This is a genomic window from Methylobacterium sp. D54C (assembly GCF_053345595.1).
This window is the reverse complement of the sequence record NZ_JBKFAK010000013.1, coordinates 1-54412: the sequence shown is the minus strand read 5'-3', so window position 1 is coordinate 54412 and position 54412 is coordinate 1. Positions and strand designations below refer to the sequence as shown.

The window sequence follows — 54412 nt, the reverse complement described above, 5'->3', positions numbered from 1 at the left end:
CGTCGCCTGGAGCGTTCGGTCGCCGCCGCCCTGCGCGTCATCGCGGCCGCCCACGACGAGCGGCAGGCCCCGCCGGTCAGCGCGGCCCGCCGCCGCCTGAGCGAGGTCTACGGCGCCACCCGCCTGGCCCGGCGCCTGGAGCAGGAGCGCCGGACTGCCTGAGACACGCCGTCTTCGCGCGCGCGGCGAAGCGGCCCAGTGTCGCGCCACCTTCGGGGAGGTCGCGCCGCCCCGGGTCGCTTCGCCACGCGCGCGATGACGGAGCCTACACGGCGGCGTCCCAGGTCTCGCTGAGGGGCGTCGTGCCGCGGACCAGCCGGGCGCGCAGGACGACGTCGCCCGGCGGCACCGGCTCCGGCGGGCGCCACTCGACGTAGATCCGCCAGCCTCCGGTCTGCGGCACGAAGTTGGCCACCGGATCGTGCAGCGTGCCGGCGCTGGCCGAGACCTCCGCGGCGACCGCGTCGTCGGGACCCTTCGGCAGGCCCGGACCCTCGAAGTCGATGACGCAGAGCCGCCGCCGCGGGTCGGGCGGGTTCGACGGGCGCAGGCGCTCCGCCGAGCCGAGTCGCGTCGACGTCACCCGGGCGAGGGCGGTCTCCGGGATCGCCGGCACGGGCTCGGCCCCCACCGTGGTCAGCCCGTAGCGGACGTGCAGCGGCGCGCCGGGCTGCGCCGGGGCCGCCGGCACGAAGGCCGCCACGATGTTGTCCATGTACTCCTCGCCCGACGGGATCTCGAAGAGCTGCACGGCGCCGTCCGCGAAGGCGCCCCCGGCGGAATCCGGCGCCACCCACAGGCCCGGCCGCGCCTCGTGGCGCGCCTCCACGTCGAGGTAGGCCGCGAAGCTCCGCTCCCGCTGCAGCAGCCCGAAGCCGGCGAGCGGCCGGGCCGCGAAGGCGGAGATCTGCGGCTGCGCCCGCCCGTTGACCAGGGGCCGCCAGATCCGGTCGATCCGCGCCGGGTCGGCCCCGGCCGCGACGCAGAGCCCGTCGGAATCGTGCACCTGCGGCCGGAAATCGTCGAACGGCTTGGCGTCCCGGGCCCCGGGCCCGTTCTGGCCGTACAGGAACATGCTGGTGAGCGGCGCCAGCCCGAGCTTCGGGAGCACCCGGCGCGGGTGGAGCGCCGCCGTGACGGCGATCCGGGCCGGGTCGCCGGGCGCGATCTCGAACCGGTAGGCGCCGGCCACGCTCGGGCTGTCGAGGAGGGAGAGCACCGTGAGGGTGCGCGCCTCCGGCTCGCAGATCCAGTGGGCCACGAAGTCGGGAAATTCCTCACCCTCCGGCGCGCCGGTGCCGATGGCGAGGCCCCGGGCCGAGAGCCCGTATTCCTGGTTGGCCGCCCGCAGGCGGAAGTAGGAGGCGCCTAGGAAGACGAGGAACTCCTCCTGGAAGCCCTTCGGCCGCCAGGCCGGCGTGTCCGGGAAGGCGTAGTGCAGGCGGAAGCCCGCGAAGCCGAGATCCGCCGGGAAGCCCTGGCCGGCGAGCCGCGTGCCCAGGTCGAACAGCCCCGTGTCGTAGGGGATCGGCCGCGCGGGCCCCCGGAGCGGCTGGAGGTGGAGCGCCACGCGCCGGCGCTGCAGGAAGCCGCGGTGGAACAGCTGGGCGCTGAAATGCGCGCCGAGCCGCAGGCCCGCGTCCGGCCGGAAGGTGATCGCCCGGTAGCCGTCGTAGTCGAGGGCGGCGAGCGCCGGCGGCAGGTCCTCGGGCGGCGGGGCGTAGGGCGCTGCGGCGCGCCGCGCCGCCTCGGCCGAGAGGGTCTCGAAGGTCATCGCGTCGCCCTGCGGCGGAAGCGCCGGCCCGGCCCACGTTCTGGACCCATTCAGATCCGTCGCGCTAGGTAGAACCGTGCCGGCAGCCGCGGCCAGGACTGTTCGAAGAACGCGGCGCCGGGAGGGGGGATTGATCCGTTCGGCTTCCGGCGGCCTGGGCTGCCGGCTCGGCTCCGTATCCTCACCCCGCACATCGGTATCCACGGTCATCGGTTCCCGGCCCCGCACCGCCGGGCGGCCGGCAGCCTTCCACGGTCGAGTTCCTCGCGCCATGTCGTCACGCGTCACCTCCTCCGCCGAGCGGTCGCACCGGAACGCGGCTCCCGCCATACCCGATCCGTCGGAGAACGCAGCCTGCCGCGAGGTCTGGACCGACGCGCCGCGCGGCGCCCTGCGCGCCCGCCGCCTCGCCCTGGCCGTCCCGAGCCTCGCCACCGCCGGCGGCCTCATCTGGCTCGCCGCGCTCGCCTACCCGGCGGGCGTCAGCCCGCTGGCCTGGGCAGTCCTGGTGCTGTTCGGCCTCGTGATGGGCTGGCAGGCCTTCGTCGCCTGCCAGTACGTCTACGGGTTCGTCGCGGCCCTCCTGGGCGACCGGGCGAAGTCCGCGCTGGAGCGCCGCTCCGAGCAGGCGGGCGCCGGCCCGGACGGGGCCGGTCGCACCGCCGCCGTGGTGGCGATCCACGCCGAGGACGCGGTCGCAGTCTTCGCCCGCCTGCGGGTGATGGCCCGGTCGCTCGCCCGCGCCGAGGCGCAAGGCATCGACATCTTCGTCCTCTCCGACACACGGGACGGCGCGATCGCCGCCGTGGAGGAGCACGAGTACGCCCGCATCCAGGCCTGGGCGGTGTCCGACCCGGCGCTGCCGCGGATCCGCTACCGGCGCCGGACGGAGAATGTCGGCCGCAAGGCCGGCAATATCGGCGAGTTCTGCCGCACCTACGGCGGCGAGTACGCCTTCATGATCGTGCTGGACGCCGACAGCCTGATGACCGGCGCGGCCATGGGCCGCCTCGTCGGGCTGATGCAGGCGAGCCCGCGCACCGGCCTGATCCAGACCGTCTCGTACGCGGCCGGCCGGGACACGCTCTTCGCCCGCATCCAGCAATTCGCCGTCCGCCTCTACGCGCCGCTGGCCCTGCGCTGCCTGGAGACCTGGCAGGGCCCGGAGGGCAGCTACTGGGGCCACAACGCGATCCTGCGGGTCGAGGCCTTCGCGGAGAACGCGCAGCTCCCGAAGCTCCCGGGCCGGGAACCGCTCGGCGGCGAGATCCTGTGCCACGACATCGTCGAGGGCGCGCTGATGGTGCGCGCCGGCTGGGAGGTGCGGCTGCTGCCCGAGATGGGCGGCACCTGGGAGGAGATGCCCACCAACCTCGTCGACCTGCTCGGCCGCGAGCGCCGCTGGTGCCAGGGCAACCTCCAGCACCTGCGGGTGCTGCCCTGGGCGGGCCTTCACGGCGCGAGCCGCTGGCACCTCCTCGTCGGCATCCTCTCCTACGGGGTGCTGCCGCTCTGGATCGCCTTCCTGGGCCTCGCCGCGTGGCAGGCCGCCCGGACCGGCGATCTCGGCCTCCTGGCCTACGGCCTGACCGGGCAGGGCGCCGCCGCCCACGCGCTCGCCGCCCTCAGCGTCGCCGTCCTGGCCCTGCCCAAGCTCCTGAGCCTCGGCCACGTCCTCGCTTCGCCGGAGCGCCGGGCGGCCTTCGGCGGCGCGCGGGCGCTGCTCGCGAGCGCCGCCCTGGAGCAGGCGGTGTGGGTGATCCTGTGGCCGGTCCTGACCCTGTTCACCGCCGGCGCCGTGGTCTCGACCTTCTTCGGCCGGGTGGTCCGCTGGGAGACGCAGGACCGGGACGACCGGCAGGTCTCCTGGGCGGAGGCGTTCCGGCTCCAGGCCGACGCCGTGGTGGTCGGCGCGCTGATGGTGCTCGCCCTGGTCCTCGTCGGGAACCCGTGGCTCGCCCTCTGGCTGGCGCCGGTCGCCCTGGCGCTGCTCACGAGCCCGGCCCAGAGCGTCTGGACCAGCCGGGCCGATCTCGGCCGCGCCGCCCGGGCGCGGGGCCTGTTCCTGAACGCCGACGACACCGCTCAGGCGCCGGAACTCGCCGAACTCGCCCAGCTGCGCGGCCTGCCCGCCGCGCCGGCCCCGCTCCGCCCGGCCGCGCGCGAGCCGGCGATCTGGCTCGCCGCCGACGAGGCCTGACGGACCTCGGATACGGCCTGAGACACGGGCCTCGGACGGGCGCGCGAACGCCGGGACACGCGCCCGTCATCCCGGCTCTTACGGCCAAGCTGCCACAGTGTTGCCATCGAGTCACGGGCGGGCGGAACCGCCCCGGCGGGGCGGTTTCAGGCTTGGATTTGAGGCGCGAGCGTTTACCCCTTGGCGAGGATCGGCACGGCATCGTGCCGCGGTCTTCGCCGCGTTCCCGCCATAGTCCGCGCCTGCCCCGAGAGGCTTTGATGCGTCGTTTTCTCCCCGCCCTGATCGGGCTTCTCGGCGCGGCCGCCTGCGCCGCGCCGGCACTGGCCTACGAGATCGATCCGCTGACCCGCCAGCCGCTGAACGACGCGCTCACCGTGCGCGTCCGCCCGCAGGCCGTCGAGACCGTCGCGGTGCCGGTGGCCAACGCCGCCCTGAACCCCGCCGACCCGCTGAACGCCGACGCGGCGGTCCCGCAGATGTCGGCGATCCCGCGCGAGACGGTGGCCTATAACGGCCCCTACGGCGCCGGCACGATCGTCGTCTCCACCGCCGAGCGGCGGCTCTACTACGTGCTCGGCGGCGGCCAGGCCCTGCGCTACGGCGTCGGCGTCGGCCGGCCGGGCTTCACCTGGGGCGGCGTGCAGACCATCACGATGAAGCGCGAGTGGCCGGATTGGCGCCCGCCGGCGACCATGCTGAAGCGCCGGCCCGACCTGCCGCGCTACATGAAGGGCGGCCTCGAGAACCCGCTCGGCGCCCGCGCCATGTATCTCGGCGGCTCGATCTACCGCATCCACGGCTCCAACGAGCCGGAGACGATCGGCACGGCCGTCTCGTCGGGCTGCATCCGCATGACCAACGACGACGTGACGGACCTCTACACCCGCGCCAAGGTCGGCACGAAGGTCATCGTCCAGCGCTGATTCCTTTTCGGAGCTTCGACGAGGGGGCCGGCCGCGAGGTCGGCCCTTTTTGCGTTTCGTAGGGTTTCCGGTTGATGGCTTCGGCACGGCCGTCTTTGCGAGCGGAGCGAAGCAATCCAGCGGCGCCACGCCTGCAGAGGTCGCGCTGCCCTGGGTCACTTCGCTTCGCTCGTGATGACGGGATAGGCACATCAACCCAAGCGTTCAAACGGAAACCGGATCAGGGCAGCGTGACCAGCGCGTCGGGGCGCTTCACCTCGATCTCGACGAACGCGATCGGGTGGTCGGACCCGTTCATCACGTCGTGCCGGATGCCCGCCGGGCGCATGTAGGATTGCCCGGCCGCGAGGGCCGTCTCGCTGACCGCCGCGCCGTCGTGGACGCGCAGGATCCCGTCCACCAGCATCACCACGAAGTAGGGCCAGCCGTGCTCGTGCCAGCCGGTCACGCCGCCGGGTGGGAAATCCCAGCGCGTGATGCGCACGGCGGCGTCGTCCTGCTGGATCGTGGGCGTCGCGGGGATGGTGCAGGCGAAGGCCATGGCGGCTCCGAAGGTGCGGGCTGACGGGTGCGCGGCTCGACGCCGCCGTCATCGCGAGCGGAGCGAAGCGACCCAGGGATGCGCGACGCCGAAAATCGTGGCGCCACTCTGGATTGCTTCGCTCCGCTCGCAAAGACGAGGCTCGGAGCCGGAGTGAGCGGGAGCGGCTGCCCTCAGTGGCAGCCGCACGAGCCCGACCCGCAGCCCCCGCCCTGCTTCACCGGGGCGCTGCGCGCGGTCTCGCGGTCCAGGCCGCGCTCGGCGAGCTCGCCGAGATAGGTGTTCCAGCGCGTCTCGTACTCGCGGCCCAGGGTGTGGAGGTAGCCCCAGCCGTAGATGCCGGTGTCGTGCATGTCGTCGAAGCCGAGCTTCACCGCGTAGTTGCCGACCGGCTCCACCGCCAGGATCGCCACGGCGCGCTTGCCGCCGATCACCTTCCGCTCCAGCGGCGAGTGCCCCTGCACTTCGGCCGAGGGGCTCGACACCCGCAGGTACTCGGCCGGCAGGGCGTAGCGCGCGCCGTCCTCGAAGGCGACGTTGAGCACCCGTCGGTCGGCCGACAGGCGGATCTCGGTCGGCCACAGATCCTCGCTCACGGGTCACACTCCTCACGCAATCTGGGACTGCGGCGCGGGATCGGCTTGCCCGCGACCGCCGGTGGCATCATATGCCGGACGATGCTCGATGACAGCTCCCTGACGCCGCAGACGTCCGCGGTCGGCGCGCCCGCCGGGCCCGCGCCGCTGATCGACCCGTTCCAGCGGGCGATCTCGTACCTGCGCATCTCGGTGACGGATCGCTGCGATCTGCGCTGCGCCTACTGCATGTCCGAGCACATGGAGTTCCTGCCCAAGCGCGACCTGCTGACCCTGGAGGAGCTGGACCGGCTCTGCGGCGTGTTCATCGCCCGGGGCGTGCGCAAGCTCCGGATCACCGGCGGCGAGCCGCTCGTGCGCCGCGACATCATGCACCTGTTCCGCCGGCTCTCGCGCCACCTCGATTCGGGGGCGCTGGAGGAGCTGACGCTCACCACCAACGGCACGCAGCTCACCCGCTACGCCGACGAGCTGGCGAGCCTGGGCGTGCGCCGGATCAATGTCTCGCTCGACACCCTCGACCCGGACAAGTTCCGGGAGATCACCCGCCGCGGCGACCTCAAGGTGGTGCTCGACGGCATCGCGGCGGCCCGCGCCGCCGGGATGAAGGTGAAGATCAACGCGGTGGCGCTCCGCGACGTCAACGCCGACGAGATCCCCGGCATGATCGCCTGGGCGCACGGCCTCGGCATGGACATGACGCTGATCGAGGTGATGCCGCTCGGCGAGATCGAGGCGGACCGGACCGACCAGTTCCTGCCCCTGTCGGTGGCCCGGCAGCGCCTGGAGACCCGCTACACCCTGACGCCGCTGCCCGACCGCACCGGCGGCCCGGCGCGCTACGTGCGGGTCGAGGAGACCGGCGGGAAGCTCGGCTTCATCACGCCGCTGACCCATAATTTCTGCGAGAGCTGCAACCGGGTCCGCCTGACCTGCACGGGCCAGCTCTACATGTGCCTCGGCCAGGAGGATTCGGCCGACCTGCGCGTGGTCCTGCGCGCCTCCCAGGACGACGCGGTGCTGGCCGCGGCGGTGGTCGAGGCGATCACCCGCAAGCCCAAGGGCCACGACTTCGTCATCGAGCGCCAGCGCCCGGCCGCCGTGCCGCGGCACATGAGCGTGACGGGGGGCTGACCGCCTCCGTCCTTGCGAGCGCAGCGAAGCAACCCAGGGCAGCGGGCCCTTCCCGGACGTAGCGCATCCCTGGATTGCTTCGCTGCGCTCGCAGGGACGGACGCGCTCACATCTCCTCGTCGGCGTAGCGGGCCTGCTGCCGCCCGCGCTGGCCGGATCCCCGCCGCGGCGCGCCCGCGCTGATCCCCGCCACCAGGTCGGCGATGTGGCGCAGTGTCTCCACGGAGAGCGCCTTCTCGCCCTCGCCGCGGCCCTGCGGGATCAGCGCCTTGGCGAAGCCGAGCTTCTGCGCCTCCTTCAGCCGGGAGCCGGCCTGCGCCACGGGCCGGATCGCCCCCGACAGGCCGATCTCGCCGAAATAGACCGTCTCGGGCGGCAGCACGGCCCCCGACAGCGACGAGACCAGCGCTGCCGCCACCGCCAGATCCGCTGCCGGCTCGGTGATGCGCAAGCCTCCGGCAACGTTCAAATAAACGTCGTGGCTGCCGAGCCGGATGCCGCCGTGGGCCTCCAGCACGGCGAGCACCATCGACAGCCGGTTCGGGTCCCAGCCGACCACGGCGCGCCGCGGCATGCCGAGCGAGGAGGGCGCCACCAGCGCCTGGATCTCCACCAGCAGCGGCCGCGTGCCTTCCATGCCGGCGAAGACCGCGGTGCCCGCCGCCTGATGGTCGCGGCCCGCCAGGAACAGGGCGGAGGGGTTCGGCACCTCGCTCAGGCCCGCGTCGGTCATCTCGAACACGCCGATCTCGTCGGTGGGCCCGAACCGGTTCTTCACGGCGCGCAGGATGCGGAAATGGTGGCCCTGGTCGCCCTCGAAGGAGGCGACCGCGTCGACCATGTGCTCCACGACCCGGGGGCCCGCGATCTGCCCGTCCTTGGTGACGTGGCCGACCAGGATCACCGCCGTGCCGGTGGTCTTGGCGAAGCGGATCAGCGCCTGCGCGGAGGAGCGCACCTGCGTGACCGTGCCGGGGGCCGATTCCACCGTCTCGGTCCACATGGTCTGGATCGAGTCGATGATCGCGAGCGCGGGCGGGCGCCCCTGGCTCAGGGTCTCGACGATGTCCTCGACGTTGGTCTCGGCGGCGAGCTGGACCGGGCGCGCGCTCAGGCCCAGCCGCTCGGCCCGCAGGCGCACCTGCCCGACCGCCTCCTCGCCCGAGATGTAGGCGACCCGCTCGCCCGTGCCCGCCATGGCGGCCGAGGCCTGCATCAGCAGGGTCGACTTGCCGATGCCGGGATCGCCGCCGAGCAGGATCACCGAGCCGCGCACGAAGCCGCCCCCGGTCACCCGGTCGAGCTCGCCGATCCCCGAGGGAATGCGCGGCGCCTCCTTGGCCTCGCCGGTCAGGCCCTCGAGGGGGAAGACCCGGCCGCGGTTGCGCGACGGCCGGGTCGCGGCAGGACCCGACTGACCTGGCGCCGAGGGCGCCTCCTCGACGATCGTGTTCCAGCCGTTGCAGGCCTCGCAGCGGCCGCGCCAGCGATTGTAGACCGCCCCGCAGGACTGGCAGACGAAGGTCTGGTGGATCTTGGCCATACGGGTCCGGGCGCCGGCGATCCGGCGTGTCAGGGTGGAGTCGCGTCAGCCTACATAAGTTCGAACATACCGAGAACCCAGCCCGGTCAGGATCTCGTACCCGATCGTGCCGGCGGCGCGGCCGACCGCGTCGATGTCGAGGCTGTCGCCGATCAGCACCGCTTCCGCGCCGCGCCGGGCCGCGGGCGCCGCCGTGACGTCGAGGATGATCAGGTCCATGGAGACGAGGCCCAGGATCGGGCACGGGACGCCGCCGACCAGCGCGTGGCCGCGGCCACTGATCGCCCGGGGGAAGCCGTCGGCGTAGCCGAGCGAGAGCGTCGCCAGCCGGCTCGGCGCGGCGGCGGTCCAGCTGCCGTTATAGCCCGCGGTGGCACCGGCCGCGACGCCGCGCACCTGCGCGATCGCCGCCTCCAGCCGCACCACCGGGCGCATCGGGTTCGCGGCGCCCGGCGTCGGGTTGCCGCCGAACAGGGCGTAGCCCGGCCGTAGCAGGTCGTGCCGGGCCCCGTCGAGGAAGACCCCGGACGAGTTCGCCAGCGAGGCCCGGAGCCCGGGATAGGCCGCCCGGACCCGCGCGAAATCGGCGATCTGCCGGGCGTTGACTGGGTCCTCCGGCTTCTCGGCGCTGACGAAGTGGCTGAGGAGCAGGTCGATCCCGGCGGCCGCGATCCGCGCGTCCCCGGCGAGGTCCAGCGCCTCGGGCACCGACAGGCCGAGCCGGTTCATGCCGGTATCGACGTGGAGCGCCGCGGGCGGCCGGTTCCCCGGGAACGCTGCCCAGTCCGACAGCTCCTCGACGCTGCCGAGCACCGGGCGCAGACCGTGGGCCACGAAGGCCGCCGCGGCGCCCGGGGGCAGGCCGTTCAGGACGTAGATCGCGGCGTCCGGCAGGGCGGCCCGGGCGGCGACGCCCTCGGACAGGTGCGCGACGAAGAAGGTCCGGCATCCGGCGGCCCACAGGGCCGGCCCGACGCGGCCGACGCCGCAGCCGTAGGCGTCGGCCTTCACCACGGCGGCGCAGTCGGCGCCCGCGCCGCGGGCCGCCAGGATCCGCCAGTTGGCCGCGATCGCCCCGAGGTCGATCGTCAGCCGGGCGCCGTGGGCGCCGATCTCCGTCACAGGTCCGGCCTCGGACACGCGGAACGCCTCCATCCATTCGCCACCGGGAGTCCGGACGCGCGGACCGGACCCTGGGCGCGACCCATAGCACCGGGACGGTGCCCGGGTGGAGCCGGGCATTCCGCGCGGCGGCGCGCGCCACGGCGATCGGCGCGTCCGATGCACGGTCTGATGCATGGACGGCACAGGAGCGCGATCAGGCGGGCGCGCCAGGGTGACGGCCGAGGTCGGGCTTGGTATAAATCCGCCGCGGTCCGGGGGAGCCGCACGGCCGACGCGCTATCCCCGCGGGTACCAAAAAGCTCAACGATGCCGTTTACCGTCCTGGATCTCGCCGTGCTCGGCATCGTCGCGGTCTCCGCGCTGCTCGCGGCCGTGCGTGGTGTGACCCGCGAGGTCCTGGCGATCGTCGCCTGGGTGGCGGCCGCCGCGGTCGCGTGGACGCTCCACCCCATGTTGCTGCCCACCGTGAAGCAGCACGTGAACAGCGACACCGTGGCGCTCGTCGCCTCGATCGCGGCGATCTTCCTCGGCACCCTGATCGTCGTGTCGATCATCACGGTGAAGATCTCCGACGTCGTGCTCGACTCACGGATCGGCGCGGTCGACCGCTCCCTCGGCTTCCTGTTCGGCGCGGCCCGCGGCTTCCTGATCTGCGTGATCGGCTGGGTGTTCCTGTCGTGGCTGGTGCAGGGCAAGGTGCCGGACTGGGCCGCCCAGGCCCGCACGCGCCCGATGCTGGAGAAGTCCGGCGACGCCCTGGTGGCGCAGCTGCCCGAGAATCCGGAAGGCTTCCTCAAGCAGTTCAAGAAGCCGAAGACCGGCGCGCCGCCGAGCGATTCCGCCGACGCCCCGGCCGAGACCGACGCGGCGCCGCAGCGCCGGACCGAGACCGCGCCGACCCCGACGCGACGCTGATCTGCGGTATTCGCCGTAGGTCTCGTCGCGCGGAACGCCTAGATAGCGGTTCCGGTGGTGTACGGATTGCTTCCGCGACGACCGGCGCGCCGGCCCGTCGCCGCCGGGATCTGTGAGTGATCGACAGCCCCATGTCACACGCCGCCGCCACCACCGACACCTTCGATCTCGATCTCGACGGCGACACGCTCCGCGAGGAGTGCGGCGTCTTCGGCATCTTCGGCCATCCGGACGCCTCGGCGATCGTCGCGCTGGGCCTGCACGCCCTGCAGCACCGGGGTCAGGAGGCGGCCGGCATCGTCTCCTTCGACGGCTCGGTGTTCCACTCCGAGCGCCGCCCCGGCCTCGTCGGCGATTCCTTCTCGGACGGGGACACGATCGCCCGCCTCAAGGGCCGCGCCGCCATCGGGCACGTGCGCTACTCGACCACCGGCGGCACGATCCTGCGCAACGTCCAGCCGCTCTTCGCCGAGCTCGCCAGCGGCGGCCTCGCGGTCGCCCACAACGGTAACCTCACCAACGCCCTGTCGATCCGCCGCGACCTCGTGCGCGACGGCGCGATCACGCAGTCGACCTCCGACACCGAGGTGATCCTGCACCTCGCGGCCCGCTCGCGGAAGCCGCGGATCATCGAGCGCTTCATCGACGCCCTGCAGGCGATCCAGGGCGCCTACGCGATCGTGGCGCTCACCAACAAGAAGCTGATCGGCGCGCGCGATCCGCTGGGCATCCGCCCGCTGGTGCTGGGCGAGCTCGACGGCCGCTACATGCTGGCCTCCGAGACCTGCGCGCTCGACATCATCGGCGCCCGCTTCGTGCGCGACATCGAGAACGGCGAGATCGTGGTTATCTCCGAGGAGGGGATCGAGTCGATCCGCTTCGCCGACGCCGTGCCGATGCGGCCCTGCATCTTCGAGTACATCTACTTCGCCCGGCCGGACTCGGTGGTGAACGGCAAGAGCGTCTACGCGGTGCGCAAGGCGATCGGCCGGGAGCTGGCCCGCGAGGCCGCGGCGCCCGCCGACATCGTCGTGCCGGTGCCGGATTCCGGCGTCCCGGCGGCGCTCGGCTTCTCGCAGGAGACCGGGATCCCGTTCGAGATGGGGATCATCCGCAACCACTACGTCGGCCGGACCTTCATCCAGCCGACCCAGTCGGTGCGCGAGCTCGGCGTGCGGATGAAGCACTCGGCCAACCGCGCGGCGATCGAGGGCAAGAGCATCGTCCTCGTGGACGACAGCCTCGTGCGCGGCACGACTTCGGTGAAGATCGTCCGGATGATGCGCGAGGCCGGCGCCGCGGAGGTGCATTTCCGGATCGCCTCGCCGCCGATCACCTATCCGGACTTCTACGGAATCGACACGCCCGAGCGGGAGAAGCTGCTCGCCGCGACCCACGATCTCGAGGCGATGCGCAAGTATATCGGCGCCGATTCGCTGGCCTTCCTGTCGATCCCCGGCCTCTACCGGGCGATGGGCGAGGAGGCGCGCAACGCGGCCTGCCCGCAATACACCGACCACTGCTTCACGGGCGACTACCCGACCGGCCTGACCGACCTGTCCATCGCCGGCCCGAAGCGCTTCGCCATGCTGGCCGAGGCCGACTGAGCCTCTCCGGAAGGGCGCGACCGGCAAAGCAGAGACACGGCTTCGGCACAGCCGTCTTTGCGAGCGGAGCGAAGCAATCCAGGATAGCGCAACATCGGTGAGCATGGCGCCGTCTGGATTGCTTCGCTGCGCTCGCAAAGACGCGGGTCGGGGCCATCGACCGAAAGTGGTCGAAAGAGCCCGGTTACTGGCCATTTGAAACCGGACTCCTCGACCCTTGGCGCGGGAATGCGCTACGTGCTCCCCATGGCTGACTCCCAAAGACCCCTGGAAGGCCGCGTCGCGGTCGTCACCGGCGCGTCCCGCGGCATCGGGCGCGCCGCCGCCCTGGCGCTGGCCGGGGCCGGCGCGCACGTCATCGCGGTGGCCCGGACCGTGGGCGCCCTCGAGGAGCTCGACGACGCCGTCCGGGCGGCCGGCTCCAGCGCCACCCTGGTGCCGTTCGACCTCGCCGACTACGACGCGATCGACCGCCTGGGCGCGGCGATCAACGAGCGCTGGAAGCGCCTCGACATCCTCGTCGCCAATGCCGGCATCCTCGGCGCGCTCATGCCGATCGGCCACATCACCCCGAAGATCTGGGGGCAGGTGATGGACGTGAACGTCACCGCCAACTGGCGCCTGATCCGCTCCCTCGACCCGCTGCTGCGCATGTCGGACGCCGGCCGGGCGATCTTCGTCTCGTCGGGGGCCGCCTCGAAGTGCCGGCCCTACTGGGGGCCCTACTCGGTGTCGAAGGCGGCGCTGGAGGCCCTGGTGCGGACCTACGCGGCCGAGAACGAGAGCGCGGCGATCCGGGCCATGCTGCTCAATCCCGGCCCCCTGCGGACCGGCATGCGCCGCTCGGCCATGCCCGGCGAGGACCCCGAGACCCTCCGGACGCCCGAGGAGCTCGCGCCCCATTTCGTGCGGCTCGCGTCCCCGGACTGGACCGAGACCGGCAAGCTCTACGATTTCCCCACCGACCGGGTGCTGAGTTTCCGCGCACCCGAGTGAGCTCCTGCGCTGTTATTCGAACGCACATCCCACCGCCTGCCTCACCCTGAGGTGCCGGAGCGAAGCGGAGGCCTCGAGAGAACGGCCCGGAGATCGCGCGATCCCTGGAGCCCTCCTTCGCGGTCCGCTCGCGCGGGCACCTCGGGATGAGGGGTTGTATGGGACGGGCCTGATCTTCCTCTCTGAGTTCATCACGATGATCGACGTCCGCTGCATCTGCGCGATCGGCCTGCGGGGCCAGCTCGGCCTCAACGGCCACCTGCCCTGGGAGGGCAACACCGACCCGCTCTTCGTGGAGGACGTCACGCGCTTCTTCGCGCTGACCATGGGCCACGTGCTGATCGCCGGGCCGAAGACCGTGGCCTCGGTGCCCGAATTCGCCTTCAAGGACCGCACGATCGACGTGATCCGCAGCCACGAGGATCCGGAGGCGGTGCTCAAGCGCTATCCCGGGCGGCGAATCTTCGTCGGCGGCGGGATCGCGGTGTGGAACGTCTACGCGCGGTACATCCAGAACTGGGACATCACGCGCCTGCCCTACGACGGCGAGGCCGACCGCTGGTTCGACCCCGCCTGGCTGGTCGGCGGGCCGCTGCGGACGCCCTGAGCGGCACCTTCGTCCCCGCCGGCGCGTTGGCGCGCACGCGTCGCGTTTTCCGGAGACCACGATGAGCGCCCCGAGCTACCGCTTCGGCATCGAGGAGGAGTACTTCCTGGCCGATGCCGAGACCCGGGGGACGCCGCGGGGCGACCTCGCCGCCTTCCACGCGCGGGTCAAGGCGGAGCTGCCCGAGACGGGCCGCGAGCTGGTCGCCGCGCAGGTCGAGGTCTGCACGCCGCCGCTCACCGACGCGGCGGCCGCCCGCGACAACCTCGGCGGCCAGCGGGCGCAACTCGCCGGGATCGCGGCCGAGAACGGCCTCCGGCTGCTGGCCTGCGGCACGCACCCCCTCGCGCGCTGGTCGCGCCAGACCGCCACCGACGGCGCGCGCTACAAGGGTATCCTGTCGGATGTCGGCATCGCGGCCCGGCGGGCCCTGATCTGCGGCATGCACGTCCACGTCGAGGTTCCGGACCCCGACGCCCGGGTCGACCTGATGAACCGGCTGCTGCCGTTCCAGCCGCTGCTGCTCGCGCTGTCGGCCTCCTCGCCGTTCTGGCAGGGCGAGGCGACGGGCCTGCGGGCCTACCGGCTCAGCGTCTTCGGGGAATTGCCGCGCACCGGCCTGCCGGAACTGTTCGCCGACGCCGCCGCCCACGCGCGGTTCGTCGCCATCATGACCCGGTCGGGCGCCATCGCGGACGCGAGCTTCCTGTGGTGGTCGCTGCGGCCCTCCATCAAGTTCCCGACCCTGGAGCTGCGCATCGCCGACGCCTGCACGCGCCTCGACGATTCGCTCTGCGTCGCCGCGCTGTTCCGCTGCCTCGTGCGCCTGTGCGCGCGCCGGCCGGACCTCCATGCCGGGCTCGACGGCGTCTCGCGGGCGCTGGCCTCGGAGAACCTCTGGCGCGCCCAGCACAGCGGCGTCGCCGCGTCCCTGATCGACGAGGCGCGCGGCGAGGCCGTGCCGTTCGCCGAGGCGCTGGAAGGGGTGCTCACGCTGGTGGCCGAGGACGCGGACGCCCTCGGCTGCGCGGCGGACGTGGCCCGCGCGCGGGCGATCGTGGCCGAGGGGACCAGCGCGGACGGGCAGATCGCGGCCTACGAGGCCGCGCTCGCCGCGGATCAGGACGAGCGCGCCGCGCTGGCGGCCGCGGTGGACTGGATCGCCGACGCGGCGCGCTGAGCACTGCCGCATCCGCGCCGTCATCACGAGCGGAGCGACGTGACCCGGGGTGCCGCGACCTCGACCAGCGCAGCGCGAGACTGGGTTGCTTCGCTCCGCTCGCAAGGACGACCGGAGCTCGGATCAGCCCTTGTCGAACGGGTTCTGCGAGGTGCGCAAGGACAGGCGGATCGGCGTGCCCGGCAGGTCGAACGCCTCGCGCAGGCCGTTCACGAGGTAGCGCGTGTAGGATTTCGGCAGGGCGTTGAGCTGGTTGCCGAACAGCGCGAAGTGCGGTGGCCGGCTCTTCACCTGAGTGGCGTAGCGGATCTTGATCCGCCGGCCCGACACCGCCGGCGGCGGGTTGCGGGAGGTGGCCTCGTTCAGCCAGTCGTTGATGCGCGAGGTCGAGACGCGCCGGTCCCAGACCTCGGCGGCCTGCACCACCGCCTGCATCAGCTTGTCGACGCCGTCGCCCGCGAGACCCGAGAGCGGCACGACCCCGACGCCGCGCACCTGCGGCAGCAGCCGGGTGCAATCCTCGCGGAGCTGCTTGAGCAGGCCCGGCTGGTCGGCGACCAGGTCCCACTTGTTGAGGCCGATCACCAGGGCGCGGCCCTCGCTCTCGACGAGGTCGACGATGGTGAGGTCCTGCTTCTCGAACGGGATCGTCGCGTCGAGGAGCACCACCACCACCTCGGCGAAGCGCACCGCGCGCAGACCGTCCGAGACCGCGAGCTTCTCCAGCTTGTCGTCGATCCGGGCGCGGCGGCGCATCCCGGCGGTGTCGTGCAGCTTGATCCGCCGCCCGCGCCACTCCCAGTCCAGCGAGATCGAGTCGCGGGTGATGCCGGCCTCGGGACCGACGAGCAGCCTTTCCTCGCCGAGCATGCGGTTGATCAGGGTCGACTTGCCGGCATTCGGGCGGCCGACGATCGCGACCTTCAGGGCGCGCCCACCGGGGGCGTCGTCGGCCTCCTCGTCCTCGTCGCGCTGGGGCAGGGCGCCCTTGAGCGCCTCGTGCAGCTCGCCCAGGCCCTCGCCGTGCTCGGCGGAGAACGGGATCGGGTCGCCGAGCCCGAGGGTGAAGGCCTCGTAGGCGCCGGCGAGCCCGGCGCCGCCCTCGGCCTTGTTGGCGATCAGGATCACCGGGCAGCCGGCGCGGCGCACCAGTTCGGCGAAGGGCTGGTCGGCCGGCAGCACGCCGGCGCGGGCGTCGATCACGAACAGCACGACGTCGGCGGCGAGGATCGCCGCCTCGGTCTGCATGCGCATCCGGCCGGTGAGGGTGGCGGCGTCGGCCTCTTCCAGGCCGGCGGTGTCGATCACCCGGAACTGGAGGCCGCCGAACGCGACGTCGCCCTCGCGCCGGTCGCGGGTCACGCCCGGGCGGTCGTCGACCAGCGCGAGCTTCTTGCCCACGAGGCGGTTGAACAGGGTCGACTTGCCGACGTTCGGCCTCCCGACGATCGCGACGGTCGGCATATCCATGGTGGTTCTCGAGACAGTCCGGACGATGAAATCAGCGCGTGATCGGCGGGGGCGGCGCGGCGGGCTCGGGCTTGGCCGCGGTCACCGTCACGGGACCGCCCGCCACGATCGCCGCGTAGACCTCGATCCGCTCGCGCAGGTTCCGTGGCGTGTCGGGATCGGCCACGATCTGGTCGAACCAGCGGCTGGCGTCCTCGTAATCGCCCTTCTTCAGGGCGGCGAGGCCCAGCATCTCGCGGGCGGTGTGGCGGAACGGGGTCCCGGCCGCGAGGCCCTGGAGGTTGGCGAGCGCCGGATCCGGGTTCTGCCCGTCGAGGCGCAGCAGCGCGGCGCGCAGGCGCGCGAGGTCGCGCAGGCCGTCGCCGAGGCCGGTATCGTCGGCGAGCTTGTCGAACTCCGCGGCCCCGGCCGCCGGGTCGCGCTTGCCGGTCTCCGCCGCGGCGCGGAACCGGGCGAGCAGGCGGTAGCCGGCCGGACCCTGCGCCTCGAGGGCGTCGAAGGCCTTGTCGGCCTCCGCGACCTTGCCGTCCTTGGCGAGGCGGTTGGCGTCGTCGAACTGCACCGAGGCCACCTCGGCCGCCGCGCGCTGCTGGGCCTGCCAGTAGCGCCAGCCCGCGACGCCCGCCACCAGCAGCACGGCGAGCGCGATGATCACGCCGCTGTAGCGCTTCCAGATCTGGAGGATCCGGTCGCGGCGGTAATCCTCGTCGACTTCGCGGAGGAACTCGTTGTTCTCGGCCATTCTATCCCGGCCCGCATGATCTCAGCGGGCCACCTCGTCGCGTTCGGGCCCCGCGCCTAACACACGGGCGCCGGGTTGGCGACAGGCCATGTCTCGGGGCCGTCTCGGGTGTCGTCTCGGGGGCCGGCTCAGGCCGGGGTACCCGGCCAGACCGGCACGCCGATCACCGGGTAGTGCAGGTAGCGGGCGAAGACGAACCACGCGGCCGTGCCGATCACCAGGGCCAGGACGTCGTTGCGCCAGCCCAGCGGGGCCGCCGCCGGACCGCCGTGCTGGGCCGCGACCGCCCCCGGGGCGAGGCCCCGGCGCTTGGCGCTGATCCGGGCGGTCACCGCCCAGGCGAGGAAGCCGCCGAACAGCAGCATCGAGCCGAGATCGCCGTTGGCGAGGAGGTGCGCCGTCGCCCAGATCTTCACGGCGAGCAGCATCGGGTGCTTGGCCTTGGCGCGGATATGGCCGGGCAGGTAGGCGGCCGCGAGGCACACGAAGGCGGGCCAGACCAGCGCCAGGGCGAGGTGGCGCGTCCAGACCGGCGGATCCCAGACCGGGATGTAGCCGGCGAGCCGGTAATCGTGGAAGCCGATCCCGATCAGCACGAGCCCGAGCAGCGACAGGGCGGTGTAGCCGAGCTTGTAGCGGCCCTCGCCGATCCGGCCGACGATTGCGGCGCGCCGGGTGCGGGCCATCGAGAAGGCGTGCGTGCCGAGGAACAGCACCAGCCCGAGGATCAGGAGAACCATGGATGACTTTCGGTCGGGCCGCGCGTCCAGTCGGCGGCAAGCACTCTGTAATGGTTCTCAAGCGAATCTCCGCCTGTTTGTCCAGGCGCGGCCGGGACGCAGCCGGGTGGCGATCATGGGTTGGGCGAACGGGATCGCCGGACGGGCGCGCGCCGCGCGCCCAACCGGCTCCGGGACGGCGGCGCGCCGGATCCTGCCGACGCTTTCCCTGGCGCTATCCGTGGTATTCCCCCTGGTGCTTCTGCCGCTCCTCCCGCGCGTTGCCGCGGCCGCGCCCGAGCCGCCGCTCTCGGCGCTGACGCTGGTCGGGCCGCCCGCGCTCGTCTTCAAGGCGGGGCGCGACGCCTGCGACGGCGCCGACGTGCCCGATGCGCCGGCGCGCGCCTTCCGGGACGCGTCGGGCGCGGTGGCGCTCTACGGGATGCATTACCGCAACCGGGCGCTGCGCGGTCCCGACCTCGAGCATCTCAAGATCGACTGCGCGGTGGTGCTCGATTCGGGCGAGAAGCCCGACCCGGCCGCCTACGACGACCGCTCCTGGATCACCGCCACCTGGACCGAGGACGGGAGCCGCGTGGCCGCGCTCCTCCACCACGAGTACCAGGCCAACGAGCATCCCGGCCGCTGCCCGGCGGCCAGCTACATGGCCTGCTGGTACAACACGATCACGGCCGCCGCCTCGACGGATGGCGGCCGCAGCTTCAAGCGGCAGAGCCCGCCTGTCGTGGTCGCCGGGGCGCCGTTCCGGCAGGAGATCGACCAGGGCCGCCACCGCGGCTTCTTCAACCCGTCGAACATCGTCGCGGACGGGACGTGGCGGTACTTCCTCGCCTCGACCACCGGCTGGACCCGGCCCGGCAGCGATCAGGAGGCCGGGGTCTGCCTGTTCCGCAGCGACGACCCGGCCGACCCGGCCCGCTGGCGGGCCTGGACCGGCACCGGCTTCACTGCCGCCTTCCCGGACCCCTACCGCGCCGCCCGCCCGAACACGGCGACCTGCCGGCCGGTCGGGCCGTTCCCGGGCCCGGTCGGCGCCGTCGTCCGGCACCGCGGCACGGACGCCTGGATCGCCGTGTTCATGGCCAAGGCGGGGGAGGGCTTTCCCCGGTCCGGCTTCTACTGGACCACCTCCCGCGACCTGATCACCTGGGACAGCCCGCGCCTGCTGCTCGAGGGCGCGACCCTCTACGACGACCCGTGCGCGGCGACGGCGCCGCTCGTCGCCTACCCGTCGCTGCTCGACCCGGACGCGCGCGGCCGCAACTTCGACGACGTCGGCGACCGGGCGCTGCTGACCTACGCGAGCCTGCGCACGGAGGGCTGCACGATCACCTCCGACCGCGACCTGCTGCGCCGCCCGGTGGCGATCCGCGTCTGGCCCTGATCCCGCTCGACCGGCGCGGCGCCACCGCGCGACACCGTCCCGAGCCTCGGGCGCATCCCGTCAGACCGGACGCGGCTCTACGGAGCGGGCCGGCCGAGCGCCACCGTGTAGGACGGGCCGGCCGCGACGGAGCGCCCCGGGAGGCCGATCCGCTGGCAGAGCACGGTGCCGAGGGTGACGCTCAGCATCAGCGCGGTCGCGGAGAGCAGGAGCGTGGTCGCCCGGGCATAGGCGCGACCGGCATGGATCAGCAGGCAGCCGAACGCGAAGATCGCGACGGCCTGGAACAGGTGCTGCACGGGCGACGTCCTCTCTGGCGGCGGACGCGCGGTCCGGGCCGGCCGGGATCGAGCGCCATCGTCTCCGAGCGGCGTGAAAACGCGGTTAACGTCGGGTATAGCTGGCTCCGGAGTCGCCCGCTCGGAGAGGAATCCGCATGTCGCGTTCGAGGGTTCCGGAGGCGCAGAGCCGCCCCGACGGGACGGGGGTGATCCCGTCCCACGACACGGCGATCCTGGGATCGGGCGCCGTCGGCGCGGGGGCGATCGGGGCGTCGGCCCTGGGTGCGCTGGCCCTCGGGGCCGCGGCCCTCGGCGTCGTGGCGGTCGGCGCCTTCGCGATCGGCCGCCTCTCGGTGGGCCGCGCCCGGGTCGGCACCCTGGAGGTCGGTTCGCTGGAGATCGACACGCTCACGGTGCGGTCGGTGCGGATGCCGGACCGCGACTGAGCCGCGGCGCCGGGGACCGGCGTCGGGAGGAATGCGAGGAGGGGAGCGATGACCGATCGGAAACCGCCCTTCCGGCCCGCGGACGCGGTCGACGCCCTCGGCGAGGTCGAGGGCGATTTCGTCCTGCCGCTCTGCCTGCCCGGATCCAACCTGCTGATCGGCGAGGACCTCGCCATGCTGGTCCTCGACACGATCCACGGGCAGCGGGTCGGGCTGCCGCTGAGCCAGCAGGGCGCGGCCGACCTCCACGCGGTCCTGGGCGAGGCCCTGCGGCTGCTGCAGGCGCGGGACCGCGGCCCCATCCAGTAGGGCGCGCCGGCGAAAGGCTTCGTTGAGGCGGCCGGGATAGACAGGTCCCGGTTCCTCTCCGTGGCGGCCGATGCGCGCTCCGTTGCTTCTCCTGCTGCTGACCTGCGCCGCCCCCGCGCAGGCCCGGCCCGCCACCTTCCTGACGGTGCACGCCGTCGGCATGGCCTCGCTGCCGCCGGTCCCGCCCGCGCCTGCGGCCGTGCCCGCGCCCGCACCGGTCGCCGCCGACGCCCGCGCCCGCTACTTGCCGCTCATCGCCCGCGAGGCCGCCGGCACCGGCCTGCCCCTCGCGGTGGCCGACGCCGTCGCGCGGATCGAGAGCGGCTACGATCCCACCGTCGTCGGCAGCGTCGGCGAGGTCGGTCTGATGCAGGTCCGCCCGACCACCGCGGCGATGCTCGGCTTCCGCGGCACCGTCGCCGAGCTGGCCTCGCCGGAGATCAACGTCCGCTACGGCGTCCGCTACCTCGCCGAGGCGTGGCGCCGGGCCGACGGGGACCTCTGCCGCGCCCTGATGAAGTACCGGGCCGGCCACGGTTCGGAGGCGATGTCGCCGCTGTCGCAGCTCTACTGCGCCCGCGCCCAGGCGATCCTCGGCAACCCGGAGGCGCGCGTCGTCCGGGCGAGCGCCCGCGCGGCCGCGCCGGACCGCCTCGCCGCGCGGCCGGCGGGCCCCGTCCACCGGACCCGCGTCGCCGCCGTCCCGGCGAAGCCGATGTCGTTCTGGGAGGCGCACCGGGCGCGCATCGCCCGGCTCAACGCCGCCGTGGTGTCGCGCTGGCGGGCCCGCGGCTGGTCGGCCGCGCCCGACGGGTCCTCCGGCGAGCCGGCCGGCGGCTAGCGCCCCTCACGCCTCGGCTTCGGCCTCCGGCCCGTCCGAGCGCGCGCCGCGGGCGACCTCGCGCATCGCCGTGTCCGGGAGCGGCCGCTGGAGCCGGAGCGCCTCCGCGGTCGGCGCCTCCAGCCACAACGCCCATTCCTCCGGCTTCGTGAGCAGGACCGGCATGGCCTTGGGATGGACCGGCCCGACGACGCCGTTCGCCTCGGTGGTCAGGAAGGCGAAGAGCCGGTGCTCCGCGGCGACCCGGTCGGGGTTCTCGCGCTTCGTGCCGCGCACGCCGGTCCAGGGCCGCCAGATCCCCGCGAAGGCGAAGAGCGGCCGGTCCGCGTCCAGGGCGAACCAGACGGGCGTCTTGCGCGGCTTGGTGTCGGCGTACTCGCTGAAGGCGGTGACCGGCACGAGGCAGCGGTGGGCGACGCCGAGCCAGGGCCGCCAGTGCGGGCTCGCGGCGTTGCGCACGTTGGTGATCGGGTGCTCGCCGAACGCCTTCGGGCCGGGCATGCCCCAGCGCATCATCGCGAGGTCGCGGCCGGTCGCGCCGTTCAGGACCACAGGCGCCAGCTGGTCGGGAAAGATAGCCGGCAACAGCGGGAGGTTTCCGGTGCGATCCTCCGCGATCTCGAAGGCCCTGCGCAGGTCCGCCGGGCCGGTTCGCAGGCTGTAGAGATTGCACATGGACACCCCGCGTGGTCGGTGAGCGCGTTGCCGGCTCTACACGCTTTCGGGACGCCGCGCCCAGCCCGGCGGAGAGGGGCGTCCCGGCCGATCGCCGACCGGGACGCCGCCGCCTCAGTTCAGGTGGAACACCACCTTCACGCAGCCGTCCTTCTTGTCGCGGAAGGTCTTGTAGAGGTCCGGGCCCTCCGCGAGATCCTGCGAGCGGTGGGTGATCAGGGAGGTCATGTCGATCTTGCCCTCTTGGATCAGCTTGGTCAGCGGCTCGAGGTAGCGCTTCACGTGCGTCTGGCCGCTCTTGAGGGTCAGGCCCTTCTGGACGATCGAGCCCATGTTGACCGGGATCGGCCCGCCGTAGACGCCCGGCACCGAGACGATCCCGCAGGGACGGACCGCCTTGATGGCCTCGGCCAGCGCGTAGGGGCGCTCGGTGGCGGTGAGCTTCTCCTGCACCGTCGACAGCATGCCGGTGAGGCCGCCGTGGCCGGCGCTCGCCTCCATGCCGACGCAGTCGATCACACCGTCGGCGCCCTGGCCCTTGGTGATCTCCTTGATCCGCTCGAACACGTCCTCGTTCATGAAGTCGATGACGTCGGTGGCACCGGCCTTCTTGGCCAGGGCGATCCGCTCGGGCACGGTCTCGATGGCGATGATCCGCTCGGCCCCCATGATCTTCGCGGACTGGATCGCGAAGATGCCGACCGGGCCGGTGCCCCAGACCGCGATCGTCTCGCCGCCCCGGATCTCGCAGTGCTCGGCGCCCTGCCAGCCGGTCGGCAGGATGTCGGTGAGGAACAGGACGGATTCGTCGTCCATGCCGTCTGGCACCTTCATCGGGGCGACGTCCGCCATGGGCACGCGCACGTACTCGGCCTGGCCGCCCGCGTAGCCGCCGGTGAGGTGCGAGTAGCCGAACAGGCCGGCCGTCGTGTAGCCGAACTGCGCGGCCGCCATCTCGGCGTTGCGGTTCGACCGCTCGCAGACCGAGAAGTTGCCGAGCTTGCACTGCCGGCATGCACCGCAATTGATGTTGAAGGGCACCACGATCCGGTCGCCCTTCTTGAACTTGGTGAAGCCCTGTCCGACCTCGACGACCTCGCCCATGAATTCGTGGCCGAGGACGTCGCCGCTCTTCATGGTCGGCATCAGGCCGTCCATCAGGTGCAGGTCCGAGCCGCAGATCGCGCAGCTCGTCACCTTGATGATGACGTCGCGGGAATCCTCGATGACCGGATCCGGGACCGTGTCGCAGCGGATGTCGTTGCGGCCGTGCCAGCACAATGCCTTCATGGCGTCGTCTCTCCGGAAGCTCTCGGGATTGCGGCCGTCTCGGCCGCTCTCCCGTAAAGCCCGCCTCGGCACGGCCAAGTTCCGGCGTCGCCGTCCGGGCGACCGCGGGCGAAGGGGTTTACGAATGTTTCACGTGAAACAGCCCCGTTCACCGTCGCTTTACGACTCGCGCCGGCCCGGTCCGGATCAGGCGATCCCGTCGATGCTGATGCCGAGCTGCTCGGGCCCCCGGAGCGACGCGCCCGGCCGGTAGGGCGGCGGATCGACCGCGAGCCGCGGGGCGACGAGGCGGCGGCTCAGCGCCACCAGGGCGATCTCGGCCTCGAGCCGCGCCAGGGGCGCGCCGACACAGTAGTGCAGGCCACCGCCGAAGCCGAAATGCTCGATGTCGCCCCGGTCGGGATCGAAGCGGTCGGGATCCGCGAACCGGTCGGGATCGCGGTTCGCGGCGGCGAACATCAGGATGACGGGGGCCCCCTTGGGGATCATCTCGCCGGCCACCGCGATCGCGCCGAGAGCCTTGCGGGTCCGGAAGTGCACCGGCGGCTCGTAGCGCAGGACCTCCTCGATCAGCCGCGGCGCGCGCTCCGGATCGGCCCGGAGCCGCTCCAGCTCCTCGGGGTGCCGGAGCAGGGTCAGCATGGCGTTGGTGATGAGGTTCACGGTGGTCTCGTGACCGGCGACCAGCAGCAGGACCGCCGTCGACAGGAGGTCGAAGTCGCTCATCTGCTTCCGGCCGTCCGGACCGGGGGCGGCGAGGCCGCTCAGCATGTCGTCGGCCGGGCGCCGCCGCTTCTCGCGGATGAGATCGCGCATGTAGGCGGCGATCTCGTCGAAGGCGCCGACGATCTGGCGCCGGGTCGCGTCGTCGTGGCGCGCGTCCGGCTCGACGGCCGTGGCGAGTTGCGTCGCCCAGGCCTGGAACCGCGGCTCGTCCTCGCGCGGCACGCCGAGCAGCTCGCAGATCACCGTCACCGGCAGCGGGTAGGAGAGGTCGCTCACGAGACAGACCTCCCGCCGGTCCCGGCAGGCGTCGATCAGGCCGTCCATCTCCCGGGCGATCCGCGGCCGCAGCGCCTGAACCCGCGCGATCGAGAATTCCCGCATCACCAGGCTGCGCAGCCGGTCGTGGTCCGGCGGATCGCGGAAGATGAACGGGCGGTGCGTGGCGCTGATGCGGTTCTTGATCGGGTTGAGGATCAGGTCCTTGAGCGGGTTGCCGGTGCGGGGCCGCCGGGGCGGCGGCAGATCCTCGGAGCTGAGCCGCGGGTCAAAAAGCAGGCTGCGGATCGCCGCGTGCGTGGAGACGACGTAGCTGCCGTCGCGCTGGCGGGAGACCGGCTGCTGCCGCATCCGTCGATAGAGCGGGTACGGGTCGGCCCGGTTGGCCGGATCCATTACCGCGGCGAACAGCGCGTCGTCAGACATGGACGGTCTCGGCGGAAGGCCGCGCCGGGGCGGCTCGGTGCGGCGGCGGGAAGCCCGGTGCCGCCATCTCGACGCGCGGCCGGTCGGTGGCGTCGGTGATCGGCGGGAACGGGTCGCCGGCCGTGATCGCCTCCGCGTAGGCCGGCAGCCAGCGGGCCTGATCGAACGAGACGGCCGCGATGCTGCGCCCGGCGCGGCCGTAGACGGCGAGGAAGCGCCGGGAGGCCCGTGAACCCTGCACCACCGCCACGGAATCGGCGCCGTCGGGGAGGCCGACCAGCTTGATGTTGATCCCGAACTGGCTCGACCAGAAGGCCGGCAGGTGGCCGTAGGGGCGCTGGTCGTCGGGCCCGGCCAGCATGTTGCGCGCGGCGTGGGCGGCCTGCTCGACGGCGTTGCCCCAGTGCTCCACGGCGATCAGGCGATTGCCGTAGAGCGGGATCGGCCACCGGGCGACGTCGCCCGCGGCGTAGATGTCCGGGCAGGGCACCCCGTCGGCGTCGAGGGCCCAGCAGGCCGCGTCGCAGGTCACGCCGCCGGCATCCGCGCGCAGGCCCGCGCCCCGCAGCCAGCCCGTCGCCCGGGTCGCCCCAAGGGCGGCGATGACGAGGTTGGTCTCGACGGTGCTGCCGTCCGCCAGCCGGGCCCGGGCGACGTGCCCCGCCGCGTCGCCCTCGAACGCCCGCACCATCGTGCCGGGGCGGAACGTGGCGCCGGATTCGCGCAAACGCTCGGCGATCACGCCGCCGACGAAGGTCCCGAGACCCCGGGCCAGGGGCGCGGCGTTCGGGTCGACCAGGGTCACGGGCAGGCCGAGGTCGCGCAGGCAGGAGGCCGCCTCGCAGCCGATCAGGCCGCCGCCGACGATGAGCACCTGCCGCGGGCGCGCCAGCAGGGCGTCCCGCAGGGCGGCCGCGTCGTCGCGCCCGCGCAGGGTGAAGATGCCGGCGAGCCCGCCGCCGGTCTCGGCCGGCCAGGGCCGGGCCTCGGCGCCGGTGGCGATGAGCAGGGCCTCGTAGGCCAGCGCCGACCCGTCGGCGAGCCGGAGCGTGCGGGCTACCCGGTCGAGGGCGACGGCTGGGCTCCCGAGACGCCAGCGGGCGCGCAGATCCGCCAGCTCCGGCAGTCGGGTCGCGTCGGCGGCGAGCTCGCCGGCGAGCACGTGCTTCGACAGGGGCGGGCGGTCGTAGGGCCGGTACGGCTCGGCGCCGACCAGTGTGAGCGGGCCGTCGTACCCGCCCCGCCGCAGCGCCTCGGCGCCGCGCAGGCCGGCGAGGGAGGCGCCGACCACGACGATGCCGGCGGGTTCGGCAGTCACGGCGCGTCTCCGTCGTCCGGGCCGGCCTGGAGGCTGATGGCGCGGACCGGGCAGGCCTGCACGGCCCGCTCGATGGCGCCGCGGCGGTCGGCCGGCGGCGCGGGATCGTAGAACAGGATCTCGTGGCCGCGGATCGCGAAGGCGTCCGGCGCGGCGTAGCAGCACTGGGCGTAGCCCTGGCAGCGGTTGAGATCCACGACGACCCGGAGCGCCGCGGTGTCGGAGGCCGGCATCACGCCGACCTCGCCAGCCGGCGCGCGGTCCCGGCATCGGTCCCGGCGCGCGCGAGATCGTCCAGAGCCGTCAGGATCGACGCCATGGCGTCCCGGGCCGCGAAGGCGTCCCGCAGCGCCCCGGCGCGCGCCCGGAAGTCGGGCTCGCCGAGCACCCGCGCCACCGCGGCGCCGACCGCCTCCGGGGCCGGCGCGTTGGTCCCGAGGTTGATCCCGACGCCGGACCAGCCGATGCGCGCGTTCACCTCCGCCTTGTCCTCGGTCAGGCCGGCCGACACGATCGGCACGCCGGCGGCGAGCGCCTGCGAGACGCTGCCGTAGCCGCCGTTGGTCACCAGCACGCTCACCCGCGGCAGCAATTCGCGGAACGGCAGGAAGCACGACACCCGGGCGTTGGCCGGAACCGGAACCTTCAGCGCGTCCACCGGGCGGCCGCCGGTGGTGGCCAGGACCAGCAGATCGTCCCGGTCGGCCAGGGCGGTCAGTGTCGGCTCGACCAGCTCGCCGAAATCCGCGTTGGCCAGCGTGCCCTGGGTGACCAGCACGACGGGCCGACCCGCCGCGTTCGCCGCCTCCAGATCGGGCCACCAGTCCGGGAGCGGCGCGGGCGGCGTCGGCGGATCGAGCAGGCCGATGAAGCGCAGGCCGGGCGGCAGGGTGCCGTACTCGTACTCGAAGCCCGGCACGGTCGGCTGCAGGAACAGGTCCGGCAGGACCACGATCGAGTGGGGCAGGGACGCCGGCAGGGGCGGCAGGCCGAGCGCGGCGAGCTTCGCGTCCGTGTAGGCCCGCACCGGGTTGACGAAGGCCGCGTCCATGCCGGCCTTCAGGGTGGCGTAGCGGACGAGGTCGTCCCGGTCGCGGGCCGGCGGCAGGCCGAGGCCCACGGGCGCGTGGTCGGGCCGGTCGAGGAACAGGATGCTGACGTTGACGGTCACGATCGGCGGCCGCGGCGCGCTGTCGAGGAGCAGCGGGAGCGCGCCCAGGAACATGCTGCCGGCCAGGATCACGTCGGGCGCCTCGGCCGCGATCAGCGCCCGCAGGGCGGCGGCCTGGACCGGCATCGGATCCACGAACCGGCGCTCGAACTCGCGGCGGTAGCGCTCCGGGCCGGCCGGCAGCTCGGTCTCGCGGTACTCGGCCGCGTGGTTGTCCGCGTAGGGCGTGAAGCGCAGGCCCGCCGCCTCGACCTTCGGCCGGAAGGCCGGGTCGGTGAGCACGAGGACGTCGTCCCCCCGGGCCGCCACCGTCCGACCGATGGCGAGGAGCGGGTTCACGTGGCCGGTGAGCGGCGTCGCGGCGATCAGGATCTTCATCACGGCCTCCTCGAGCGCCGCCGGTCGGGCCGGCGTCGCTCCTGCTCGGGTGCCGGCGCCTTCACGCGCGGGTGCCCCGTGGCCCCCGGCGCGCCGGACTCACAGAGGAAATCGCGGCCGGTCCAGCGCAGTTACACAACCCCAAGGTGCTTGGTGCGGCGCCGCACCATGGCATCCGGTTGAAGTCCGACGCAATATCGGAGTGTCACAGGCCACAGCGATCGTGCGGCCTGCCGGATTTGGGCGCGTCCACCGTTCGAATGACGCGTCACCGGCGCCCGACCGCGACGGCCGGCGGCGCCGTCAGTCGACCACGACGACCCGGTTCGGCAGCTCGTCGGGATCGCCCGGGCCCGCGGGGAGATGCTCCGCCAGGCAGGCCCCGACGCGCGCGACCGCCGCCGTCAGGCCGTCCTCGATGGCGCCGCGCCCGAGCGCCGGTATCAGCTCGGCGAGGATCCCGTCCCAGGCGGAGGGCGGGATCTCCCGCAGGACGCCGAGATCGGTGACGATCTCGGCGTGCCGCTCGGCGAGCGACAGGTAGAGCAGGATGCCGGTGCGCCGGCGCGTCAGGCTCAGGCCGCGCGACCAGAAGGCTCGCCGGGCCGCCTCCCGGGCGCGGGCGCGGCGCAGGCGGCGCGGCACCAGGGCCATGCGCAGCCGCTCGTTCTGGCTCGCCGCGAGGATCGCCGCCACGAGGGCCGCCTGCGCCAGCAGGATCGACGCGGCGCTCCAGGCGGTCAGGGCGATCAGCGGCCAGGGCAGGACCAGCGCCGTGACGAGGGCGGTGAGCAGCACGATCGAGCGGTAGGCGCCGGCGCGCCGGCTCACCATCACGACGATCTCGCCGGAGGTCCCGGCCTCCGCGCGCCCGACCGCCTGGGCGAGCCGCTCCTGCGCTTCCGGAGTCAGGACAGCCGCGCGTCTACCAGTCACCGGAGGCCCCTCCGCCGCCCGACGAGCCGCCGCCGCCGGAAAATCCACCGTCGAAACCGCCCGAGGAGCCGCCCGACCCGCCGTCCGAGAAGCCGCCGCCCCACCCGCCCGAGCCGGGCCCCGGCAGGATGACGAGGCCGCCGGGCCTCGACCGGCCGCCGCGGCTCATGCGCCACGCGACGAACACCACGATCAGGAGCAGGACGACGAAGACCGCCACCTGGGCGGGATCGACCTCGTCGGACCGCACCTGCGGCTTGCGCTGCCAGTCCTGCGCGTCGCCGGCCAGGATCGACAGGATGCCGTCGACGCCGGCGTCGAGGCCGCCGAAATAGTCGCCGGTCTTGAAGCGCGGCGTGATGGCGCCGGCGATGATCACCTTGGACAGGGCGTCGGTCAGCGCCCCCTCCAGGCCGTAGCCGACCTCGATCCGGACCTTCCGCTCGCTCGGCGCCACCAGCAGCAGGACGCCGTTGTTGGTCTTGGCCTGCCCGAGCTTCCAGTCCCGGAACAGGCGGTTGGCGTAGTCCTCGACGGCCGTGCCCTGCAGGTTCGGCACCGTGGCGACGACCACCTGGTCCGAGGTCTTGTCCTCGTGCGCCTTCAGCTTGGCCTCGAGGGTGCCGCGCTGCTCCGGCGTCAGGATGCCGGCCGCGTCGACCACGCGGCCGGTCAGCGTCGGGAAGGTCAGCTCCGCCGCCAGCGCCCCGAGCGCGAAGACCGTCAGGCACGCCGCCAGGACGGCGAGCGACAGGGCGAGCCGCACCCGGTCGGGCAGGATCCCGCCCCGGGTCCGGGTCATGGTCGGTCCTACGCGCCGCCCCACGCGCCGCATCCTAGAACTTCACGTTCGGCGGCCGATCGGCGTTCGGCGTCGCCGTGAAGGTCTCCATCGGCTTGGCGTCGGGGTAAAGCACGGCCGCGATCCAGCGGCCCGGGATCGTGCGCACCTCGGTGTTGTAGGCCTGGACCGCCGTGATGTAGTCGCGCCGCGCCACCGCGATGCGGTTCTCGGTGCCCTCCAGCTGGGATTGCAGGGCGAGGAAGTTCTGGTTCGACTTGAGGTCGGGATACCGCTCCACCGTCACCAAGAGACGTCCGAGCGCGCCCGAGAGCTGGTTCTGGGCGTCCTGGTACTCCTTGAACTTCTGCGGATCGCTGACCGTGGAGGCGTCGACCTTCACGCTGGACGCCTTGGCGCGCGCCTCGGTGACGCCGATCAGCACGTCCTTCTCCTGCTGCGCGTAGCCCTTCACGGTCTCGACGAGGTTGGGGATCAGGTCGGCCCGCCGCTGGTACTGGTTCTGCACTTCGCTCCACGCGGATTTGGCCTGCTCCTGCAGCGTCGGCACCCGGTTCACCGCCCCGCAGCCGGAGAGACCCGCGGCTACCAGGATCACCGAGAGCACGCCGAGGAGGCGCGCCGCGGGCGATGTCCGGCGCACCGCGCCGGCCGTCAGCGTCGTTCCCATATCGTCCCCCATCTGCCGGCCGAGACTCGGCCGCTTGATCACGAGCCCGAGAGATAAGGGCCGGAACCGCCAAGGTAAGGCCCTCGCCCGACGGGTCTTGAAGGTTTGTGGCGCGGCCCGCTAAGGGCGTCGGCAACGGACCGGGCCGGCGCACGTTCGGACCCTCGAGCCGATGGTCCGGCGGAGGACCGATCGGCGCGGCGCCGCGGAGGCCGGGAATGGATGCAGCACTCGCCGACCATGTCAGGGCCGCCAGCGCCGACGCGCGGCGCCACGCCCGGGCGTACCGGGCGCCGTCCGGCAAGGACGCGCTGCCCTGGTCGGTCATCGCGACGTTCGACGCCCGGGTCCGGGGCCACCTCGCCCGCGACTCGCGGATCGAGGACGAGCGCGACCGCGTCCTGATCGCCGCCGTGAAGCTCGCCGAGACGCCGGTCGAGGAGGGCGACGAGAGCGTCGCCGCGGCGCGCGCCCACCTCGTCGACGCGATCGACTACCTGGAGCAGGCGGTGCTGCGGTTCGGCCTCGTCAACCGGGAGGGGGCCAAGGCCGGACTCGGTACCTACGGCCAGCCGGTCGGATCGCGCGACTGAGGGCGCGCCCGGACCGAGCCGCCCGATGTCCGCCGACCTGCCCGCGGCCGCGACCCTCAGCCGCCTCGACCTGAAGACGCTCCGGCTGTTCGCGGCCATCTGCGCGGAGGGGACCCTGAACGGCGCGGCCCGCCGGGCGGCGATCGCGCCCTCGGCGGTGAGCAAGCGCCTCGCCGAGCTGGAGCACGCGCTGGGCTGCACCCTGCTCACCCGCGAGCCGCGCGGCATGCGGCTCACCCCGGCGGGCGAGACCCTGCTGCACCACACCCGGCGGATGCTGGCGAGCGCCGAGCAGATCGCCCTGGAACTCGCCGAGCACGCCCGGGGCGTGCGCGGCTTCGTGCGGGTGCTCGCCAACCTCTCGGCCATCGTGGAGTTCCTGCCCGAGGACCTGCAGGCCTTCCTGGCGGCGCAGGACGGGATCCGGGTGGACCTGGAGGAGCGGCCGAGCGGCGGCGTCGTCGCCGGCGTCGAGGAGGGCTTCGCCGATCTCGGCCTCTGCGCGGACAACACCGACACCCGCAGCCTCACCGCCTACCCGTACCGGAGCGACCGCCTCGTCCTGGTGATGCCGGCCGGGCATCCCTTGAGCGGACGCGGCGCCGTCGCGCTGGCCGACACCCTCGACTACGACCATGTCGGGCTGCACGCGGAGAGTTCGATCTACGCCGCCCTGCGCGACGAGGCCCGGCGCCTCGGCCGGCCGCTGCGGCTGCGGATGCACGTCCCGAGCTTCGACGCGATCTGCCGCATGGCGCAGGTCGGGCTCGGCCTCGGGACCGTGCCGGAGCGCGTCTACGCCCTGCTCGGCCCCCCGATGCGGCTCGCCGCGGTGCCGCTCACCGATCCCTGGGCCGTGCGCACGCTGCGCCTCGTGGTCCGCCCGGGCGCCCTGTCGCCGGCGGCCGCCCTCCTGCTGGAGCATCTCCGGGCCGCCGGTCGCTGAGCGTGCGTTCTCCTGCGGCGAACGCACGGTGGTGCATGGCGTTTGGACTTGGCCACCGGAAGAGCCCTATCTCCTGGGCAACAAACGATGGAGGAAAGCCGTGTCCGGTCCGCTCAGCGGTATCCGCGTTCTCGAGCTCGGTCAGCTGATCGCCGCGCCCTTCGCGACGCGGCTGATGGCCGAGTTCGGCGCCGAGGTCATCAAGGTCGAGCCCCCGGGTGAGGGCGATCCCCTCCGGAAGTGGCGCAAGATGCACGAGGGCACCTCGCTCTGGTGGTACCTGCAGTCGCGCAACAAGAAGTCGATCGCCGTCAATCTGAAGGCGCCCGAGGGGCTCGACATCGTCAAGCAGCTCGCCGCGAGCGCCGACGTGGTGGTCGAGAACTTCCGTCCCGGGGGCCTGGAGAAGCTCGGCCTCGGCTGGGACGTGCTCTCCGCCCTCAACCCGAAGCTCGTGATGGTGCGGATCTCCGGCTACGGCCAGACCGGCCCCTACCGCGACCGGCCCGGCTTCGGCGCCATCGGCGAGTCGATGGGCGGCATCCGCTTCACCACCGGCAGCCCGGAGGCCCCGCCGGCCCGGGTCGGCGTCAGCATCGGCGACACCCTGGCCTCGCTCCACGGCGTCATCGGCGCGCTGATGGCCCTGCTGCGGGTCAAGACCGGGCAGGGCGCCGGCCAGGTCATCGACGTCTCGCTCGTCGAGAGCGTGTTCAACGTCATGGAGAGCCTCGTCCCGGAATACGACCTGCTGGGCGAGGTCCGCACCCGCACCGGCGGCGCCCTGCCGGGCATCACCCCGTCGAACACCTACCCGACGCGGGACGGCGGCTACGTGGTCATCGCCGGCAACAGCGATCCGATCTTCCGCCGCCTGATGACGGCGATCGGCCGGCCCGACCTCGCGGACGATCCGGCGCTGCGCAACAACGAGGGCCGCTCCAGGCAATCCGCCATGCTGGACGGCACCATCGCCGACTGGTCGAAGACGCAGACGGTCGAGGAGGCGCTCGCCGCCCTCGACGCCGCCGACGTGCCGGCCGGCCGCATCTACTCGGTGGCCGACATCGTGGCCGACCCGCATTATCAGGCGCGCGACATGATCCTGCAGGCGGAGCTGCCCGGCGGGACCGCGGTGAAGATGCCCGGCATCGTCCCGAAGCTCTCCGATACGCCCGGCGAAGTCCGCTGGCAGGGGCCGGCCCTCGGCGCCCACACCGATTCCGTGCTCGCCGAGCTCGGTCTCGACCCGGCGCGCATCGCCGCGCTGCGCGAGAAGGGAGCCGTGGCATGAGCGGCGACGCCCTGATCGTCCAGGAGGTCGCGACCCGCGACGGCTTCCAGATCGAACCGGTCTTCGTGCCGACCGCGGAGAAGATCTGCCTGATCGACGCTCTGGCCGAGGCCGGCTTCAGCCGGATCGAGGTCTCGTCCTTCGTCTCTCCGAAGGCGGTGCCGGCGCTCGCCGACGCGGCCGAGGTCTTCTCCGGGATCCGGCGCCGGCCCGGGACCGTCTACGTCGCCCTGGTGCCGAACCCGAAGGGCGCCGAGCGGGCGCTCGCCGCCAGGGTCGACGAGATCAACCTCGTCGCCTCGGTGAGCGAGACCCACAACCGCGCCAACATGGGCATGAGCCCGGCCGACTCGATCGCCGGCTTCGCGCGGATCATGGATTCGGTGCGCGGCGCCCCGCTCAGCACCAACGCCACGGTGGCGACCGCCTTCGGCTGCCCGTTCGAGGGCGACCAGCCGGCCGACAGGGTCGTCGCGCAGGTGGAGCGCTACCTGTCGCTGGGCGTCGACGGGGTGACGCTGGCCGACACGACCGGCATGGCCAATCCCCGGCAGGTGAGCCGCCTCGTCGCGCGGGTCCTGCCCCTGGTCGGTCCCGGGCGCCTGACGCTCCACTTCCACAACACGCGCGGCCTCGGCCTCGCCAACGTGCTGGCGGCCTACGACGCGGGCGCCCGCCGCTTCGACGCCGCGCTCGGCGGCCTGGGCGGCTGCCCGTTCGCACCCGGTGCCACCGGCAACATCTGCACCGAGGATCTCGTCAGCATGGCCCACGAGATGGGCCTGCCGACGGGCCTCGACCTCCCGGCGCTGATCGGCCTGTCGCGGGACCTGCCGCGCCTCGTCGGCCACGACGTGCCCGGCCAGGTCGCTAAGGCCGGACGGCCCTGCGACCTGCATCCGGCCCCCGCCCGGGCGGCCTGAGCCGGAGACGGGGAGGGGCGGGCTCACAATGGCCCGCCCCACGCGTTGGACGCGACGCGCTCCCTCTCCCGTCCGGGAGAGGGTCGGGGTGAGGGGTGAGAACTCTCCGGATGCGGCACACCGTCGACGCGCCGGCAGGACGCTTCTCATCCGGACAGACCTGATCCCTCACCCTGTCCCTCTCCCGCACGGGAGAGGGGACCCGCGCCTCGTCCGGCGAAGGCGGCGTCGCCGTCGTGTGCCGTGAGCTGCGCCCGAACCTGACTTCGCGGGAAGCCGCCCGCCCGAAGGCGGCACCGCCCACGACACGTCCCTCAAGAACACACCACGGAGGAAACCATGACCGCAGCCCTGTCCGGGTCGCCGGCCGCCGCCGAGGCCGGCGCGGTGACGGAGACCGGCGTCGTCCGCAAGGTCGCGTGGCGGCTCATGCCGCTGATCATGATCTGCTACATGTTCGCGTTCTTCGACCGCATCAACATCAGTTTCGCCAAGTTCCAGCTCCAGAGCGACCTCGGCTTCAGCAACGTCGCCTACGGGCTCGGCGCGAGCATGTTCGTCGTCGGCTACGTGATCTTCGAGGTGCCCTCGAACCTGTTCCTCTACCGGGTCGGGGCGCGGCGCTGGATCGCCCGGATCATGATCTCCTGGGGCATCGCCACCGCGCTGATGATCTTCATCCGCAGCGAGTGGCACTTCTACGCCCTGCGCTTCCTGATCGGCGCCATGGAGGCGGGCTTCGCGCCGGGCATCCTCTATTACCTGACCATCTGGTTCCCGGCCTCGCATCGCGGCCGCATCACCTCGTTCATGTTCGTGGCCTCGGCCTTCTCGGGGATCTTCGGGGCGCCGGTGGCGGGCCTGATCCTCGGCGGCCTCAACGGCGTCGGCGGCCTCGCCGGCTGGCAATGGCTGTTCCTGGCCGGCGGCCTGCCCTGCCTCGTGCTCGGCCTGCTCGTGCTGGCGCGCCTCGACGACCGGATCGCCGACGCGACGTGGCTCTCCGAGCCCGAGAAGGCGCTCCTGTCGAGTCGGATCGCCCACCACAACCGGGACATCGGCGACCACTCGCTGCTCGGGGCGATCCGCCAGCCGGGCTTCCTGATGATCGGGCTGATCTACTTCCTCCTGCAGGTCGGCTCCTACGGGCTGAACTTCTGGGGACCGGACCTGATCAAGACCGCGAGCGGCGGGCAGGCGGCCTCGGTGGGGTTCCTGACGGCGATCCCCTACATCTGCGGGGCGATCAGCATGGTGGTGATCGGGCGCCTGTCCGACGCCTCGGGCGAGCGGCCGAAATTCGTCGCGGGCCTCGCCATCGCGGCGGCGCTCGGCTTCTTCGGCGCCGGCCTGTTCGACAAGCATATCGTGCCGCTGATGTTCGCCCTGGCGCTCCTCGGCGCCGGCATCGTCGCCTCGATCCCGACCTTCTGGACGCTGCCGGCCAAGCTCGTCACCGGCGTCGGCGCGGCGGGCGGGATCGCGCTGATCAACACCCTCGGGCAGTTCGGCGGCATCGTCAGCCCGGTTATGGTCGGCTGGGTGAAGGATCTCACCGGCTCGACGACGCCCGCGCTCTACGGGATCGGCGTGCTCTGCCTCGTCGCCGCCGGGCTGGCGCTCTTCGCCATGCCGGCGAGCCTGCGCCGGAGCGACCGCGCGGTGTGAGGCGGCCCGCCGCCCCGGTCGCGCCGGGGCGGTGCATCGCGGCTGGCCGGCGCGGGCCGGCCGTTCCGGACCGTCGGGCCGCGACCGGCCCCGGAGCGGGGGGAGACGGGCGTGGCCGCACGCCGCGCGGGCGGGATCGGTCAGGCGCGCGACCGCCGCGACCGAGCGGTCCCGGATCGGCGCCGGGGGCCCCCGAGGTTGCGCGCCGCCGGGATCGGCCGATGCCGATATCCGGTTCAGACGCCGATCTCAGCGACCGAAATCAGTGAACGTATCAGTAACCATGGCGGGAATGCCGCCGGTTGCGCGGTGGAGCAAAAAACCTCGCGCTGCCGGACAAACCGCCGGCCGCTCATATTGTATATTATCTGCAACCTCAAGAAACGGAGTGAAATCAACTTGAGGTAGAAATCCCTCGGCTGGCCCGTCGCCTCGGTTTCGTCCCGCAAAGCCCGCGCGAGCGGGCCCACCGGAGACGGAGCGCGCGGATCGGGACGCCCTCGAACAGCGATGTCTCAGATGGACCACCTCACCGACCACCGTTCAACCTTCATGCTGGAGAAGGTCGGCGCGATCGTCGCGGCCTACGTCTCGCGCAACGCGATCGAGGTCACGGCACTGCCGGCGCTGATCGACCAAGTGCACACGGCGATCGCGGTGCTCCGCTGCGCGCCGTCGGAGTTCGGCGGGGTCGGGCTGAGCCAGTCGCAGGTCGATGCCTCGATCCAGCAGGACGGCCTGATCAGCTTCATCGACGGCCGGTCGTACCAGACCCTGAAGCGCCACCTCACCGCGCACGGCCTCACCCCCGAGCGGTACCGGGCGAAGTACGGCCTGCCGGCCGACTACCCGATGGTGGCCCCGGGCTACGCCGCGCGGCGCTCGGAGATCGCCCGGGCGATCCAGCTCGGCCACAAGGCGGCCTGAGCGATGGCGCCCGACGCTTCCGCGGATCCGGCCCGGGACCGCGCGCCGTCCCCGGGGGCGGCGCGCACGAGCGACGCCCTGAGCCGCATCGCCGGCATCCTCGACGTGCCGGTGGCGAGCTTCTACCCGGATGCCGACCGGCCCGACGCGGCCATGACCCAGGCGGCCGACCTCGTCTCGGCCTTCGTGGCGATCGACAGTCCGGCGGCGCGCCGGACCTGCCTGGCCTTCGTGCGGGCGATGGCGAGTTCCTGAAGCGCCGGGGCGCGCTGCGGGAGGCCGGAGACCGGGTCGCTTCGTCGGCGGGCGGAGCACGGTCTCCGGCCCGTCCGGCCGGACCCGCGTCAGAACAGGTGGCGCAGGAGGTAGAACAGAGCGGCCGCGAGGGTGATCGCCGCCGGCAGGGTCAGGATCCAGGCGAGCGCCATGTTGCGCACCGTGGACATCTGGAGGCCCGAGCCATTGGCCGCCATCGTGCCGGCGACGCCCGACGACAGGATGTGGGTGGTCGAGACCGGCAGGCCGTAGAGCTCGGCCAGCCCGATCGTGCCGGCGGCGACGATCTCGGCCGAGGCGCCCTGCGCGTAGGTCAGGTGGGTCTTGCCGATCTTCTCGCCCACCGTGACGACGATGCGCTTCCATCCGACCATGGTGCCGAGACCCAGCGCCAGGGCGACGCAGACCTTCACCCAGCCCGGGATGTAGCGCGTGCCGTCGTTGAGCAGGCCCGCGTAGCGCTTCAGGTCCGCCCTGTCGGCCTCCGAGAAATCGGCCCCGGCGCCTGGCAGCACGCGCACCGCGTCGGCGGCGAGGTACATGTCGCTGCGCAGGTTCTGGGTCTGGGCGGCCGGCACCGTGCGGATCGCGCCGTAATTCTTCACGCTGGCGGCGATGTCGTCGGAGAGCGCCGCCAGCGCCGCGTAGACAGGCGGCGTGTTCAGCGCCTTGGTCTTGAGCGCCTCCGTCACGGTCCGGCGCGCGGCCGCGGCGTCCGGCACCGACGCGCCGGGGGCGCGGGCGGCGAACACCGCGCTCGCCGCCGTCGAGGCCTGCACGAAGGCGGGCGTCGTGTCGTCCGCCATGGTGCGGTTGAGCGCGTAGGCGGTGGGGGCGGCGCCGATCAGGATCAGCATGATCAGGCCCATGCCCTTCTGCCCGTCATTGCCGCCGTGGAAGAACGAGACCAGCGTGCAGGTGAGGATCAGCAGGCCGCGGATCCAGAGGGGCGGGGGCGCCTCGCCCGCGGGCGCCTCGTAGAGGTCCCTGCGGCGGACCGTGACCTTCAGGGCGAGCAGCAGCAGCGCCGCGAGCACGAAGCCGCAGACCGGGGAGAACAGCAGCGCCTTGAAGACGTTGAGCGCCTGGGTCCAGTCGACGCCCGCGGTGCCGTCGCCGCCGTTCATCAGCTGGTTGGCGAGGCCGACGCCGAGCACCGAGCCGATCAGCGCGTGGGACGACGAGTTCGGCAGCCCGAACGCCCAGGTCCCGAGGTTCCAGATGATGGCCGCCAGCAGCAGCGCGAAGATCATCGCGTAGCCCGCGTGCGAGCCGACGTTGAGGATCAGCTCGACCGGCAGCAGCGTGACGATCGCGTAGGCCACCGCGCCCGAGGACAGCATCACGCCGAGGAAGTTGAACACGCCCGACCAGATCACCGCGACGAGCGGCGGCATCGAGTGGGTGTAGATCACCGTGGCGACCGCGTTGGCCGTGTCGTGGAAGCCGTTCACGAACTCGAAGGCGAGGGCGATCAGCAGGGCGAGGCCGAGCAGCGCGAAGGCGCCGTAGGCCAGGGGCGCCTCCCCGACCGCGTTCATGTCCGCGACGAGGCTCACCACCGCGTAGCCCAGGCCCGCCACGAGGACGAGCAGGAACGCGACCACCCCGCCGAGATGCATCCCGTGGTCGAGGCGCGGGCCGCCCGCCTTCCGGTCTCCCACCGCCCCCGACGGCATCACGGCGGTATCGGACATGAACCCTCGCGCGGAATCTTTCGTGGTGAGCGGGGATTAAAACCGCGCGGTGACGGTTGGGTGACGGCCCGCGACGCCGCGCGTCGGCGAGCGTGTCCGAGAGCGTGTCCGAGATCGTGTCCGAGAGCGTCGGGCGGCGCTGTCACACGCCTGACGCGGTCCGGCCGCTAGCGGACCGGACCGCTCGCCCGATCGCACGAGGGATCCGCATGATTGACGCCACGGTGCCGGCCCTGTCCCTCGGCGCGCTCCTGGCCGTCGTCCAGATCGGCAGCATCGCCGTCGCGGCCCGGCGCCTCGGCCGGGACCACGGCCCGTCGCGGTTCCCGGACGGCGCGCCCGTCTCCCTGGTCCGCCCCCTGCGCGGGGTCGAGGCCTACAGCGAGGAGATGCTCCTCCGCAGCTTCTGCCTCGACTACCCGTCCTACGAGCTGATCTTCTGCGTGGCCGACCCGGCCGACCCGATCGTCCCGATGGTGGAGCGCCTGATCGAGGCCCACCCGCACGTGCCGGCCCGCCTGATCCTCGGCGACGAGCGCGTCAGCGCGAACCCGAAGCTCAACAACTGCCTGCGCGGCTGGCGCGCCGCCGCTCACGACTGGGTGGTGCTCGCCGATTCCAACGTCGCCATGCCGCCGGACTACCTCCAGCGGCTCCAGGCGGCGTGGCGCGCCGATACCGGCCTCGTCTGCTCCACCCCGGCCGGCGCCCGCCCGGGCAGCTTCATGGCGGAGGTGGAGTGCGCCTTCCTGAACACCCTGCAGGCGCGCTGGCAATACGCCGCCGAGGCGTTCGGGCTGGGCTTCGCGCAGGGCAAGAGCATGCTCTGGCACAAGCCCTTCCTGGAGGCGCAGGGCGGCCTCCAGGCACTGGCGGCCGAGATCGCCGAGGACGCGGCCGCCACCAAGCTCGTGCGCGCCGCGGGCAAGCGGGTCCACCTCGTGGCGAGCCCGTTCGAGCAGCCGCTCGGCCCGCGCGGCTTCCGGGAGGTCTGGTCGCGGCAGCTGCGCTGGGCGCGCCTGCGCCGCGTGACCTTCCCGCTGTTCTTCGCCCCCGAGATCGGCAGCGGCGTCCTGCTGCCGGCGCTCCTCGTCGCCCTCTGGGCCGGAAGCCTCGCGGGCCTCGCGGGCGCTGCCGGCCTCGCCGCCCTGTGCTATGCCGCCGAGCACCGGCTCGCGGCCCGCGCGGGCTGGCACCGCTCGCCCCGCACGCTGGCGGCCTTCCTGGCGCGCGACGCCCTGATCCCGGCGATCTGGGTCGGCGCCTGGATGCGGAGCGCCATCGTGTGGCGGGGCAATGCCATGGAGGTGCGCCCCCGGCGGGCCGCCGACGCGCGCACCTACGCGCCGACGGCCTGACCGCCCGGCGATCGGAGGCCCTGACGTGTCGCGCCGCTACGCCCTCTACTGGCTGCCCGCCCCGGATTCGCGCCTCGAAGCCTTCGGCCGCGCGATCCTCGGCACCGACAACGTCACCGGGCTGCCGGTGCCGCACCCGGAGAGGCTCGGTGATCTCGCTGCGGTCACGGCGGGCGCGCGGGTCTACGGGTTCCACGCCACCCTCAAGGCGCCGCTGCGCCTCGCCCCGGGCACCGGGGAGGCCGACCTCGTGGCCGCCGCCCGCGCCCTCGCGGCCGCGCACCCGCCGGTGGCGGTGGGGCCGCTCCGGGTCGCCGCCCTCGGGCCGTTCCTCGCCCTGGTACCGGAGGGCCCGCCGCCGGAACTCGGGCTCCTCGCCGCCGAGTGCGTCGCCGCCCTCGACCCGTTCCGGGCGCCGCTCACGGAGGCCGAGCGCGCCAAGCGCCGGCCGGAGCGCCTCGACCCGCGCGGCCGCGCGCTCCTCGACCGCTGGGGCTACCCCTACGTGTTCGAGGCCTTCCGCTTCCACATGACCCTGACCGACGCCCTGCCGGAGGCGGAGCGCGACCTCTGGCACCGGCGCCTGTCCGAGGCCTACGCCGCCGCGGGACCGGAGCCCCTGCGGATCGACGCCGTCAGCCTCCTGACCCAGGACGGGTCGGGGCCGTTCCGGCTCCTGGCGCGCCTGCCCTTCGGAGAGACCCGTGGTTGACCGCCCCCTCGGCCTCGAACCCGCCCTCGATCCGAGCGCCCGGGTCGTCGACAGCCGCCTCGGCCGCTACACCGAGGTCGGCGCCCGCACCCGCCTCACCGAGACGACCCTCGACGACTATTCCTACATCGGTGAGGACGGCGAGGTGATCTACACCGCGATCGGCAAGTTCTGCTCGATCGCCGCCAGCGTGCGGATCAATCCCGGCAACCACCCGATGGAGCGGGCGTCGCAGGCGCACTTCACCTACCGGGCGCGCGCCTACTGGCCGGAGGAATCGGACGAGCCCGCCTTCTTCGACCGGCGCCGGGCGAGCCCGGTGGCGATCGGCCACGATGTCTGGATCGGCCACGGCGCGGTCGTCCTGCCCGGGCGCACGATCGGCACCGGCGCGGTGGTGGGGGCGGGCGCCATCGTCACCCGCGACGTCGAGCCCTACACGATCGTCGTCGGCAATCCCGCCCGGCCGGTCCGGCGCCGCTTCCCCGAGGTGGTCGCGGACCGTCTGACCCGCCTGGCGTGGTGGGACTGGGACCATGAGCGCCTGCGCCGGGCGCTGCCGGATTTCCGCGGGCTGCCCATCGAAGCATTCCTGGAGCGCCACGAAGATTAAGTCGGCTATCGAAAAGCCGAGATGCTGCGCCGGCAAATATAATCGTCCCGAATACGTCATCCAATCGTCGTCAAACCGGCGTCTACGTGCGGCCGTTCCCCGGCGGATGGTGGCATGCTGGTTATCGAGGATCTCACGCGCCAGTACGGCGACCGACGCGCCGTCGACGGCGTGTCGCTCCGGATCGAGCCCGGCAGCTTCGTCGGGGTGATCGGCCGGTCCGGTGCCGGCAAGTCGACGCTGCTGCGCCTCATCAACCGGCTGGCGGATCCGAGCTCGGGACGCATCCTCCACGACGGCCGCGAGGTCACCACCCTGCGCGGCCGCCCGCTGCGCGAGTGGCGCACCCGCTGCGCCATGATCTTCCAGCAATTCAACCTCGTCGGCCGGCTCGACGTCATGACCAACGTGCTGATGGGACGCCTCAGCCACGTGCCGACCCACCGCGCCCTGCTCCGGCAATGGTCCGCCGAGGACCGCGCCATGGCCCTCGCCGCCCTGGAGAGCTTCGACATGGGCGAGTTCGCCGGCCAGCGGGCCGACGGCCTGTCGGGCGGCCAGCAGCAGCGCGTCGCCATCGCCCGCGCCCTCGTGCAGGAACCCGAGATCCTGCTCGCCGACGAGCCGGTTGCCTCGCTCGACCCGCGCAACACGCGGCTCGTGATGGACGCGCTCGCCGACGTGAACCGGCGCTACGGCATCACGGTGCTGTGCAACCTGCACTCCCTCGACCTCGCCCGCGCCTACTGCGATCGCCTCGTCGGCCTCGCGGCCGGGCGGGTCGTGTTCGAGGGCGGCCCCTTCGACCTCACCGAGGACGTGGCGCGCCGGCTCTACGGCCTGGAGGCCGGAGAAGTGCTGGACGATTCCGCGCAGCGCGAGGCGGAGCAGCGGGCCGCGATGCCGGGCCGGCCCGGTCTCGTACCGGTCCGCCCGGTCCGCGAGGCCGCCCTCGGCGCCTGATCCGGGCCCCGGGCCCCAACGAACACCGCCAGAGCGCACCGCCAAAGTGCACCGTCTTGGAAACGCCCGACCGGCCTCCGGCCGGCCGAACCTCGCCGACGCCACGAAGGACGACCCGATGATCACCCGACGCACCCTCGCCGCCGCCGCCGCGGCCCTCGCCCTCCTCGGCCTGCCGGCCGCCGCCCAGGACTGGAAGGCGCAGTATCCGGAGCTGACGCTCGGCGTGATCCCGGCCGAGAACGCCTCGGGCACCGCCGACCGCTGGGCGCCGCTCACCGCCTACCTGACCAAGACGCTCGGCGTGCCGGTGAAGCTGCGGGTGGCGAGCGACTACGCCGCCGTGATCGAGGGCCAGCGCGCCGGCAACATCCAGATCGCGTGGTACGGGCCGGCCTCGTTCGCGCGGGCCGTGATGACCGGCGTCAAGATCGAGCCGATCGTCAACCAGAAGCACGAGACCGGCGCCTCGGGCTACTATTCGGTGGTCTACGTGCTGGCCTCCAGCCCCTACAAGACCGTCGAGGATCTCAAGGGCAAGAACCTCGCGCTGGTCGATCCGAACTCCACCTCCGGTAACCAGGCGCCGCGCTTCTTCCTGAAGCGGGCCGGCTACGACGTCGAGAAGTTCTTCGGCAAGACCTTCTACGCGGGCAGCCACGAGAACGCCGTCCTGGCGCTCACCCAGGGCACGGCCGACGCCGCCGCCAACCTGTGGAACTCCGAGACCGACACGATGGTCACCCGCATGGCCGCCAAGGGCATGCTCAAGAAGCCCGACGGCACGCCGATGCAGCAGTCGGACTTCCGGGTCGTGTTCAAGTCCGACTTCCTGCCGGAGGGGCCCTTCGCCGTGCTGGCGAGCCTGCCGGACGACCTGAAGGCCAAGATCCGCGACGCCTTCGTGGCCCTGCCGAAGGCCGACAAGGCCGCGTTCGACCGGCTCTCCGACGGCAAGGACCAGGATCTCACGCCGGTGACCCTCAAGGATTACCAGCCGATCATCGACATGCTGCGGTTCAACGACGAGCAGCGTCGGAAGTCCTGATCCGGAGCCGCCTGCCTTGCGCGGTCTGACACCCCTGTCGCCGGAGCGGGCAGCCGCCCTCTCCGGCCTCTACGCCGCGGCGACCGGCGAGGCCCGCCGCCGCACGCTGGCGGGCTTCGCCCTGGTGGCGGCGCTCGCCGTGGTCGCCGGCCTGATCGCCGAGGTGCGGCCGCTGGTCTTCGCCGAGAACATCGGCAAGTTCACCGCCTACATCCAGCAGATCCTGCCGCCGATCAGCCTCGAGCACCCGCTCGAGGACGTCCGCGCCTGGTACTGGGGCCTGCCCAGATGGCTGGGCCTGCTGGGCGAGACCCTGCTCATGGCCTATCTCGGGACGCTGCTCGGGGGGCTGGCGGGCTTCGCCCTCAGCTTCGTGGCCGCCGCCAACCTCGTGCGGTCGCGCGTGCTGCGCGTCGGCGCCAAGCGCCTCCTGGAACTGTGCCGCACCGTCCCCGAGGTCGTGTTCGCGCTTATCTTCGTCATCGCCTTCGGCCTCGGCCCGATGGTGGGCGTGCTCGCCATCGCGATCCACACCACGGGCGCGCTGGGCAAGCTGTTCTCCGAGGTGGTCGAGAACATCGACATGCGGCCCGTCGAGGGCCTGTCGGCCTCGGGCGCGACCTGGGTCCAGACGGTGCGCTTCGCGGTCCTGCCGCAGGTGCTGTCGAACTTCGCCTCCTACACGCTGCTGCGCTTCGAGATCAACGTGCGCGGCGCCGGGGTGATGGGCTTCGTCGGCGCCGGCGGCATCGGCCAGGAATTCCTCGTGGCGATCCGCAATTTCTACTACGCGGACGTGAGCGCGATCCTCGTGCTGATCATCCTGACCGTCTTCTGCATCGACCTCGTCACCGAGCGGGTCCGCCACCGCCTGATCGGCGCGGAGCACGCCCGATGAGCGCGCGTCCCGAGACCCTGCGGGCGGCGGCCCGGGCCGACCTCGGCCGCCTGCGCGCGCGCTACCCAGCGCAGTTCCGCACCGACTGGCCGGGGCGGGCGCGGCTCGCCGCCCTGCTCGTCGTCCTGGTGGGGCTCGCGGCGCTCGGCTACTGGCGCCTCGACTTCTCGGTGGCGCGGATCCTCCACGGGCTCGGGCGGCTCGGCACCTTCGCGGTGCTGATGCTGCCGCCATCGCCGGAGGGCCAGTTCTGGACCTTCCTGCACGCGCTGGGCGAGACCCTCGGCATCGCCTTCCTGGGCACGCTGACGGCCGCGATCCTCGCCTTCCCGGTGGCGTTCCTGGCGGCGCGGAACGTCGTGCCCAACCCGTTCGCGCGGTTCGCGGTCCGCCGCGGCCTCGACGTGATGCGCTCGGTCGACGTGCTGATCTGGGCGCTGATCTGGATCAACGTCGTCGGCCTGGGCCCGTTCGCCGGGGCGCTCGCGATCGCGTGCTCGGATTTCGGGGCGCTCGGCAAGCTGTTCTCGGAGGCGATCGAGACCTGCGACAAGCGGGCCGGCGAGGGCGTCGTCGCTTCGGGCGGCTCGGCGCTCCACCGCATCCGCTTCGGGCTGATCCCGGGGGTGCTGCCGGTGCTGGCGAGCCAGGTCCTCTACTTCTTCGAGTCGAACACCCGCTCGGCGACGATCATCGGCATCGTCGGCGCGGGCGGGATCGGCCAGTACCTCACCGAGCTGATCCGCGTGCTGGAGCTGCAGCAGGTCGCCTTCCTGGTGCTGATGATCCTCGTGACCGTGGCGGCGATCGACTGGGTCTCGACCCGCCTGCGCCGGGCGATCATCGGGCCGGCGGCGCGCTGAGGGAGGCCTCGGCTTTCCGGCATCACGTGCGGAGCGCAACGACCCAGGGTCGCTCTGCCCCGGCTCGCTTCGCTCCGCTCGCGAGGACGGAGTGCCGAGGCCGTCGCGCGGACATCGCGCGGACATCGCGCGGAGGTCGCGCGGAGGTCGCGCGGAGGTCGCGCGGACATCGCATCACCCGCCGATCACCAGCTCCACGCGGTCGGCGGCGAACAGGGTGCGGTTCGCCTGGATCGGCACGCCGGCGGGATCGATGTTGACGCTCGACACCACCATCACGACCCGCCCCGGCGCGATGTCGAGGCGCTGCGCCTCCGCGGGATCCGCGGGGCGGGCCCGGATCCGCGTCGAGAGCCGGGTGTAGTCGTGGACGCCGCAGGTCGCGAAGGCCCGGGTGATCGAGCCGCGCGCCGCGTAGGCCTCGGCGAAACCCGCGAAGCGCGGCAGCGGCAGCCAGGTCAGCGCCGTCGAGAGCGGCGCGCCGTCCGCCCGGTGGACCGTCAGCAACTCCAGGATCGGCGCGCCGGGGGCGAGGGCCAGGGACGCCGCCTGCTCGGTCCCGGCCTGGACCGTGGTCGCCGCGACGAGGTCGCCCCAGGCCTCGCGCCCGGCCCCGGCGACGATCTCGGAGAAGCGCGTGCGCGGCCCGATCGGGTAGGCGAGCGGCGCCTCCTCCACGAAGGTGCCCCGGCCCTGGCTGGCGCGCACGAGCCCGCCCTCGGCCAGCGCCGCGAGGGCGCGCCGCACCGTGTGCCGGTTCACCGCGAACCGCGTCGCCAGGGCGGCCTCGGCGGGGAGCTGCTGTCCCGGCGCGTAGCGTCCCGCCGCGATCTCGGCCGTCAGCGCGTCGGCGATCTGCCGCCACGCCGTCAGCCCCTCGCCCCGGACGAGGGCGGCCGCCTGCTCCTGCGCATCCATCCTGTCATCCAAACTTCATTTGTGCGGCGCACGCCAGTTGTCTATACACCTAGACAACCGAGCGACGAAGGGATTCGCGATGACGACGACCCCGAGACATCCGGGATCCGAGGGCGAGACCGCGGCGCGCCAAGCGGTCATGGCCCTGTGTGCCGAGGCGAGCCGCGCGGATCTCGAGGCGGCCCTCGAGGCGGCCGTGTCGGGCCTCGAAGCGCCCGCGGCCGCGGACCTGCGTCCGCCCGAGACCGGTCTCGTGATGGCGTCGGGCCGGATCGGCGGCGACGGTCGCCCGTTCAATCTCGGCGAGGTCAGCGTGACCCGGGCCGCCATCCGCCTCGCGGACGGTCCGGCGGGCTTCGCCTACCATCTCGGCCGCGACCGCGCGAAGGCGCGGCTCGCCGCGATCCTCGACGCCCTCTGGCAGGATCCCGTCCGGCGCGCCCGGGTCGAGGCCGCCCTGGAGCCCGCCGCCCGGCGGCTCGCGGCCTCTCGGGATCGGGCCGCCCGGCGCACGGCCGCCACCCGGGTCGACTTCCTGACCCTCGCCCGCGGAGAGGATTGAGCATGCTCGCCCCCGGCTTCGCCGACCCGGTTCACGACGCGCAGGACACGTTCCGCGCCGTGATGGACGCCCTCGCCCGCCCCGGACGCGTCCGGTCCCTCGCGCCGGGCCTCGCGCCGCCCGCGCCCCTGACGCCGGAACTGGCCGCCGTCGCGCTGACGCTCACCGACGCCGACACGCCGGTCTGGCTCGATCCGGCCCTCGCCGCGGCGCCGGAGGTCGCGGAATACCTGCGCTTCCACACCGGCGCGCCGCTCACCGGCGACCCGGCCGCGGCGGCCTTCGCGCTGATCAGCGACCCGGCGCGCTGCCCGCCGCTGGCGGAGTTCGCCGCCGGGACGCCGGCCTATCCCGACACCGCCACGACGCTGGTGCTCGCCCTCGACGCGCTCGCGGAGGGGGAGGGGCTGCACCTGTCCGGCCCCGGCATCCGGGGCACCGCCCGGATCGCGCCGGCGCCCCTGCCGGACGGCTTCGCGGCGCAGCTCGCGGAGAACCGCGCGGGCTTCCCCCTGGGCATCGACCTGATCCTGACGGCGCCCGGCCGCGTGGCCGGCCTGCCGCGCTCCACCACGGTGACGGAGGCCTGATCCATGTACGTGGCCGTGAAGGGCGGCGAGACCGCCATCGACAACGCCCACCGGCTCCTCGCCGAGGCGCGCCGCGGCGACCCGGCCGTGCCGGAGCTCTCCGTGGCGCAGATCCGGGAGCAGATGGCGCTGCTCGTCGACCGGGTCATGACCGAGGGCTCGCTCTACGATCCGGACCTCGCGGCGCTGGCGCTCAAGCAGGCGCGCGGCGACGTGGTCGAGGCGGTGTTCCTGGTCCGCGCCTACCGGACCACGCTGCCGCGCTTCGGCGCCTCCGCGCCGGTCGACACCGGCGCCATGGCGGTCGAGCGCCGGATCTCCGCGACGTTCAAGGATCTGCCCGGCGGGCAGGTGCTCGGGCCGACCTTCGACTACACCCACAGGCTGGTCGACTTCGCGCTCGCGGCCGAGTCCGAAGCCGGGATCGAGCCCGCCGCCGAGGCCGCGCCGCGCGCCGATGCCGGCACCTGCCCGCGGGTCACCGACCTGCTGGCCCGGGACGGCCTGATCGAGCCCTCGCCCCCCGACGACGGCGCGCCCGCGGGCGACCTCACCCGCGAGCCGGTGGACTACCCCGCTGACCGGGCGCTGCGCCTCCAGGCGCTGGCCCGGGGCGACGAGGGCTTCGTGCTCGGCCTCGCCTACTCGACGCAGCGCGGCTACGGCCGCACCCACCCGTTCGTCGGCGAGATCCGGGTCGGGGAGGTCGCGGTCGAGTTCGTGCCCGAGGAGCTGGGCTTCGCGGTGCCGCTCGGCCGCATTCGGCTCACCGAGTGCCAGATGGTCAACCAGTTCAAGGGCTCCGGGGCGGCCCCGCCGCAATTCACCCGCGGCTACGGGCTGAGCTTCGGGCAGAGCGAGCGCAAGGCCATGGCGATGGCCCTGGTCGACCGGGCGCTCCGCGCGGAGGAGCTGGGCGAGCCGGTGGCGAGCCCGGCCCAGGACCAGGAATTCGTGCTGGCCCACTGCGACAGTCTCCAGGCGACCGGCTTCGTCGAGCACCTGAAGCTGCCCCACTACGTCGACTTCCAGGCCGAGCTGGAACTGGTTCGCCGGCTACGTACCGAGTTCGAGCGCGGGTCCGACACCGTCGAGATGCAGGAGGCCGCCGAATGAGCGCCGCGATCGCGCACCGCCCGGAGAGCGAACCGGGCTACAACTTCGCCTATCTCGACGAGGGCACGAAGCGGATGATCCGCCGGGCCATCCTCAAGGCCATCGCGGTGCCGGGCTACCAGGTGCCCTTCGCCTCCCGCGAGATGCCGATGCCCTACGGCTGGGGCACCGGCGGCGTGCAGGTGACGGCCGCGATCCTCGGGCGCTCGGACGTGCTGAAGGTCATCGACCAGGGCGCCGACGACACCACCAACGCGGTCTCGATCCGCCGCTTCTTCGCCAAGACCTCCGGGGTGGCCACCACCACCCGCACCGCGGAGGCGACGGTGATCCAGACCCGCCACCGCATCCCCGAGACGCCGCTCACCGAGGGGCAGACCCTCGTCTACCAGGTGCCGATCCCCGAGCCCCTGCGCTTCCTCGAGCCCCGCGAGACCGAGACCCGCCAGCTCCACGCGCTGGCCGAGTACGGCGCCATGCACGTGAAGCTCTACGAGGACATCAGCCGCCACGGCCACATCGCCACCACCTACGCGTACCCGGTGGAGGTGGCGGGCCGCTACGTGATGGACCCGTCGCCGACGCCGAAATTCGACAACCCCAAGATGGACGACTGCCCGGCGCTCCAGCTCTTCGGCGCGGGCCGCGAGCGGCGGATCTACGCGGTGCCGCCCTACACGCGGGTGCGCAGCCTCGACTTCGAGGACCACCCGTTCCGGATCCAGGCGTTCGAGCATCCCTGCGCGCTGTGCGGTGCCGAGGGCGTCTATCTCGACGAGGTGCTGCTCGACGATGCGGGCCGGCGGATGTTCGTCTGCTCGGACACCGACCATTGCGAGGGGCGCCGCGCGGACGGCCATGTCGGCACGGGGGACGCGGCATGAGACGCGGCATGAGCGACCTCACAATCCGCCGGGCCGGAAAGCCCGACCTGCCCGCGATCCTCGACCTCTACGCCGAGCTGAACGGCGGGCGGGTGGCGACCCTGGCGCAGGCCGGGGCGCTGCTCGACCGGCTCGCGGCCTATCCCGATTACGGGCTCTACGTGGCCGAACGCGACGGCGCTGTCGTCGGCACCTTCTGTCTCGTCATCCTCGACAACATCGCCCACTGGGGCACGCCCTCGGCGCTCGTCGAGAGTGTCGTGGTCGCGTCCCGGCACCGCGGCGGCGGCCACGGCCGGGCGATGATGCACGAGGCGGCCCGGCTCGCCGAGGCGCGGGGCTGCTACAAGCTCGCCCTGTCGTCGAACGTCGACGCCAAGCCGGCCCACGTCTTCTACGAGAGCCTCGGCTTCGAGCGCTACGGCTACAGCTTCCGCCTCGATCCCCCCTTCCTGCCCGACGCCGCGGAGGCGACCCGATGAGCGAAACCCTGCTTCAGGTCCGCGGCCTGACCAAGCGCTACGGGGCCCGCCTCGCCTGCGCCGACGTGTCGTTCGACCTCGTCCCCGGCGAGGTGCTGGCGATCGTGGGCGAATCCGGTTCCGGCAAGTCGACGCTCCTCTCCCTCATCGCCACCGAATTGGCGCCCGATTCCGGGACGGTCGCCTACCGGATGCGCGACGGCGCGCTGCGCGACCTCGCCACCTTGAGCGAGGCCGGGCGCCGGGCGCTGATGCGCACCGAGTGGGGCTTCGTCCGCCAGGACGCGGCCCAGGGCCTGCGCATGGCGGTCTCCGCCGGCGGCAATGTCGGCGAGCGGCTGATGGGGCTCGGCGACCGCCATTACGGGCGGATCCGCGCCCAGGCCCTCGACTGGCTCGGCCGCGTCGAGATCGCCGCCGACCGGATCGACGACCCGCCGACGCGCTTCTCCGGCGGCATGCGCCAGCGCCTGCAGATCGCCCGGAACCTCGTCACCGGCCCCCGCCTGGTGCTGATGGACGAGCCGACCTCCGGCCTCGACGTCTCGGTCCAGGCCCGGCTCCTCGACCTGATCCGCCGGCTCTCGGCCGAGCTGGGGCTCGCGGTGATCATCGTCACCCACGACCTCGCGGTGGCGCGGCTCCTCTCGCACCGGATCATGGTCATGCGCGCCGGCCGGGTGATCGAGACCGGCCTCACCGACCGGGTGCTCGACGATCCCGAGCACGCCTACACCCAGCTCCTCGTCGCCTCGGTGCTCGCCGCATGACCGCGCTCCTGACCTTCGAGACCGTCGCCAAGAGCTTCACTCTGCACCTGCGCGGCGGCGTCGTGCTGCCGGTGGTGGGCGATGTCAGCCTGTCCGTGGAGCCCGGCGAGTGCGTGGTGCTCGGCGGCCCGTCCGGCGCGGGAAAATCCTCGCTGCTGAAGATGGCCTACGGCAACTACCGCTGCGACGGCGGCGCGATCCTGGTCCGCGACGGCGCGACGGTCGTGGACGTCGTCCGGGCCGATCCGCGGGCGGTCCTGGCGTTGCGGGCGCGGGTGATCGCCTACGTGTCGCAGTTCCTCCGGGTGATCCCGCGGGTCCCGGCCCTCGACGTCGTCGAGGCCGCGGGCCGCGAGGGCGGATTGTCCGAAGCGGCGGCGCGCGCGCGGGCCGAGACCCTGCTGGCCCGGCTCAACCTGCCGGAGCGGCTCTGGGGCCTGCCGCCCGCGACCTTCTCGGGCGGCGAGCAGCAGCGGGTCAACATCGCCCGGGGCCTGATCGCCGACCGGCCGCTCCTGCTCCTCGACGAGCCCACCGCCTCCCTGGACGCCGAGAACCGCGCCGTGGTGGCCGAGCTCGTCCGTGAGAAGCTCCGGGCCGGGGCCGGCGTGCTCGGCATCTTCCACGACAGCGAGATGCGCGACGCTGTGGCGACCCGGGTGGTCGATGTCACCCGCTTCGCGCCGCAAGCTCGGGCAGCCTGAGGATCCTCACGATGGACGACTTCATCCTCGAGAACGCGACCCTGGTCCTGCCGGACCGGGTGCAGCGCGGCTGGCTCGCGGTCTCGGACGGGGCGATCGCCGAGATCGGCGAGGGGCGCCCGCCCGCGCGCGGCCTCGATCTCGGCGGCGACCACCTGATCCCCGGCCTGATCGAGCTGCACACCGACCACCTGGAGAGCCATTTCGCGCCGCGCCCGAAGGTGCGCTGGCATCCCCTCGGCGCCGTCCTGGCCTACGACGCGCAGATTACCGCCTCGGGAATCACCACGGTGTTCGATTCGCTCCGTGCCGGCAGCGATCCGGACGGCAGCGGCCTTGGCTCCGAGCTGGAGCAGCTCGCCGGCGCCATCGCCACCGCGCGCGCCGCCGACCTGTTCCGGGCCGAGCACTTCACGCACCTGCGCTGCGAATTGCCCTCCCTGGACGTGCTCGACACGGTGGCGGCCTTCACGGCCCGCTACCCGGTGGGGCTGATCTCGCTGATGGACCACACGCCCGGCCAGCGGCAGTTCCGCGACATGGAGAAGTACTACACCTACGCCACCCGCGGCGGCCGGCCGATGGACGAGATCCGGGCCAACACCGAGCGCAAGGTCCGCGACGGGCGGGCGCTCAACGCGAAGAACCGGCCAGCCCTCGTCCAGTTCGCCCGCGAGATGGGCATCCCGCTGGCGAGCCACGACGACACCACCCTGGCCGACGTCGACCTCGCGGTCGGCGAGGGCGTCCGGCTGGCCGAGTTCCCCACCACCCTGGAGGCGGCCGAGGCCGCGCATCGGCAGGGCCTCACCGTGATGATGGGCGCGCCGAACCTGATCCGCGGCGGCTCGCATTCCGGCAACGTCGCGGCCCTGGCGCTGGCCGAGGCCGGGCACCTCGACATCCTGTCGTCGGACTACGTGCCGGCGAGCCTGCTGATGGCGGCCTTCCTGCTGCCCGAGCAGGCGCCCGGGATCACGCTGCCCGCGGCGCTCGCCACCGTCACGTCGAACCCCGCCCGCGCCACCGGCCTGACCGATCGCGGCGCCCTGGCGCCCGGGCTGCGGGCCGACCTCGTGCGCGTGCAGCGGGCCGAGGGCGTGCCGGTGGTCCGCCAGGTCTGGCGCGCCGGCCGGCGGGTCGCCTGATGGCGGGCTGCCTCGTCCTCGTGGTCGGCCCGAGCGGGGCCGGCAAGGACACGTTGATCCGGCTCGCCCGGGCGGCGCTCGACGACGACCCGCGCTACGTCTTCCCGCGCCGCCTCGTCACCCGCCCCCCCTCGGCCGACGAGGACAACGACGAGATCGACGAGGCGGCCTTCAGCGAGGGCTGCGCGGCCGGCCGCTTCACCCTGAGCTGGCGCGCCCACGGCCTCGGCTACGCGCTCCCGGAGGCGGTCGGCCGGCGCGTCGCCGACGGGCACGTGGTGGTCTGCAACGTCTCGCGCCGCGTCGTCGCGCGGGCGCGGGCGGGCGGCCCGCGGGTGAGCGTCGTCGAGATCACGGCGCCCCCCGAGATCCTGGCGCGGCGCATCGCCGCCCGCGGCCGCGCGCAGGACGGCGACCTGGCGGCGCGTCTCGCCCGGGAGGGCGGCGTCACCGCGGACCTGACGATCCTCAATACCGGCTCCGCGGAGGCGGCGGCCGCCCGGCTGGTCGCGCACCTGCGCGCCTGCTGACGCGATGCGGCTCTCGGCGGCTCGGGCCGCAGTTCGCGGGGCGCGCGTGAGCCACGAAAAAGGGCGGGCGCCGATGCCGGCACCCGCCCTCGCTGTGATCCGCCGGGGAGACCCCGGCGTCGTCTGTCTCAGATGCCGCCGAACTTGTAGTTGAAGCCGGCGCGGACGATGCTTCCCTCGGTGCGGAAGCGCGAGATGTACGCGCCGTTGCCCACGCCCGGGACCGCGCCGACGAGCACGTTCTGGCTGCCGAGATCGTAGTGCAGGTACTCGGCCTTCACCGTGATGGCGTCGTACTTGATGCCGATGTAGCGGCCGAGCGCGAAGGTGTTCAGGAAGCTGTCGGTCGGCAGGGCGAACTCGATGCCGCCGCCGTAGGCGAAGCCGGTCTTGAAGTCGTCGTAGCGGCCGGCGAACTGGAGGCGGCCGCCCGGGGTGTAGAAGTTGGCGTCGTGGAACACGTTGCCGTAGGCGAGGCCGCCCATCCCGTAGACCAGGACGCGGTCGAAGGCGTAGCCGACGCGGCCGGTGAGGGTGCCGAGCCAGTCGAGGCTCTGGCGGAACTGGCTGATGTTCGGCGGGCCGCCGGCGACGTTGCCGGTGCCGAGCACGACCCGGTTCTTGGTGATGTCCGTCCAGTCGATGCTGTTGGCGATACCGACGACGATGCCGGCGCCCGGCGTGAACTGGTAGTTGTAGCCGGCGGTGCCGCCGATGTTGGCGAAGCCGTCCTGCGTGGTCGAGGTCGCGAACGGGCGGCGGCCGAGGGCGACGTTGGTGGCGTTGCCGGGCTGGACGCCGACGGTCGTGATGCGCTCACGGTCGGTGAAGGTGTAGGCGGACTCGAGACCGGCGTAGAAGCCCGTCCAGGTGAAGACCGGCACCGGCGTGAAGACCGGCGGCGGGGCGGCGCGACGCGGCAGGTCGGCGGCGGAGGCGGCCGTCGTGACCAGGGCCGTCGCGGCGGTGGCGAGGAGGAGCTTCTTCATCATGGCGGGGGTCCGAGGTGACGCGTTGTTGTCGCCACTTAAGCTCGGCCGCACGGATCCCGCTATGCCCGCGAAGCCACACTGTGGCGCGAAAGCGGCGCGGATACTGCCTGTGATTGATCTTTCTCCGTTCAAGACTCGCATCCGCAGCTTGACAGCGCGGTCGGTCGGCGGGCCCCCGCGCGTCGCGGAGCTTGATCCCTGGCGGCCGACCCTCTAAGCGGACCGCGTTTTTCGCCCCTGTCGGAACTTCGGGGCGGCGGACCAGGATTCGGGGCCCTTGCGTGGTCCCCGCCGCAGGAATGGGAATCATGGGCAAGGAAAAGTTCTCCCGCACCAAGCCGCACTGCAACATTGGCACGATCGGCCACGTCGATCACGGCAAGACGTCTCTGACGGCGGCGATCACGAAGGTCCTGGCCGAGACGGGCGGGGCGACGTTCACTGCCTACGACCAGATCGACAAGGCGCCTGAGGAGAAGGCGCGCGGGATCACGATCTCGACGGCGCACGTGGAGTACGAGACGCAGAACCGTCACTACGCGCACGTGGACTGCCCCGGCCACGCCGACTACGTGAAGAACATGATCACGGGCGCGGCGCAGATGGACGGCGCGATCCTGGTGGTGTCGGCGGCCGATGGCCCGATGCCGCAGACCCGCGAGCACATCCTGCTGGCCCGCCAGGTCGGCGTCCCGGCGCTGGTGGTGTTCCTCAACAAGGTCGACATGGTCGACGACGAGGAGCTCTTGGAGCTGGTCGAGCTGGAGGTGCGCGAGCTGCTGTCGAAGTACGACTTCCCGGGCGACGACATCCCGATCACCAAGGGCTCGGCGCTGATGGCGCTCGAGGACAAGGAGCCGAAGATCGGCAAGGAGGCGGTCCTGGCGCTGATGGCGACCGTGGACAGCTACA

General features: G+C 72.9%; 58 protein-coding genes (1 of these 58 cut by a window edge). 37 read left to right on the top strand and 21 right to left on the bottom strand.

Annotation, left to right across the window (positions count from 1 at the left end; genetic code table 11):
* On the top strand, positions 1-162 hold the 3' portion of the coding sequence (locus ACLBYB_RS21715) for a hypothetical protein (RefSeq protein ID WP_020093812.1). Its footprint begins 39 nt before the window's first position; 162 of the gene's 201 nt are visible here — the last part of the coding sequence; its start codon lies off the left edge, out of view; it ends in the stop codon at positions 160-162.
* Between the two features lie 103 nt (positions 163-265).
* Here ACLBYB_RS21715 and ACLBYB_RS21710 read toward each other — a convergent pair whose 3' ends face one another.
* The gene (locus ACLBYB_RS21710) at positions 266-1774 is read right to left on the bottom strand and encodes a glucan biosynthesis protein (protein ID WP_447700013.1); all 1509 of its coding nucleotides are present in this window, start codon (positions 1772-1774) and stop codon (positions 266-268) included.
* 271 nt (positions 1775-2045) lie between these two features.
* Between ACLBYB_RS21710 and mdoH the strand changes: the two genes are divergently transcribed.
* Together mdoH and ACLBYB_RS21700 are read left to right on the top strand one after the other, a co-directional pair.
* Positions 2046-3974 (top strand): glucans biosynthesis glucosyltransferase MdoH, encoded by a 1929-nt coding sequence (gene mdoH / locus ACLBYB_RS21705; protein ID WP_447700012.1) that lies wholly within the window; start codon positions 2046-2048, stop codon positions 3972-3974.
* Positions 3975-4234: 260 nt separating this feature from the next.
* A complete protein-coding gene (locus ACLBYB_RS21700) occupies positions 4235-4900 on the top strand; it encodes a L,D-transpeptidase (RefSeq protein ID WP_012320832.1) in 666 nt (221 codons plus the stop codon).
* A 220-nt stretch (positions 4901-5120) separates the two neighbouring features.
* On the opposite strand, the gene ACLBYB_RS21695 is transcribed toward ACLBYB_RS21700, so the two are convergent.
* A complete protein-coding gene (locus ACLBYB_RS21695; protein WP_020093808.1) occupies positions 5121-5441 on the bottom strand; it encodes a cupin domain-containing protein in 321 nt (106 codons plus the stop codon).
* A gap of 173 nt (positions 5442-5614) precedes the next feature.
* Positions 5615-6037 (bottom strand): gamma-butyrobetaine hydroxylase-like domain-containing protein, encoded by a 423-nt coding sequence (locus ACLBYB_RS21690; protein ID WP_447700011.1) that lies wholly within the window; start codon positions 6035-6037, stop codon positions 5615-5617.
* 81 nt (positions 6038-6118) lie between these two features.
* Here ACLBYB_RS21690 and moaA point away from each other — a divergent pair, with 81 nt between their 5' ends.
* Entirely contained in the window at positions 6119-7171 is a 1053-nt protein-coding gene (gene moaA, locus ACLBYB_RS21685) for a GTP 3',8-cyclase MoaA (RefSeq protein ID WP_447700010.1), read from the top strand.
* A gap of 106 nt (positions 7172-7277) precedes the next feature.
* Here the strand turns inward: moaA and radA are convergent, their stop codons facing one another.
* Together radA and alr are read right to left on the bottom strand one after the other, a co-directional pair.
* A complete protein-coding gene (radA, locus tag ACLBYB_RS21680) occupies positions 7278-8714 on the bottom strand; it encodes a DNA repair protein RadA (RefSeq protein ID WP_091681792.1) in 1437 nt (478 codons plus the stop codon).
* A 45-nt stretch (positions 8715-8759) separates the two neighbouring features.
* Positions 8760-9869 (bottom strand): alanine racemase, encoded by a 1110-nt coding sequence (alr, locus tag ACLBYB_RS21675; RefSeq protein WP_447700009.1) that lies wholly within the window; start codon positions 9867-9869, stop codon positions 8760-8762.
* Between the two features lie 276 nt (positions 9870-10145).
* Between alr and ACLBYB_RS21670 the strand changes: the two genes are divergently transcribed.
* The 5 genes from ACLBYB_RS21670 (at position 10146) to ACLBYB_RS21650 (ending at position 15144) form a co-directional block, all read left to right on the top strand.
* Positions 10146-10754 carry a CvpA family protein gene (locus tag ACLBYB_RS21670; RefSeq protein ID WP_056523728.1) on the top strand — a complete coding sequence of 203 codons (609 nt, stop codon included), beginning with the start codon at positions 10146-10148 and terminating at the stop codon, positions 10752-10754.
* A gap of 131 nt (positions 10755-10885) precedes the next feature.
* Positions 10886-12361, top strand: coding sequence for an amidophosphoribosyltransferase (gene purF / locus ACLBYB_RS21665; protein ID WP_026605025.1), 1476 nt, complete (start codon positions 10886-10888; stop codon positions 12359-12361).
* A 246-nt stretch (positions 12362-12607) separates the two neighbouring features.
* Positions 12608-13357 (top strand): SDR family NAD(P)-dependent oxidoreductase, encoded by a 750-nt coding sequence (locus ACLBYB_RS21660; protein WP_026605024.1) that lies wholly within the window; start codon positions 12608-12610, stop codon positions 13355-13357.
* A gap of 196 nt (positions 13358-13553) precedes the next feature.
* Positions 13554-13964, top strand: a complete 411-nt coding sequence (locus ACLBYB_RS21655; RefSeq protein WP_012320823.1) for a dihydrofolate reductase — start codon at positions 13554-13556, stop codon at positions 13962-13964.
* A gap of 61 nt (positions 13965-14025) precedes the next feature.
* Positions 14026-15144, top strand: coding sequence for a carboxylate-amine ligase (locus tag ACLBYB_RS21650; RefSeq protein WP_447700008.1), 1119 nt, complete (start codon positions 14026-14028; stop codon positions 15142-15144).
* 123 nt (positions 15145-15267) lie between these two features.
* On the opposite strand, the gene der is transcribed toward ACLBYB_RS21650, so the two are convergent.
* From der to ACLBYB_RS21635, 3 genes are all read right to left on the bottom strand, one after another.
* Positions 15268-16614 (bottom strand): ribosome biogenesis GTPase Der, encoded by a 1347-nt coding sequence (gene der, locus ACLBYB_RS21645; RefSeq protein ID WP_447700007.1) that lies wholly within the window; start codon positions 16612-16614, stop codon positions 15268-15270.
* 31 nt (positions 16615-16645) lie between these two features.
* Positions 16646-17356, bottom strand: a complete 711-nt coding sequence (locus tag ACLBYB_RS21640; protein ID WP_091927367.1) for a tetratricopeptide repeat protein — start codon at positions 17354-17356, stop codon at positions 16646-16648.
* A 128-nt stretch (positions 17357-17484) separates the two neighbouring features.
* Entirely contained in the window at positions 17485-18096 is a 612-nt protein-coding gene (locus tag ACLBYB_RS21635; protein ID WP_447682578.1) for an NnrU family protein, read from the bottom strand.
* 115 nt (positions 18097-18211) lie between these two features.
* Here ACLBYB_RS21635 and ACLBYB_RS21630 point away from each other — a divergent pair, with 115 nt between their 5' ends.
* Positions 18212-19480, top strand: a complete 1269-nt coding sequence (locus tag ACLBYB_RS21630) for a hypothetical protein (RefSeq protein ID WP_447700006.1) — start codon at positions 18212-18214, stop codon at positions 19478-19480.
* A 77-nt stretch (positions 19481-19557) separates the two neighbouring features.
* Here ACLBYB_RS21630 and ACLBYB_RS21625 read toward each other — a convergent pair whose 3' ends face one another.
* Complete coding sequence (locus tag ACLBYB_RS21625) at positions 19558-19779, bottom strand: hypothetical protein (RefSeq protein WP_100252755.1); 222 nt, start codon at positions 19777-19779, stop codon at positions 19558-19560.
* 137 nt (positions 19780-19916) lie between these two features.
* Between ACLBYB_RS21625 and ACLBYB_RS21620 the strand changes: the two genes are divergently transcribed.
* The 3 genes from ACLBYB_RS21620 (at position 19917) to ACLBYB_RS21610 (ending at position 21357) form a co-directional block, all read left to right on the top strand.
* Positions 19917-20207 (top strand): hypothetical protein, encoded by a 291-nt coding sequence (locus ACLBYB_RS21620; protein WP_170863009.1) that lies wholly within the window; start codon positions 19917-19919, stop codon positions 20205-20207.
* A gap of 48 nt (positions 20208-20255) precedes the next feature.
* Entirely contained in the window at positions 20256-20516 is a 261-nt protein-coding gene (locus ACLBYB_RS21615) for a hypothetical protein (protein WP_020093792.1), read from the top strand.
* Positions 20517-20586: 70 nt separating this feature from the next.
* Positions 20587-21357: a lytic transglycosylase domain-containing protein gene (locus ACLBYB_RS21610; RefSeq protein ID WP_447700005.1), complete on the top strand. Its 771-nt coding sequence runs from the start codon at positions 20587-20589 to the stop codon at positions 21355-21357.
* Between the two features lie 6 nt (positions 21358-21363).
* Here the strand turns inward: ACLBYB_RS21610 and ACLBYB_RS21605 are convergent, their stop codons facing one another.
* From ACLBYB_RS21605 to ACLBYB_RS21565, 9 genes are all read right to left on the bottom strand, one after another.
* Positions 21364-22032 carry an SOS response-associated peptidase gene (locus ACLBYB_RS21605; RefSeq protein ID WP_447700068.1) on the bottom strand — a complete coding sequence of 223 codons (669 nt, stop codon included), beginning with the start codon at positions 22030-22032 and terminating at the stop codon, positions 21364-21366.
* Positions 22033-22146: 114 nt separating this feature from the next.
* A complete protein-coding gene (locus ACLBYB_RS21600) occupies positions 22147-23322 on the bottom strand; it encodes a zinc-dependent alcohol dehydrogenase (RefSeq protein WP_056523740.1) in 1176 nt (391 codons plus the stop codon).
* Between the two features lie 186 nt (positions 23323-23508).
* Positions 23509-24750 (bottom strand): cytochrome P450, encoded by a 1242-nt coding sequence (locus ACLBYB_RS21595; protein ID WP_447700004.1) that lies wholly within the window; start codon positions 24748-24750, stop codon positions 23509-23511.
* Positions 24743-26068: an NAD(P)/FAD-dependent oxidoreductase gene (locus tag ACLBYB_RS21590; RefSeq protein WP_447700003.1), complete on the bottom strand. Its 1326-nt coding sequence runs from the start codon at positions 26066-26068 to the stop codon at positions 24743-24745. The genes ACLBYB_RS21595 and ACLBYB_RS21590 overlap by 8 nt, the downstream gene beginning before the upstream one ends.
* On the bottom strand, positions 26065-26301 hold the full coding sequence (locus ACLBYB_RS21585) for a ferredoxin (protein WP_020093786.1): 237 nt from the start codon (positions 26299-26301) through the stop codon (positions 26065-26067). The genes ACLBYB_RS21590 and ACLBYB_RS21585 overlap by 4 nt, the downstream gene beginning before the upstream one ends.
* Complete coding sequence (locus ACLBYB_RS21580) at positions 26301-27617, bottom strand: glycosyltransferase (RefSeq protein ID WP_020093785.1); 1317 nt, start codon at positions 27615-27617, stop codon at positions 26301-26303. The genes ACLBYB_RS21585 and ACLBYB_RS21580 overlap by 1 nt, the downstream gene beginning before the upstream one ends.
* A 303-nt stretch (positions 27618-27920) precedes the next feature.
* Complete coding sequence (locus ACLBYB_RS21575) at positions 27921-28553, bottom strand: TPM domain-containing protein (RefSeq protein WP_091681772.1); 633 nt, start codon at positions 28551-28553, stop codon at positions 27921-27923.
* Positions 28543-29355 (bottom strand): TPM domain-containing protein, encoded by an 813-nt coding sequence (locus ACLBYB_RS21570; RefSeq protein ID WP_447700002.1) that lies wholly within the window; start codon positions 29353-29355, stop codon positions 28543-28545. The genes ACLBYB_RS21575 and ACLBYB_RS21570 overlap by 11 nt, the downstream gene beginning before the upstream one ends.
* A 34-nt stretch (positions 29356-29389) precedes the next feature.
* Positions 29390-30013, bottom strand: a complete 624-nt coding sequence (locus ACLBYB_RS21565) for a LemA family protein (RefSeq protein WP_376738905.1) — start codon at positions 30011-30013, stop codon at positions 29390-29392.
* 230 nt (positions 30014-30243) lie between these two features.
* Here ACLBYB_RS21565 and ACLBYB_RS21560 point away from each other — a divergent pair, with 230 nt between their 5' ends.
* The 7 genes from ACLBYB_RS21560 to ACLBYB_RS21530 all read left to right on the top strand — a co-directional run bounded on the left by ACLBYB_RS21560 (position 30244) and on the right by ACLBYB_RS21530 (position 36631).
* Positions 30244-30618 (top strand): hypothetical protein, encoded by a 375-nt coding sequence (locus ACLBYB_RS21560; protein ID WP_447700001.1) that lies wholly within the window; start codon positions 30244-30246, stop codon positions 30616-30618.
* 25 nt (positions 30619-30643) lie between these two features.
* The gene (locus tag ACLBYB_RS21555) at positions 30644-31564 is read left to right on the top strand and encodes a LysR substrate-binding domain-containing protein (protein ID WP_056523758.1); all 921 of its coding nucleotides are present in this window, start codon (positions 30644-30646) and stop codon (positions 31562-31564) included.
* A 100-nt stretch (positions 31565-31664) separates the two neighbouring features.
* Positions 31665-32858 (top strand): CaiB/BaiF CoA transferase family protein, encoded by a 1194-nt coding sequence (locus ACLBYB_RS21550; protein ID WP_447700000.1) that lies wholly within the window; start codon positions 31665-31667, stop codon positions 32856-32858.
* Positions 32855-33781 (top strand): hydroxymethylglutaryl-CoA lyase, encoded by a 927-nt coding sequence (locus ACLBYB_RS21545; RefSeq protein WP_447699999.1) that lies wholly within the window; start codon positions 32855-32857, stop codon positions 33779-33781. Before ACLBYB_RS21550 ends, ACLBYB_RS21545 begins: the two co-directional genes overlap by 4 nt.
* Positions 33782-34120: 339 nt before the next feature.
* The gene (locus ACLBYB_RS21540) at positions 34121-35449 is read left to right on the top strand and encodes an MFS transporter (protein ID WP_447699998.1); all 1329 of its coding nucleotides are present in this window, start codon (positions 34121-34123) and stop codon (positions 35447-35449) included.
* Between the two features lie 519 nt (positions 35450-35968).
* On the top strand, positions 35969-36376 hold the full coding sequence (locus ACLBYB_RS21535; RefSeq protein WP_020093775.1) for a MucR family transcriptional regulator: 408 nt from the start codon (positions 35969-35971) through the stop codon (positions 36374-36376).
* A 3-nt stretch (positions 36377-36379) separates the two neighbouring features.
* Positions 36380-36631, top strand: coding sequence for a hypothetical protein (locus ACLBYB_RS21530; protein WP_100252747.1), 252 nt, complete (start codon positions 36380-36382; stop codon positions 36629-36631).
* An 89-nt stretch (positions 36632-36720) separates the two neighbouring features.
* On the opposite strand, the gene ACLBYB_RS21525 is transcribed toward ACLBYB_RS21530, so the two are convergent.
* Positions 36721-38349 (bottom strand): inorganic phosphate transporter, encoded by a 1629-nt coding sequence (locus ACLBYB_RS21525; protein ID WP_447699997.1) that lies wholly within the window; start codon positions 38347-38349, stop codon positions 36721-36723.
* 209 nt (positions 38350-38558) lie between these two features.
* Between ACLBYB_RS21525 and ACLBYB_RS21520 the strand changes: the two genes are divergently transcribed.
* The 7 genes from ACLBYB_RS21520 (at position 38559) to phnE (ACLBYB_RS21490) (ending at position 44804) form a co-directional block, all read left to right on the top strand.
* Complete coding sequence (locus tag ACLBYB_RS21520) at positions 38559-39707, top strand: ceramide glucosyltransferase (protein WP_447699996.1); 1149 nt, start codon at positions 38559-38561, stop codon at positions 39705-39707.
* Between the two features lie 25 nt (positions 39708-39732).
* Positions 39733-40419 carry a DUF1045 domain-containing protein gene (locus tag ACLBYB_RS21515; RefSeq protein WP_447699995.1) on the top strand — a complete coding sequence of 229 codons (687 nt, stop codon included), beginning with the start codon at positions 39733-39735 and terminating at the stop codon, positions 40417-40419.
* The gene (locus ACLBYB_RS21510) at positions 40412-41032 is read left to right on the top strand and encodes a chloramphenicol acetyltransferase (RefSeq protein WP_091681758.1); all 621 of its coding nucleotides are present in this window, start codon (positions 40412-40414) and stop codon (positions 41030-41032) included. The genes ACLBYB_RS21515 and ACLBYB_RS21510 overlap by 8 nt, the downstream gene beginning before the upstream one ends.
* A gap of 114 nt (positions 41033-41146) precedes the next feature.
* Positions 41147-41995: a phosphonate ABC transporter ATP-binding protein gene (phnC, locus tag ACLBYB_RS21505; protein ID WP_020093769.1), complete on the top strand. Its 849-nt coding sequence runs from the start codon at positions 41147-41149 to the stop codon at positions 41993-41995.
* Positions 41996-42113: 118 nt separating this feature from the next.
* Positions 42114-43043, top strand: a complete 930-nt coding sequence (phnD, locus tag ACLBYB_RS21500) for a phosphonate ABC transporter substrate-binding protein (RefSeq protein ID WP_026605019.1) — start codon at positions 42114-42116, stop codon at positions 43041-43043.
* 16 nt (positions 43044-43059) lie between these two features.
* Positions 43060-43941, top strand: coding sequence for a phosphonate ABC transporter, permease protein PhnE (gene phnE / locus ACLBYB_RS21495; protein ID WP_447699994.1), 882 nt, complete (start codon positions 43060-43062; stop codon positions 43939-43941).
* Complete coding sequence (phnE, locus tag ACLBYB_RS21490; protein WP_020093766.1) at positions 43938-44804, top strand: phosphonate ABC transporter, permease protein PhnE; 867 nt, start codon at positions 43938-43940, stop codon at positions 44802-44804. Before phnE (ACLBYB_RS21495) ends, phnE (ACLBYB_RS21490) begins: the two co-directional genes overlap by 4 nt.
* A 174-nt stretch (positions 44805-44978) precedes the next feature.
* On the opposite strand, the gene phnF is transcribed toward phnE (ACLBYB_RS21490), so the two are convergent.
* Positions 44979-45722: a phosphonate metabolism transcriptional regulator PhnF gene (gene phnF, locus ACLBYB_RS21485; RefSeq protein ID WP_447682591.1), complete on the bottom strand. Its 744-nt coding sequence runs from the start codon at positions 45720-45722 to the stop codon at positions 44979-44981.
* A 79-nt stretch (positions 45723-45801) separates the two neighbouring features.
* Between phnF and phnG the strand changes: the two genes are divergently transcribed.
* The 9 genes from phnG to phnN are packed head-to-tail and all read left to right on the top strand — an operon-like array spanning position 45802 to position 52508.
* Positions 45802-46284 carry a phosphonate C-P lyase system protein PhnG gene (gene phnG, locus ACLBYB_RS21480; RefSeq protein WP_091980051.1) on the top strand — a complete coding sequence of 161 codons (483 nt, stop codon included), beginning with the start codon at positions 45802-45804 and terminating at the stop codon, positions 46282-46284.
* Positions 46285-46286: 2 nt separating this feature from the next.
* The gene (gene phnH, locus ACLBYB_RS21475; protein WP_447699993.1) at positions 46287-46874 is read left to right on the top strand and encodes a phosphonate C-P lyase system protein PhnH; all 588 of its coding nucleotides are present in this window, start codon (positions 46287-46289) and stop codon (positions 46872-46874) included.
* A gap of 3 nt (positions 46875-46877) precedes the next feature.
* Positions 46878-47990, top strand: coding sequence for a carbon-phosphorus lyase complex subunit PhnI (locus ACLBYB_RS21470; protein ID WP_447699992.1), 1113 nt, complete (start codon positions 46878-46880; stop codon positions 47988-47990).
* Entirely contained in the window at positions 47987-48874 is an 888-nt protein-coding gene (locus ACLBYB_RS21465) for an alpha-D-ribose 1-methylphosphonate 5-phosphate C-P-lyase PhnJ (protein ID WP_020093761.1), read from the top strand. Before ACLBYB_RS21470 ends, ACLBYB_RS21465 begins: the two co-directional genes overlap by 4 nt.
* Before the next feature lie 8 nt (positions 48875-48882).
* A complete protein-coding gene (locus ACLBYB_RS21460) occupies positions 48883-49356 on the top strand; it encodes an N-acetyltransferase family protein (protein ID WP_447699991.1) in 474 nt (157 codons plus the stop codon).
* Positions 49353-50126, top strand: a complete 774-nt coding sequence (gene phnK, locus ACLBYB_RS21455) for a phosphonate C-P lyase system protein PhnK (RefSeq protein WP_447682595.1) — start codon at positions 49353-49355, stop codon at positions 50124-50126. The genes ACLBYB_RS21460 and phnK overlap by 4 nt, the downstream gene beginning before the upstream one ends.
* Positions 50123-50830 (top strand): phosphonate C-P lyase system protein PhnL, encoded by a 708-nt coding sequence (gene phnL, locus ACLBYB_RS21450; RefSeq protein ID WP_020093758.1) that lies wholly within the window; start codon positions 50123-50125, stop codon positions 50828-50830. The genes phnK and phnL overlap by 4 nt, the downstream gene beginning before the upstream one ends.
* A gap of 11 nt (positions 50831-50841) precedes the next feature.
* Positions 50842-51978 carry an alpha-D-ribose 1-methylphosphonate 5-triphosphate diphosphatase gene (locus ACLBYB_RS21445; RefSeq protein WP_205833342.1) on the top strand — a complete coding sequence of 379 codons (1137 nt, stop codon included), beginning with the start codon at positions 50842-50844 and terminating at the stop codon, positions 51976-51978.
* Positions 51978-52508 (top strand): phosphonate metabolism protein/1,5-bisphosphokinase (PRPP-forming) PhnN, encoded by a 531-nt coding sequence (gene phnN, locus ACLBYB_RS21440; RefSeq protein WP_447699990.1) that lies wholly within the window; start codon positions 51978-51980, stop codon positions 52506-52508. The genes ACLBYB_RS21445 and phnN overlap by 1 nt, the downstream gene beginning before the upstream one ends.
* A gap of 128 nt (positions 52509-52636) precedes the next feature.
* On the opposite strand, the gene ACLBYB_RS21435 is transcribed toward phnN, so the two are convergent.
* A complete protein-coding gene (locus tag ACLBYB_RS21435; protein ID WP_056523827.1) occupies positions 52637-53500 on the bottom strand; it encodes an outer membrane protein in 864 nt (287 codons plus the stop codon).
* A gap of 308 nt (positions 53501-53808) precedes the next feature.
* Here ACLBYB_RS21435 and ACLBYB_RS21430 point away from each other — a divergent pair.
* Positions 53809-54412 (top strand): GTP-binding protein (locus ACLBYB_RS21430; RefSeq protein WP_447699989.1); only part of this gene is annotated, 604 nt, incomplete at its 3' end.

Coding starts and splice junctions, on each gene's coding strand:
- ACLBYB_RS21710 (WP_447700013.1), bottom strand. CDS start 1,774: ATGACCTTCGAGACCCTCTCGGCCGAGGCGGCGCGGCGCGCCGCAGCG.
- mdoH (WP_447700012.1), top strand. CDS start 2,046: ATGTCGTCACGCGTCACCTCCTCCGCCGAGCGGTCGCACCGGAACGCG.
- ACLBYB_RS21700 (WP_012320832.1), top strand. CDS start 4,235: ATGCGTCGTTTTCTCCCCGCCCTGATCGGGCTTCTCGGCGCGGCCGCC.
- ACLBYB_RS21695 (WP_020093808.1), bottom strand. CDS start 5,441: ATGGCCTTCGCCTGCACCATCCCCGCGACGCCCACGATCCAGCAGGAC.
- moaA (WP_447700010.1), top strand. CDS start 6,119: ATGCTCGATGACAGCTCCCTGACGCCGCAGACGTCCGCGGTCGGCGCG.
- radA (WP_091681792.1), bottom strand. CDS start 8,714: ATGGCCAAGATCCACCAGACCTTCGTCTGCCAGTCCTGCGGGGCGGTC.
- alr (WP_447700009.1), bottom strand. CDS start 9,869: ATGGAGGCGTTCCGCGTGTCCGAGGCCGGACCTGTGACGGAGATCGGC.
- ACLBYB_RS21670 (WP_056523728.1), top strand. CDS start 10,146: ATGCCGTTTACCGTCCTGGATCTCGCCGTGCTCGGCATCGTCGCGGTC.
- purF (WP_026605025.1), top strand. CDS start 10,886: ATGTCACACGCCGCCGCCACCACCGACACCTTCGATCTCGATCTCGAC.
- ACLBYB_RS21660 (WP_026605024.1), top strand. CDS start 12,608: ATGGCTGACTCCCAAAGACCCCTGGAAGGCCGCGTCGCGGTCGTCACC.
- ACLBYB_RS21655 (WP_012320823.1), top strand. CDS start 13,554: ATGATCGACGTCCGCTGCATCTGCGCGATCGGCCTGCGGGGCCAGCTC.
- ACLBYB_RS21650 (WP_447700008.1), top strand. CDS start 14,026: ATGAGCGCCCCGAGCTACCGCTTCGGCATCGAGGAGGAGTACTTCCTG.
- der (WP_447700007.1), bottom strand. CDS start 16,614: ATGGATATGCCGACCGTCGCGATCGTCGGGAGGCCGAACGTCGGCAAG.
- ACLBYB_RS21640 (WP_091927367.1), bottom strand. CDS start 17,356: ATGGCCGAGAACAACGAGTTCCTCCGCGAAGTCGACGAGGATTACCGC.
- ACLBYB_RS21635 (WP_447682578.1), bottom strand. CDS start 18,096: ATGGTTCTCCTGATCCTCGGGCTGGTGCTGTTCCTCGGCACGCACGCC.
- ACLBYB_RS21630 (WP_447700006.1), top strand. CDS start 18,212: ATGGGTTGGGCGAACGGGATCGCCGGACGGGCGCGCGCCGCGCGCCCA.
- ACLBYB_RS21620 (WP_170863009.1), top strand. CDS start 19,917: ATGTCGCGTTCGAGGGTTCCGGAGGCGCAGAGCCGCCCCGACGGGACG.
- ACLBYB_RS21615 (WP_020093792.1), top strand. CDS start 20,256: ATGACCGATCGGAAACCGCCCTTCCGGCCCGCGGACGCGGTCGACGCC.
- ACLBYB_RS21610 (WP_447700005.1), top strand. CDS start 20,587: ATGCGCGCTCCGTTGCTTCTCCTGCTGCTGACCTGCGCCGCCCCCGCG.
- ACLBYB_RS21605 (WP_447700068.1), bottom strand. CDS start 22,032: ATGTGCAATCTCTACAGCCTGCGAACCGGCCCGGCGGACCTGCGCAGG.
- ACLBYB_RS21600 (WP_056523740.1), bottom strand. CDS start 23,322: ATGAAGGCATTGTGCTGGCACGGCCGCAACGACATCCGCTGCGACACG.
- ACLBYB_RS21595 (WP_447700004.1), bottom strand. CDS start 24,750: ATGTCTGACGACGCGCTGTTCGCCGCGGTAATGGATCCGGCCAACCGG.
- ACLBYB_RS21585 (WP_020093786.1), bottom strand. CDS start 26,301: ATGCCGGCCTCCGACACCGCGGCGCTCCGGGTCGTCGTGGATCTCAAC.
- ACLBYB_RS21580 (WP_020093785.1), bottom strand. CDS start 27,617: ATGAAGATCCTGATCGCCGCGACGCCGCTCACCGGCCACGTGAACCCG.
- ACLBYB_RS21570 (WP_447700002.1), bottom strand. CDS start 29,355: ATGACCCGGACCCGGGGCGGGATCCTGCCCGACCGGGTGCGGCTCGCC.
- ACLBYB_RS21560 (WP_447700001.1), top strand. CDS start 30,244: ATGGATGCAGCACTCGCCGACCATGTCAGGGCCGCCAGCGCCGACGCG.
- ACLBYB_RS21555 (WP_056523758.1), top strand. CDS start 30,644: ATGTCCGCCGACCTGCCCGCGGCCGCGACCCTCAGCCGCCTCGACCTG.
- ACLBYB_RS21545 (WP_447699999.1), top strand. CDS start 32,855: ATGAGCGGCGACGCCCTGATCGTCCAGGAGGTCGCGACCCGCGACGGC.
- ACLBYB_RS21540 (WP_447699998.1), top strand. CDS start 34,121: ATGACCGCAGCCCTGTCCGGGTCGCCGGCCGCCGCCGAGGCCGGCGCG.
- ACLBYB_RS21535 (WP_020093775.1), top strand. CDS start 35,969: ATGGACCACCTCACCGACCACCGTTCAACCTTCATGCTGGAGAAGGTC.
- ACLBYB_RS21530 (WP_100252747.1), top strand. CDS start 36,380: ATGGCGCCCGACGCTTCCGCGGATCCGGCCCGGGACCGCGCGCCGTCC.
- ACLBYB_RS21525 (WP_447699997.1), bottom strand. CDS start 38,349: ATGTCCGATACCGCCGTGATGCCGTCGGGGGCGGTGGGAGACCGGAAG.
- ACLBYB_RS21520 (WP_447699996.1), top strand. CDS start 38,559: ATGATTGACGCCACGGTGCCGGCCCTGTCCCTCGGCGCGCTCCTGGCC.
- phnC (WP_020093769.1), top strand. CDS start 41,147: ATGCTGGTTATCGAGGATCTCACGCGCCAGTACGGCGACCGACGCGCC.
- phnD (WP_026605019.1), top strand. CDS start 42,114: ATGATCACCCGACGCACCCTCGCCGCCGCCGCCGCGGCCCTCGCCCTC.
- phnE (WP_020093766.1), top strand. CDS start 43,938: ATGAGCGCGCGTCCCGAGACCCTGCGGGCGGCGGCCCGGGCCGACCTC.
- phnF (WP_447682591.1), bottom strand. CDS start 45,722: ATGGATGCGCAGGAGCAGGCGGCCGCCCTCGTCCGGGGCGAGGGGCTG.
- phnG (WP_091980051.1), top strand. CDS start 45,802: ATGACGACGACCCCGAGACATCCGGGATCCGAGGGCGAGACCGCGGCG.
- phnH (WP_447699993.1), top strand. CDS start 46,287: ATGCTCGCCCCCGGCTTCGCCGACCCGGTTCACGACGCGCAGGACACG.
- ACLBYB_RS21470 (WP_447699992.1), top strand. CDS start 46,878: ATGTACGTGGCCGTGAAGGGCGGCGAGACCGCCATCGACAACGCCCAC.
- ACLBYB_RS21465 (WP_020093761.1), top strand. CDS start 47,987: ATGAGCGCCGCGATCGCGCACCGCCCGGAGAGCGAACCGGGCTACAAC.
- ACLBYB_RS21460 (WP_447699991.1), top strand. CDS start 48,883: ATGAGCGACCTCACAATCCGCCGGGCCGGAAAGCCCGACCTGCCCGCG.
- phnK (WP_447682595.1), top strand. CDS start 49,353: ATGAGCGAAACCCTGCTTCAGGTCCGCGGCCTGACCAAGCGCTACGGG.
- phnL (WP_020093758.1), top strand. CDS start 50,123: ATGACCGCGCTCCTGACCTTCGAGACCGTCGCCAAGAGCTTCACTCTG.
- ACLBYB_RS21445 (WP_205833342.1), top strand. CDS start 50,842: ATGGACGACTTCATCCTCGAGAACGCGACCCTGGTCCTGCCGGACCGG.
- phnN (WP_447699990.1), top strand. CDS start 51,978: ATGGCGGGCTGCCTCGTCCTCGTGGTCGGCCCGAGCGGGGCCGGCAAG.
- ACLBYB_RS21435 (WP_056523827.1), bottom strand. CDS start 53,500: ATGATGAAGAAGCTCCTCCTCGCCACCGCCGCGACGGCCCTGGTCACG.